Below are 57,671 nucleotides of genomic sequence, written 5' to 3' on the forward strand. Positions count from 1 at the left end.
CAGCAATGGTTGCAGCTTCTATCATGTTTGAAATTGTTTGTTTAATTTCAGTTTATCGTAACAAGTAATATTAATTTAAAATAAATTCTGATGCTCTTTCAGCAATCATTAATGTTGGAGCATTCAGGTTTCCACTTGTAATTTCAGGCATTACAGATGCATCAACCACTCTTAAATTTTCAACACCATGAACTTTTAGTTTTTGGTCTACAACAGCCATATTATCTACACCCATTTTTAAAGTACAAGATGGGTGGTAAGCAGTTTCTGCTTTAGACCTAATGTATTCTTCAAATATCTCATTAGTTTGAGCATGTTCTCCTGGTCCAATTTCCTTTCCTGCAAAAGGCTTCAAAGATTTCTGTGCTAAAATTTTTCTCGCTACATGAATACATTCAATGGTTTGCTTTAAATCATCTTCATGTTCAAGATAATTAAATTGAATTTTTGGATAATCATAAGGGTTTGAGCTGTTTAAAGTTATATGACCTCTACTTTTTGGATGGTTGGGGCTAGCGTGTAATTGATAACCATGCCTATCTGGATCAACTAATCCATGATCAATCACGAAAGCAGGAAAAAAATGAAATTGAATATTTGGATACTCCCTTTCTGGAGATGATTTACAAAAACCTCCAGCTTCTAAAAAAGAGGTAGAGCAGGGACCACTTCTATTCAAAAACCATTGAATTCCAATTCTAACCATATTTAATTTATTTACGTATGAATATAAGGTATCTTTAGTTTTGCATTCTTGCTGAACATAAGTTTCTAAGTGATCTTGTAAGTTTTTTCCAACACCCTCTAAGTTATGAACAACACCAATTCCTTTATCTTTTAAGTGTTGGCTTGGACCAACTCCAGAAAGCATTAGTAATTGTGGTGAATTAATTGCACCCCCACTTAAAATTACTTCTTTATTTGCATAAATCTTTTCGATTTTATTTTTAATTTTTACTTCAATTCCAATTGCTTTTTTTCCATCAAAAATAATTCTTTCAACAAAAGCTTCTGTAAATACTTTTAAATTCTTTCTTTTTTTAGCAGGATTTAGATAATACTTAGATACACTTGCTCTTTCTCCCTTATGAATAGTAACATCATACATTCCAAAACCCTCTTGTTCTTTACCATTCATGTCGTTGTTTATTTTATAACCAGCCTCGCCAGCTGAGTCGACAAACGCTTTGAATAAAGGATTTTTATTTTTAGATTGGTTTACGGGCAATATTCCACTACCACCTCGATATTCATTTTCTCCCTCAGACCATGTTTCTATTTTTTTGAAGAAGGGAAGTACTTTTTCATACGACCAATCATCTAATCCAAAAGATGCCCATCTTTGGTAATCATTTGGGTTTCCTCTTACAAATACCATTCCATTATGAGCAGAACATCCACCAATCATTTTTCCTCTTGGACAAAATAATCTTCTATTATGTAAATGAGGTTCTGGTTCTGAATAATATTTGTAATTATATTTTGGATCATGCATAGTATATAAAATCGCAAGTGGCATGTTAACTTTCCAAATATCACTCGGTTTCCCAGCTTCAAATATTGCAACATTGTTTTGATTATTTTCTGACAATCGGTTTGCAAGTACACAGCCTGCACTTCCAGCACCAATTATTAAATAATCGAAATTCATATAAGTTTGGAACTTAACAACTTTTCATAGTCATGAATAGATTTCATTTTAATGTCAGTTCTTTTAGCAGCTTCATCAAATTTTCGAAGAAGAATTGATGGCTTAAAGTAAGATTTATTTTCAAATTCTTTACTCTCTTTAGCATTTAGAACTCCTCCTTGTAACTTAAGGCTAATTTTTGACGCATCTGATAAAAAATCAAAATATTTTTTGTCTCTAGCTAAATAACGTTTAGCTAAAACATGGTATTTAATTGGCTTAACAATTTTTTGTCCAAAAAATTTTTTTAGATATTGATATCCAATATTTTCATGCTCTCCGTCTAATTTATTTTTAACCAATTCATCAGGATCTTCTAAAAGAAAATGACCATAATCATGCAGCAAACATGCACAAATTAAATCATCACTACATTTAGCTTTTTCAGCAAGCATAGCAGATTGAATCATATGTTCCGACATAGTCACTTTTTCGCCAATGTACAAAGATTTGTTATTTATAAAATTTGAAATGATTTTATAAATTATTTTCATTTATTATTGTGGATGATCCCCTTCAATAGCAATACGATCCATTATTCTTTCAAAACCAAGTCCTTTATTTGGATAAAAATCAGCAATCGCATAGTGTTGAACGCTTCTATTATCCCAGATCGCAATAGCATTTTCTGTCCATTTAAATCTACAAGTAAGATCTAATCTTGCTTGATGTTCAAATAAATAATTTAATATCTCATCACTTTCTTTTTTATCCATTCCAACTATTTCTTTTGTATAGGTCCAGTTAACAAAAAGAATTTTTTTACCTGTTTCTGGATGAGTTCTTAAGATTGGATGAGTATTTGAGTATTCATTCATGTTGCCATTGCTCTCCATTGCTTTATATTTATCAAGGAAAAATCCTCCACCTCTTGATGAATGAACCGCTTTTTTATCTTTAATTTTATTTTTTATTTCATCATCTAATGTTTCCCATGCAAGTTCCATATTAGAAAATACAGTATCCCCTCCAACTGGAGGAATTTTAATTGATTTTAAAACAACTGCCTTTGTTGGTTTTTTATTGTAACTAACATCTGAATGCCAACCTTCTCCCCATTGTGTTTTTTCATCAGGTTTTTTAATTATTCTTACAATTTCAGGGAATTCACTTCGGCCTTTAACATATGCATGAGTTTCTAATGGGCCAAACTTTGCAGCTAATGCAATATGCTGTTCTGTTGTCAAAGGTTGATCTCTAAAGAAGATTACTTTGTGTTCTAACAATAAATCATTTATTTTCTTAAAATTTTCATCTGAAACATCAGTTAGATTAATTCCATTTATTTCTGCACCTAATGCCCCTGATAATAATTTTACATCAATCATTTTTTAAGTTTTCCTGTAATCATTAAATTGTTAGAATTAAATTCATTTTTATTTTCATTTATGAAGCCATCCATAATTTTAATTTTTTCATCTTCAAATTCTGTAACTTTTCTTTTACCAAGGTCAATATAAAGTGATAACATTTCAATAGTTGCTGATAATTTTTTTGATGATTTTTCAATCATTTCCATCTTGAAATGTAATCTCTTTCTATCATGATCAAAAAAGGTTAAAACAATTTCAACCTCATCTCCCTCTTTAACTTCTCCATCATATGTAGTTCGGGTTTCAACAACCATGGTACTCCTCTGAGTATCCTTTGCAGATTTTTCACCCATCTTAAATTTTTCTAGAATTATCTCCCAAGTCTGATCAAAAACTAAGACATAGTAAGCCATGTTCATATGATTATTATAATCAGTCCATTCTTTTTTGATTGTTTGGTTTGTTATGTGAAATGGCATTTTTTTATTTCCTCGTCCTTTTTATAATAGTATAAATCTTACTTAAAATGAACAACAAGGTATTCATATCATGTGCTGTGACTGGGTCAGGAGACACAGCAAGTAAGCATCCAGATTTACCAAAAACACCAGAACAAATTGCTACAGCATCAATTGAAGCTGCAAAAGCCGGAGCTGCTATTGCTCATATTCATGTCAGAGAGGAAGATGGAACTCCGAGTAGAAGACTAGAGTTATATAAAGAGGTAATCGACAGAGTTAGATCAAGTGACACAGATGTAATATTAAATCTAACAACAGGTATGGGGGGCGACCTTGACATTGGACAAGGTAAAAATCCTTTAGACTTTGGTCCCATGACTGATATGGCAAATGTAATGGAAAGAATTGCGAATGCTGAACAATTTCTCCCAGAAATTTGTACTCTGGATGCAGGTACTTTAAATTTTGGTGATAGCTCAGTAATTACAGTTAATACTCCAAATGATTTAAGAAAAGCAGCAAAGAAATTAAAAGAGATACAAGTTAAGCCAGAAATAGAAGCTTTTGATTTAGGAAACATGTGGTTTGGTGCACAATTATACAAAGAAGGGTTGTTAAGTGATCCACCAATGTTCCAAATGTGTTTAGGAATTCCATGGGGAGCACCTGCTACAACATTAGCTATGCAAGCCATGAAAGATATAATGCCTAAAGAAGGAATTTGGTCAGGGTTTGCAATTTCAAAAAATGAAATGCCATTTGTTGCTCAAACTGTTTTGATGGGAGGTAACCCAAGAGTTGGTTTAGAGGATAATTTATATTTATCTAAAGGTAAATTAGCTACTAACGCTCAATTAGTAGAAAAAGCAGTAAGAATTATAGATGAGCTCGGATACAGCCCAATGACACCAGCAGAAACTAGAGAAAAATTAAAACTTGTTAAACACAAGTAATGTCATCAATTAAAAAAGTTGCAATAATCGGAACTGGGGTAATAGGAGCAGGGTGGATTATACGTTGTTTGGCTCATAACAAAATAATATATGCATTTGATAAAGACCTTAAGTTAAAAAAAAATTTAATATCTGAAATTAAAAGAACCTGGCCGTATGTAAAAAAACTATTTAATAAAAAAAAATTAAATCTAAACAATTTTCATTTTTTTACCTCAATAGAACAAACATTAAAAGATGCAGATTTTATTCAGGAATGTGCAACTGAAAACTATTCCTTAAAAACTAAATTGATGAGCACTATTGGGAAATATGCAAAGTCTAATTCAATAATTGCTTCAAGCTCATCGGGATTGTTGCCAACGAGAATTTATTCAAAATGTAAAAATCCAGAAAGGGGAATAATTGGACATCCATTTAATCCTGTCTACTTATTACCTGCCGTAGAAATTGTTCCTGGTAAGAGAACCTCAAACAAAAATTTAAATTTAGCAAAAAAATTTTACAAATCAATTTCTATGAATCCAATAATGGTTAAAAATGAACTACCTGGATATTTGTCAGACAGATTGCAAGAAGCGTTATGGAGAGAAGGGCTACATATTATAAATGAAGGTTATGCAACGACAGAGGAATTGGATAGAGCAATTGAAGACGGTCCAGGATTAAGATGGTCTCTGATGGGTACCTTTTTGACTTTTCATCTTGCTGGAGGAAAAACCGGAATGAAACACATGTTAGAACAATTTGGTCCAGCTTTAAAATTACCATGGACCAAATTAAAAGCTCCAAAGCTATCAAAAAAATTATCTTCAAGACTTATTTCAGGAACAGCAAAGCAAGCTAAAGGCAAATCAGTTGTAATGATATCTAATATAAGAGACCAGTATTTAGTTGATATTCAAAAGTTAAGAAAGAAATACGAAAAAAAATTAAGGTAAATTAATCGTTTCTTTCAGTGTGACCATCTACAGAAATTACTTGTCCTGAAACCTTACTTGAGTCATCTGAAATTAAAAAAGCACACATCTTTCCAATATCGTCTTCAAGTATCCACTTTTTCATAGAACTCATTGAAATAAAATCCTTCTCAATTTTTTTTGATGAAACTTTTGTAAATTTTGCTTTATCCCTTATCACTCTTTTCATTCTTTCACCTTTTATTGATCCAGGGCATACAGCATTAACTCTTATATTGAATTTACCTAGTTCCATTGCCAAAGTTTTGGTAACTCCAATGATTGCCCATTTACTTGCCGCATAAGGAGATCTTAAAGGAAAACCTAATATGCCAGCAGTTGATGAAATATTTATTATGGATCCATTTTTAGACTTTTTTATCAAAGGTATAGCCTTCTTAGTAAAATAAAAATGACTATTAACATCTACTTGAATAGTTCTTTCCCAGTCTTTAGACTTTAGTTTTTCTAGCGATCCAGTTGGTCCAGCAACACCAACATTATTAATCAAAGCATCAATTTTTTTTGTTTTTTTAATTATTTTCTTAAAAAAATCTAACACTTGGCTTTCGTCAGAAGCATCGCAATTATATTTAAATAGCCTCTTATTTATAAGAGGATGTTTGTTTAACTTATTTAGGGATTTATTATCAATATCGCAGAGATAGACGTATGCTCCACGAGAAAGACAAACCTTAGCTGTTGCCAAACCTATCCCAGATGCTCCAGCAGAAATTATTATTTTTTTATTCTTTAATGATTGGTTAACCATTAATTAAGATTTTGTTAATGAAGTCTGTAATTCTTTATTTGATATGTAGCCTTTAACATTTCCAGTTTTGTCAACAACCTCACAGTTTGAATTTGAACAAACTATTTGTGGTAAAAACTCCTCTATAAACTGATCTTCGTTAACTTTAATTAAGTTTGATTTATCTATATCGTTAGCTTCATTAACATTTTTCATTATAATTTTGGCTTTAATTACTTTTGCTCTATTAACGTCTTTAACAAATGCTTTAACATAATCATCAGCTGGATTCATTATAATATCTACTGGTGTTCCAACTTGAACTAGTTTACCAGCATTTAAAATTCCAATATGATCTCCAAGTCTTAAAGATTCGTCTAGATCGTGAGTAATAAATACGATTGTTTTCTTTAATTCTGATTGAAGATCTAATAGTTGTTTTTGCATGTCACTTCTTATTAAAGGATCCAAAGCACTAAACGCTTCATCCATTAACATAATATCACTATCAGTAGCAAGCGCTCTTGCTAAACCAACCCTTTGTTGCATTCCTCCAGATAATTGATTTGGGAATTGATTTTCAAAACCTGTTAAACCAACAGCGTCAATTTTTTCCATCGCTACACTATATCTTTCCTCTTCTGCTTTACCTTGCATTTCCAATCCATAGCCTACGTTTTGTAAAACAGTTTTATGTGGGAACAAACCAAATCTTTGAAACACCATGCTCATTTTATGTCTTCTAAAATCAATTAATTGCTCTTTATTTAATGACATTACATTTGTACCCTCTACTAAAATTTCTCCATCAGTTGGGTCAATTAATCTGTTTAAATGTCTAATTAGAGTTGATTTTCCAGATCCAGACAAACCCATACAAACAAAAGTTTCACCTTCTTCAATCTTTAATGAAACATTATCAAGACCAACTGTATGACCAGTTTGTTCTAAAACTTCTTCTTTGTTCGCTCCATCCTTTACCATTGGCATTACAGATTGTGGATTACTACCGAAGATTTTATAAACATTATTAATCTCAATTTTAGACATTATTTACCTTTCTTTGTATTTGGCGCTGTTCTCTCTTGTAAAGTTTCTCCGTAAGATTGAGTTATCCTATCTAAAACTATTGCCAAAAGCACAATTGCAATCCCTGCTTCAGCTGCTCTTCCAACATTTAATTGTTGGAGACCTAGTAAAACTTCATCTCCAAGACCTCTGGTACCTATCATCGAAGCGATAACAACCATAGCTAATGCCATCATTGTACACTGATTAATTCCCTGCATAATATTCGGCAGAGCTAATGGCATTTGTACCCCCCATAGTTTTTGTTTTTTGCTTGCTCCAAATGCATCTGCAGCTTCAATAACCTCAGTATCTACCAATCTTATACCTAAATCGGTAAGTCTTACTAATGGAGGTACTGCATATATAAATGTAGCTATAATTGCTGGAACTGCACCTAAGCCAAATAACATAATACCTGGAATTAAATAACAAAAACTAGGAATAGTTTGCATTAAATCTAAAACTGGCAATATCACGTTTCTTGTTCTTGCACTTCTCGCCATCGCTATTCCCAACGGAATTCCTGCAACCACACAAAGAAATATTCCAATTAACATTATTGCAGTTGTTTCAATTGCTTTTTGCCAAAATATTGGATGAAGAAAACCTATAAAAAAAGTACAAAATCCTACAAATACAGTTGTTCCAATTTTTCTACCACTTGCAAAATAAGTTAGAACTACAACACCTAGTATTACCAATGGCCATGGTGCTTGAATTAAAAAGTTTTTCACAAGCATCAACATATACAGAAGAACATTATTGATAGCTTCAAATATGTATCCATACTTTTCATTAAGTGTTTTGAAACCAGAATTGATCCAATTCATTAATGGTAAATCTAACCATTTTGGCCACTTACCTCCTAACCAAGAAAAATCATTTAATAATTCTCCAATATTTTCTGGTTTTCTTTTTGATTGAGAATAACTAGTAACTAATAACCAAACAAAAACAACTAACAAACCAATATTAAAAAATATTTTTTTATTTTTCTTTAATGTTTCCATATTTTATTTTTTACTTAAAGAAAGAGCCCCATAGGGGGGCTCTCTCTTAATATATTTTTAGTGATTATAATGCTGCTGAAACTTTTTTAGCAACATCAGCTGGTACCCAGTCTTTCCACATAGTTTCTGTTTTTAAGAACTCTATTGCAGTAGCTTCCATATCACCACCTGACTCATCTTCATAGAACGCTAACATTTTGTTAACAGTAGCAGTTGGAATTGTATATTTTCCAATAAACTCATTTTCTTTTGGATGAGCTTTTGCCCAAGTTGCAAGAACTGACTTAGTTAAAGCCATATCTCTGTACTCACTTGCGCAAGAAGGTTTATAAGCATCAGGGCCATTCGCTTTAATATCCTCTACAACCGCAGACATTGCATCCCAGCATGCTTGATCAAATTTAGGTTCCTTTAATCTTACAAGATCAACTTTGCCCATTAAACCAGTTGGTGCCCAGTAATATGTAAAAATAGGTTTTTTCTTAGCAAACGCACCTGCTATAGCAGCATCTAATGCTCCACCAGAACCCGGATCAAAATTTGTATAGTATTTATCTAAACCATACTCTTTTTGTTTTACTAAGTTTACAGTGTAACAAGTCCAACCTGATATACAGCTTGTCATTCTTCCTTTTGAAGGATCTTCTGGATCTTTAAATAGCGCAGCTATTTTTGGATCTTTCATATCTTCTACTGATTTTAAATTGTACTTATCAGCTGTTGCTTTATCCACATAGAATGCTTGCTGAGAGTCTGGTGTGTTTGTTCCCATATGGATAATTGTACCTGCCTCTTCGTGAGGTTTGTAATTACCAATGATGTTGTCGTACCAAACTTCAGTTATAACATCTAATTGACCGTCGTAGTGAGCAGCCATAATTGGAGTCGTACTACCTTTAGTTACAGAAACTTCACAACCATACCCTTTTTCAAGAATGAAGGTAGTTATTGCTGTGTGAATATTAGCACTACTCCAGTCAAAATCTCCCAATCTAGCCTTACAATCACTTGCATTAGCATTACCAACAACTAAAGATGATAGAAGGAAAATCGAGATAGTTAATCTTTTTAAAAACTTCATTAAATTATCTCCTTAAGGTTAAGTTTTAATTCAAAGATTTAATAATGAATAAAGAAAAAAAACAAGCCTTGAATCTATAATACAACCCATAATTGAGTTGATTTGGATATCCATTTATATAAAGATTAAGTGTGAGTGCAATTTCTAAACTTGAAAAAAATTCTACTTATTTAAAAGTTATTTGGAGTGATGGCGAAGAAAGCAAATTCAATTATCTTTGGTTGAGAGATAATTGTCCAACTGCTCATGATAAAGACTCAAGACATCGAATGTTTAATATCTTGAATGTATCACAAAATATTAATCCAAAAAAATATTCTCTAAGTGCAGACGGAAAATTAGAGATTGAATGGAGTGAAGGAGATCATACAAGTTATTATGACCCTAAATGGCTAAGAGAAAATTGTTATACTTTAAAACACAAACAAAAGTATATTTCTCCCTATAAACTTTGGGACAGTTCACTTGAAAAAAATTTAGAGTCTATTCAAATCGATCATGACGAAATTATAAGTTCTGATGAGGGATTAATTAAATGGTTGGAACTTTTGCATCATACAGGAATAGCTATTGTAAAGAATTCACCAGTTGAAAAAAATTCAGGATTAAATGTATTAAACCGAATAAGTCATACTCGTGAAACATTTTTTAAAACACCTTTTGAAGTAATTAACATTCCAAAACCAAATAATTCGGCCTACACAGCTCATGCATTGAGAAATCATATGGATTTACCTTGGTTTGAAAATCCTCCAGGATATCAATTTCTACATTGTTTAATAAATTCAGCGAAGGGTGGCGACTCATCAGCTGTAGATGCTTTTGCAGTGGCAGACTTTTTAAGAAAAAATGAAAAAGAGACTTTTGATATTTTAGTTAATACTCCACTGAAATTCAGAGATAAAGATTACACCCAAGAAGCAATTAGAAGTGTTCATGGAACAGCAATCTCACTTACAAAAGATGGAGATTATAATGATATTCGTTACAGTATTGCAACTTTAGATGCACTAGATTGTCATCCAGATGTAATGGACTCAGTTTATAAAGCACATCATCGATTTGGTAATCTATTACATGACAGTAAATTTCAAATTAATTTTAGATTAGAACCAGGTGATATTTTTTCATTTAATAACAGAAGACTTCTTCATGGCAGAACAGAATTTGATCCAAACTCAGGACACAGGCACCTTCAAGGTTATTATATGGATAGGGACGAAATAATTGGAAGATTAAATTATCTTAAGCAACAATTATAAGTTTTCGAATATAAGATTATTTTTTTTATATTTTTTGAATTCAGAATTATTTTTAATTGTATAAAAATATTTTTTAATCTTTAGTTCCCGAATTTTTTTATTTTTGATGTATGATTTATCAAGAATTAAGCAATCTATATTTTTAATTATTGATTTTTTTACTATTGATTTCACAGTGGTTGGTGGTGAAAAAGATAAACCCACTTTTGTTTTCTTATTTAGTTTTATAAGATTAAAAATATTTTGATGTTTAAACGAAATAAATACACATTTTGAATATTTAGATGTTTCATTAATTAGTTTTTTAAGCAATTTTGTTGAAAATTTGGGCTTAATTTCAATAAATAAATAGAATTTATTTTTTGATATCTTTAATAAATCTTGGAGTAGGGGAATTGGTTTATTTTGTTTGAGACTTATTTCTTTTAACTTTTGATAATTTAAGTTCCTAACACTTTGTTTTTTTTTGAAAATCCTTGTTAAAGTAAAGTCGTGATAACAGACAAATTTATTATCTTTAGTTGCGTGTATATCGGTTTCTATTCCAAATCCTTTTTTAAATGATTGTTTAAATGAATTTAAAAGGTTTTCTTTATATTTTTTGTTTACAATCCCACGATGGATTAAATGCATAAATTTTTATTTCCATCCGGTAACAGTTTTAACTTCTAGATACTCATCAAGACCCCAAACACCGCCCTCTCTACCATTTCCTGATTGTCTGTACCCTCCAAAAGGGGTTCCAGCATCAGCTGCATTGCCATTAATATAAACACAACCAGATCTTAATTTTTTAGCAACTCTATGTGCTTTTTCTATATCTTCTGTCTGTAAATAATTCCCCAAACCATAACAAGTATCATTAACAATGTTTACTGCTTCATCTTCGGTTTCAAACGGAATAATAGAAAGGACAGGACCAAAGATTTCTTCTTTAGCTATTCTCATGTCGTTTGTAACATTTGTAAAAATCGTTGGTTTTATAAAATAACCTTTATTTAATCCGTTAGGTAAATCTGGACCACCGGCTGCTAACGTTGCACCTTCGGAAATTCCGCTTTCAATTAAGTTGATGATCTTGTCATATTGAGTTTTAGATATTACAGGTCCTATGTGATCCCCTTTCTTTGAGGCTTGATCTACATTAATTTTATTTGCTTCATCAACTGCTTCCTCAACTGCTCTTTTGTAAATAGATTTTTCAACTAACATTCTTGTTGGTGCATCACAAGATTGACCAGAATTACTCATAACATTTCTTATGCCATCTCGAACAGCATTTTTGTAACTATCTGCGAAAACTATGTTTCCACCTTTGCCTCCAAGTTCTAAACAAACTCTTTTAATTGTTTCTGCTGCATTTTTTGAAATAAGTCTTCCAGCACGAGTTGATCCTGTAAAAGAAACCATATCAATATCAGGATGACTTGATATTTGTGTTCCAACACCTGCGCCATCACCATTTACTAAATTAAACACACCATCAGGAAATCCAACTTCATCAATCATTTCAGCAAACAACATCCCAGAGATAGGAGCTATTTCAGATGGTTTAAGTATCATCGTACACCCAGTTGCAAATGCAGGTACTACCTTAAGAGCTATTTGGTTTATAGGCCAATTCCATGGAGTAATTAATCCACATACTCCAATTGGTTCATAACAAATATGGTTGTTTGATTTTTGATCAAAGTGTTCATCAAAATTAAACTCTTTTAATCTTAAAATAAAATCTTCTAAATGTGCTTGTCCTGATCCAGTTTGAACATCAGTAGCCCAATCCATTGGAGCTCCCATTTCTAGCGAAATAGCTTCTGCCATTTCTCCAAATCTTTTTTTATAAACTACTAATAATTTTTCCAGCAAATCCAATCTTTCTTCTTTGCTAGTTTCTTTCCAGGTTTCAAATGCAGTTTTTGCAGCTTTAACTGCGTTATCAGTGTCTTTTTTTGAACCTAATGAAATAATTGCACAAGGATCTTCATTACAAGGATTGATTACCTCAAAATCATTTTTTTTTACTGGGTCAACCCATTTACCGTTTATGTAAAATTTTCTTTTATCTAACATTTTTTAATCTTAACATATTAATTAAATTTCATACCCTTTTTCTTCTGGTTCATTATCCACAAGCTCATCAGGAAAACCTTTGGCTCTAAAATCAATTTTATTTAAATCTTCCATTCTTTTTACAATCATTGATGACCATGCTCTTGAACCATATTTTTTTTGTCCATCTTTAAATATTTCAACCATCTTTGGAGAAATTTCTAAAGGAGCATTTAATTTCTTTGCTAGATTATCGAATAACCCAGTATCTTTTAGAACAAGATCCATTGTGAAATTAATATTATAAGAACCATTTAAAATAACCTGACTTTCTGTTTCATGAACAAATGAGTTCCCAGATGAAACTGCAATACCCTTAAATGTTTTAGCAAGATCTAAATTTGATTTTTTTGCAACTGTCCACGCTTCCCCTAAAGCTACTAAATGAACTGATGCTAAATAATTTGTTATGACTTTAAGAACTGAAGCACTACCTAGTTCACCAGTATGTAATACTTTTCTACCCATTACAGTTAAGGCTGGTAAAATTTTTTCAAAAGCTTTTCTGTCTCCTCCTACAAATATAGCAATATTACCTGTGGCCGCTCTATGACATCCTCCACTAACTGGACCATCTAGTGGAATAGCTTTTTTTGATATCACCTTTTTTCCAAGTCTTTTAACTTCATCTTCATCTGTTGTACTCATTTCTAACCAAATCTTATTTTCTGATAAACCATTTAGAATTCCATCTTCATTTTCCATAACCTCTGCAGAAACTTCAGGTGAAGGAAGTGAAGTAATAATTAGATCAGTTTGTTCTGCCAATTCTTTAGGAGAATTTGCAACCTTAGCACCTAGCTTTTTAAATTCATTGATTAAACTTTCATCTATTTCTCTAACAGTAACATCAAAATTATTTCTTATTAAACTTCCAGCTAGTTTACCGCCTACATTCCCTAAACCAATAAAACCTATTTTCATTTTATTTCCTCTTCTTTATTATTTTTTGTAAATACAATTAAAATCACACCTACTATTATTATTGCACCACCTATAAATAATTCTGGAGTTGGTTTTTCTCCTAAAAGAAAAATTGCAGCCAACAATCCTGTTGGTGGAATCCCCATAGTAACAATAGGAAGAACTTTATAAAGTGGGTTGTTTTTTAAAACATAATAGAAACAACCGTAAGTTATTGGTTGCATGATGAAACCAATATAAATTGCTATGATCCAGTGATCAACTTTGGCATTCGTTAAATAATTAATTGTATTTCCATCTATTATTGATGAAAGCATTACTAAAATTGGTCCAGAGAATAATGCCAACCATGCAACTAAAGCTAAAGGATTTATTTCTTTACTTAAAGGTTTAACCATAACTTGTCCAAGAGCCCATACGGCAGAGCCTAAAATCGTAAGTCCAATTCCAATAAATTTTCCATCCAAGTTAGGAGAACCAGTTAAAATATAAACACCTACAAAGGCGATTGTTATTCCTATCAAAGCTCTAATAGTTGGTTTTTCTCTCAATATGAAGTAGGCAAAAATAACTCCAAACGGAACTTCTGTTTGGACCAAAAGAACAGCAGCAGATGCATCAATCAGGTCTAATCCAGTATAAGTAATACTATATTGCAAAGTGTTAGCCACTAATGATGCAGCAAATATTCTTTTTAAATATCCTTTTGGTATTGGAAACCACCAAATTAATAATGATGCAGCAAATGTAAATCTTATGCCCATTAAAAGTATAGGCGGGAAAGATTCAAAAGCAGGTTTTGCAATTACAAAACCGAAGCCTAAAAATATAGGCACCAAGGAGGCTACAAAAGTATCTTTTATATTCATGCCTATTTTAATATTAATGATTATTAAAGAACTTGTGATATATTCACTTTTTAAAATATGAATTCAACAAAAATAGATCCAAAGTTTATTGGCCAAGCCAATCCAAGAGTTGGCTTAATTGCTCTTGCAAGTGACTTTATGATTGAAAAAGATTTCATTAATGTGATTAAAAATAGAAAAATTGATTTCTTTGTAAATCGTATTGAGTGCTACAACCCTCTCACGAAAGAAAACCTCATTAAAATGTCTAATAAAATCACCGAGGTTACAAAAGATATTCTGCCAGATCAAGATTTGGATTGTGTAGTTTATGGATGTACTTCGGGGACTATTGCAGCTGGTCATGGCTCAATAGAAAAAAAAGTCAAAGTCGCAAAGCCTATGGCAGAAGTTTCAACTCCTAGCACCGCAGCTATTAAAGCTTTAAAGAAATTAAATATTGAGAAAGTTTCAATTTTTACACCATATAGCAAAAAATTAAATGATGATGTTTTAGATTATTTTAAAAGCGAAGGTTTTGAAGTTACTTCAAATTCATATTTTGATATTCAAGATGATTATGACATTGGAAAAGTCGATCAAAATTATTTATATGAAGTATTATCAAAAATAGACTTGAATGGAGCAGATGCTTTATTTGTTTCATGCACTGCTTTACCAGTTCTAGAAATTATTGATAAATTAGAAAAAAAATTAAATACAATAGTTTTATCTAGTAATCAGGCTTTAATTTGGGATACCCTTGTAAAAATTAAAAAAAATAATTCAGTTGAAGGGTTTGGAAAATTATTCCAAGTAAATTGATGTCATTTAGTAAAGAAGAATACAAACAAAGATTAAAAAAAGTTCAAAAAATGATGCAGGAAAAAGGCATCGAACTTTTAATTTCACATGATACTAATAATATGAATTATTTAACAGGTTATGATGCCTGGTCCTTTTATTATGCTCAATGTGCTATTATTCATATAGATGCGGATGAACCTTTATGTTTTGTAAGAGCACAGGATGCTGGTGGTGCGTATATTACAACTTACTTAAAAAAAGAAAGTGTTATTGTTTACGATGAAAATTACATTCATAAATGGCCGAAACATCCTTATGATTATTTAGTTGAAATAATTAAAGAGAGAAAGTGGGACAAACTAAATATAGGTGTTGAAATGGATGCCCATTATTTTACTGCATTCTGTTATGAAAAAATTATACAGGGATTACCAAACGCACAAATAAAGGATAGTGATCGTTTAGTTAATTGGGCAAGGTTGGTTAAATCTGATGCTGAAATTAGTTTTATGAAATCTGCTGCAAAAATATCAGAAAAAGGAATGAAAACTGCAATGGAAGTAATTAAACCAGGTGTTAGACAGTGTGATGCTGTAGGTGAAATTCAAAAAACATTATTTTATGGTACAGAGGAATTTGGTGGAGAATATTCTAGCATTGCAACTTTACTTCCTACAGGAAAAGGAACTTCAGCTTCACATTTAACAGCAACTCAAGACAAATTTGTAGAAGGAGAGGCTACAATTATTGAATTATCTGGTGTTTATAAGAGATATCATGCTCCAATGGCTAGAACAGTTCTGCTAGGAAAACCTAATCAATTAAAGATTGATACAATGAATAAAACTATCGAAGCACTGAATGCTGGAATTAGTGCAATCAAACCTGGAAATACAGCAGATGATGTGGCCCAAGCTTTTTGGAAAATTCTAGATAAGTATGGAATAGAAAAAAAATCTAGAACAGGCTATTCGATTGGAATTGGTTATCCTCCTGATTGGGGCGAGCATACACTCAATATTTATAAAGGAGACATGACGGTTCTTGAGCCCAATGTTTGTTTTCATATGATAGCTGTAATGCAGTTTGGAGACTGGGGGGTTGAAGCTTCAGAGGCTATTAGAGTTACTGAGAATGGATCAGAATTATTTTGCAATTTTCCAAAAGAGCTTCATATAAAGAGTTAATTAGCTATTGAAATCCATTAACACAAATGTTTTATATTCACCTTTATGTCTAAAAATCCAGAATTTGTAAAATTTGATAAAGTAGATAAAAGTTATGATGGAAAAGTTCTTGTCGTTAAAGATCTCCAGCTAGATATTGCAGAAGGTGAATTCATAACGATGCTCGGGCCATCTGGCTCAGGTAAAACCACATGCTTAATGATGTTAGCTGGTTTCGAAACACCTACTCATGGTGAAATATTATTAGATGGAAATATAATTTCAAACATTCCTCCCCATAAAAGAGGTATTGGTATGGTATTTCAAAACTATGCATTGTTCCCTCATATGACTGTTTATGAAAACTTAGCTTTTCCATTAAGAGTAAGAAAAGTTGAAAAAGATGAAATAGATAAAAAAGTTGATAAAGCATTATCGATGGTTTCATTGAGTGGATTTGAAACTAGAATGCCAGCTCAACTTTCAGGCGGTCAGCAACAAAGGGTTGCAGTTGCAAGAGCTTTAGTGTTTGATCCAGCAGTCGTATTGATGGATGAACCTTTGGGAGCATTAGATAAAAATTTAAGAGAAAGCATGCAATATGAAATCAAACATATTCATGAAAGTATTGGTGTAACAGTTGTATATGTAACTCATGATCAAAGTGAGGCATTAACTATGTCAAATAGGATTGCAGTATTTAATGATGGAAAAGTTCAACAACTTTCAAATCCAGCAGAACTTTATGAGAAACCAGTAAATTCTTTTGTTGCTGAGTTTATTGGTGAAAATAATACATTTAATGGAGAGGTAGTTGATATTGCAAAAGATAAATGCAAAGTTAAATTAGCCAATTCAGAAATATTAGCTAATCCAATTTCTGTTAAGTCTAAAGGTGAAAAAACAACAGTCTCATTAAGACCCGAAAGAGCTCTAATAAATCCAATAGATAAAATGGATAATATGTTTACTGGAAAAATAGAAGAAGTAATTTATCATGGTGACCATACAAGAGTAAGATTAAATCTTTTGGGTAGTTCAGAATTTATCCTTAAAGTACCTAATAGTACGTCCAATTTAGAGCTAAAAGTCAGTCAAGATATAAATATTGGTTGGAACAGTACTGATGCAAGAGCATTAGATCCAAAATAATTTTCAATAAAAAAATTATATATATCAACGGCAAAATCAGCTGTTGACTTCAGTTTAGCTATTTGTTGTACTTTTAATTATATAAATTAATTTATATCAACGTTTAAACGGAGGAATAATGAGAAAAATAAGTAAGTTATTACTAGCTCTTTCTTTTGTTGTGTCTCTAACTTCTTCAGCCTTTGCTGTTACTGTAGCATCATGGGGTGGAGCATATACAGAGTCTCAAAAGCTAGGGTATGGTGATCCAACTGCTAAAGCACTAGGAATAGATATCAACTGGGTTGACTATTCTGGTGGTTTATCAGAAATCAAAGCACAAAAAGAAGCAGGTGCTATAACTTGGGATATTATAGACTTATTTGCATTCGACACTATTAACGGATGTGATGAAGGTTTATTTGTTAAATTTGATTTTGACAAAGACTTTCCAGCTGCACCAGACGGAACTCCTGCAAGTGAAGATTTCTTTACAGGAATGCCTAGTGAATGTGCTGTAGGTAATATTTTATATTCTTGGAACTATGCTTTTGATACAAGAGCATTTGGTGGTAAAGAGCCTAAGACAATTAAAGACTTCTTTAACACTAAAAGATTCCCAGGAAAAAGAGCAATCTACAATAGTGCTTTAACAAATTTAGAAATAGCATTAGCCGCTGACGGTGTAAAAATGGGTAAAGGTGGAGAGTTAATCTACAGAAAACTTGAAGCTGATGGTGGTATCGATAGAGCTATGAATAAAATTAAGAAACTTTGTACAGATCCAAACGGTGGATGTGTGTTCTGGTCTGCAGGTGCTCAACCACCTGAATTATTAGTTGCTGGTGAAGTTGTTATGGCAACTGGTTGGAACGGAAGATTCTTTAATGCTGAAATAGGTGAAGGTGCACCAATTAAACAAGTATGGGATGGTCAAGGTCTTGACTATGAGTATTTCGCACTTGTTAAAGGTGGTCCAGATGAAGCAAATGCTAAAAAAGCTTTAGCTATGATGACTAACACTGAAATGTTAGCTGGAAGTGCTAAGTACATTGCATATGCTCCTTGGAGAAAATCTTCTCTTGAAGTAATCAAAGCTGGTGAGCCATGGTACAAAGATGGTAAAACAGAGATGATGCCTCAAATGCCAACTGCTCCTGCAAACACTAAAAACTATTTCTTAGTAGACCCATTCTTCTGGGCTGATAACAATACTGAGATAAGTGAAAAGTGGGAAGCAATGAAAGCAGGCCTATAATTTCAGTTTTAAACACTGAATTTATATAATATATTTAGGGCGGTTATAACTAACCGCCCTATTTTTTTATGAGCTCTGAAACAAAACAAATTTTAACTACTGACGGAATACCATTAGAGGTCAGTTTAAAAAAAGCAGAAAAGAAGAACAAAATAAAAGCTTTTCTTCTTGTTGCTCCATTATTACTGTTTCTTATCATTACATATATTTTTCCTATTGTTGATATGTTTATGAGAAGCGTTGATGATAAAATGATTACTAATATGCTTCCCAAGACATTCAAAGCTATGGAAAAATGGGAGAATTTAGATGAGCTTCCACCGGAAGAGGTATTTTCTGCATTTTACTTTGATTTTAAATTATTAGTAAAAAAACAAGAACAAGGCAAGCTTGGTCAAAGATTAAATAAAGAAAAAAATGGCTTTAACTCAATAACTAAAAAACTTTTAAGACAAATTAAAAGAAAAAAAATAGATGAGAATGCAAATATTAAAGAGCAGTTAATGAAAGTTCATAAAAGATGGAGAAGTGTAGAATACTGGCAGGCAATTAAAAGGACAGCTCCTCCATATACGATGGCAAAATATTTAAAGGGAATGGATATGTATTTTGCTCCTGATGGAAGCATTGCTCAAGTAGATGAAGATAGAAGAATTCATAGAATTTTATGGCTTAGAACTTTGGAAATAGCCTTTTTTGTTACACTTTTTTGCTTTTTTATGGGGTATCCGATTGCTCATCTATTAGCAACACTTCCAATGAAATATAGCAATTTACTAATGATTTGTGTATTGCTTCCTTTCTGGACTTCTTTACTTGTTAGGACAGCAAGTTGGATGATTTTGCTACAGCAACAAGGCCTAGTAAATGATTTCTTTGTAATGATTGGTTTAGTATCAGACGATAATAGACCTGAGATGATGTATAACAAGGTTGGAACTTATGTCGCTATGACCCAGATATTGTTACCTTTTATGGTTCTTCCACTTTACAGTGTTATGAAAACTATATCTCCAAGTTTAATGAGAGCTGGAAAGTCTTTAGGTGGAACACCTTTTGTTGCTTTTTGGAAAGTTTATTTTCCATTGACAATACCAGGAATTGGAGCTGGATGTTTGTTGGTTTTCATTTTAGCAATAGGATATTATATTACTCCAGCTTTGGTGGGGGGCGCATCAGGAACTTTAATTAGCAATCAAATTGCATTTCATATGAAAACAACCCTCGACTGGAGTTTTGCTTCAGCAATGGGATTAATGCTTTTAACTGGAGTATTAGTTATTTATTGGATTTATAATAAATTAGTTGGAGTAGATAATATTAAATTAGGATAATATGGCATTACCAAGTTATACAGAGACAAGATATAGAGTTTGGCATTATATATACATTACTATTTGTGCTTTCATTTTTATCTTTTTAATTGCTCCTTTATTTGTAATTTTTCCACTGTCATTTAATGCGGAGGAATTTTTAGTGTTTTCTGAGGGTATGAAAAATCTAGACCCAGACGCATTCTCTCTAAGATGGTACAACGACATGATTTATGGAACAAAAAATCCTTGGGGGTTAGCTGCAAAAAATAGTTTTATAATTGCAATATTTGCTACTATTGGTTCCATAATTTTAGGTACACTAGCTGCTTTAGGATTAAGTAGTAGACATATGCCATACAAAGGTCTGATCATGGCAACTTTAATATCTCCCATGATTGTCCCTTTAATTATATCTGGTGTTGCAATTTTCTTTTTTATGGCAAAAGCTGGTTTGGCAGCGACACATACAGGAATAGTTTTGGCACATATAATTTTAGGAACACCATTTGTTGTGATCACTGTAACTGCTACACTTTCTGGGTTTGATCACAGTGTTACAAGAGCAGCTGCAAGTCTAGGTAGCAATCCAGTAAATACTTTTATGAAAATTACCCTTCCATTAATATTACCAGGTGTAATTTCTGGAGGGTTGTTTGCCTTTGTTACTTCTTTTGATGAAGTTGTGGTGGTACTGTTTTTAGCAGGCTTAGAAAACACTACTATTCCAATTCAAATGTGGACTGGATTAAGAGAACAATTGAGTCCCACAATTCTTGCTGTTGCCACATGTTTAATTATTTTATCTACTTTAATATTAATTAGTGCTGAATTATTAAGAAGAAGGTCAGAAAGATTAAGAGGAATAAATAGATAATTTACCAAAATAATTTATTCATATATAGAAGTTTTTATGGAAATAAAAAAAGTCGTTGTTATAGGCTCTGGTACTATGGGCAGCGGAATTGCTGCACATTTATGTAATGCAGGTGTTCCTGTTACCCTATTAGATTTGACTACTGAAATAAGTAAGAAAGCAAGAGAAAGAATACACAAATCTCGACCACCTTTGTTAATAGACAAAAGCACAATTAACAACATAAATGTTGGGAACATTGAGGAAAATTTTGATGTAGTAAAAGATGCAGATTGGGTTGTGGAGGCAGTAGTTGAAAGAATTGATATTAAACACAATATTTATGAGAAGATATTTAAGAACAGAAAAAGAGGTGCAATAGTTTCATCAAACACATCATCAATTCCAATTAAAGTTTTGTCAGAAAAACTAACTGATGAGGAAAAAAAAGATTTTTGTATTACTCACTTTTTTAATCCAGTTAGATACATGGGATTATTAGAAATTGTTAAAAATGAAAATAACAATTTGAATAAAATCAATTCATTAAAAAAATTTTGTGAAGTAGAGCTTGGTAAAGGAGCTATAATCTGTAACGATACCCCAGGATTTTTAGGTAATAGAATTGGTGTTTACGCAATGCAAGTTGCTATGACGGAGGCATTCAAAATGAAACTTTCAATAGAAGAAGCGGATGCAGTTTTTGGAAGACCAATGGGTATACCCAAAACAGGAGTTTTTGGATTGTATGACCTTATTGGAATTGATTTGATGGCCGATGTATTAAAGAGCTTTATAAAGGAACTTTCAGATAAAGATGAATTTCAAGTTGTTGCAAAAGAAATTCCATTAGTCAAAAAATTAATTGAGACAGGCTACACAGGTCGTAAAGGAAAAGGCGGCTTTTATAGAATGAATAAAAGTGGAGATCAAAAAATTTTAGAAGCAATAAATTTAGAAACAGGAGAGTATTCGGTAACAAAAAAAATAGATTTAGGAATTGAGACTGTTGATATTAGTAATTTAATTAATCGGAAAGATAAGTTTGGCGATTATGCCTGGATTGTAATTTCAAAAATAATTAAATATGCATCCTCACTTGTTCCAGGAATTACTAACAAGTTTAACGATATTGATGAAGCTATGAGACTAGGTTTTAATTGGGCGATGGGTCCATTTGAAATGCTGAGATCGATAGGTGTTAAAAATTTCTTTGAAAGAATTGATAGCTTTGAAAATAATAAATTTTTAGAAAATTTGTCAAAAACAAAAGATGAAAATTTCTATGGAGAAAGACAAATTTATACAGATATTCAAACTTTAGGAAAAATAAGACCATCAGCAATTAAACTGGATAAAAATAATTCAGCTGAAATTCATCGATTTAAAGATTTTAATATTGTTGAATTTACAACAAAAGCTTGTGCATTAGATTATGATTCAATGGATGCATTGAAAAACGCAACTGACAAACCTTTAATAATAATTAATGAAAGCATGCAATTTTCAGCAGGTGTTAATTTAAGTTATACTATGAATTTTGCTGACAAAGGAGATTTTAAATCAATTGAAAAATTCATTAAGTATTTTCAAGATACATGCAAAACTTTAAAATATTCTAAATACCCAGTTGTATCAGCTCCCTCTGGACTTACTCTTGGAGGAGGCTTTGAGGTTTTGGTTCAAAGTAATTTTGTCGCCTCGCACACAAATTTAGTTATTGGATTAGTTGAAACTATTGTTGGATTAGTTCCAGCAGGCGGAGGATGTAAAGAAATGTTGTGGAGATGGTCACAAACAGAGGAAGCAAAATCAGATCCAGATTATGCCCCACTAAAAGTTTTTGATATTATTGGTTATGCTAAAACAGCCACATCTCCAATTGAGGCTGAGCCATTAAAGTATTTAAGATCAGAGGACAGAAAAATAATGAACAGAAATAGTCTTTTTGAGGAAGCAAAAAATTTAATCGATCAAAATAAAGATTTTGTTCCTCCAGAAAAGTGCAAATTCAAACTTTCTGGAAAGCCATTGAAAGATAAAATGGTTAAGGTTTTAGAGAAATTATATAACGAAAAAATAATTTTAGATCATGGTATGCACGTTGGAATTGAGCTTGCAAATGTTTTAAGTGGTGGAGACACTACCATTGAAAAAGTATTGTCAGAGGATGATCTGTATAAACTAGAGCTAGATTCCTTTATGAGACTGATAGAAACAAAACAAACTCAAGAAAGAATTAAATATACATTATCGACAGGTAAACCTTTAGTTAATTAGAATTAAACATTCTAAAGGTTTTAATATAATCAGGTCTTAAAACATAAATTGCCTTATTTCCCGTTTTAATTTTAGTTAATATATCTAATCCATAAACTACTTTACCAATTGGAGTATACTCTCCTTGATAAATTGGAATTTCTTTTAATGTAATAAAGAATTCACTATCTTCTGTATCAAATTCAGTTGCTCTAGCAAAACCTACACTTCCCTCTGTAAATTTAAAATCATTGCTCAGTTCAGATTTTAACAATCCTAATCCAGACTTTCCACTACCAATTTTTGAATAATCTAAATTATTTATATTTCCATACTCGATATCTCCAGCTTGTACAAAAGTATTTTCTGAAACTTTATAAAAAGCGGAACCATCATACATTTTTTGTTTAATTAAAATTTTAAATCTTTCTACTGCTTTAGGAGAAATATCTGGATAAAGTTCAATTATTACATTTCCGCACTCAACATTCATTACTGCAATATTATTCGGTTCATTAAAATTAAGTTTACTTAAATTATTTTTTTCAACAAATAGACATTTATTTTTTAATAAAAAAAAGGATGTAAAAGCAAAAATTGAAAGACCGATCAAAAATATAAATAAAATTTTTTCTGATTTTGAAGCTTTAATAGTCTTGATCATAAAATATTTTTATCTATTTTAGCTAATTTTGATTTTATAAAATTCACTTTATTATTCAGAATTTTGTCACTATTAATTTTATCTTCAATTGTTTCTTTATCAGTCATTAAAAATGAAAAAATTTCTGCCATATCTTCAGAAGGGATAGATTTAGAATATTCTGTCAAAAAACCATTTGTTTTCTCATATAGATCTAAATTTAATCTTTCAGAACAAGTTGAACATTCAGCATAATTAAATGAAGTTAAATTAAAAGAAGAAAATTTTTCTTCATCAAAATATTCAATGTGAGTATTTTGAATCATATGAAAAATTTCATGGTGTATCATTCTTTCAAAATACTTTTTATTAAAATTTATATCTAAAATTAAGGTTCTATTTTTATTATCAGGTATTCCCCCAGTATTAATTTCGGAGATGAATAAATTTTCACAAAGTACAATATATTTTAATTTTATCTTGTTAAGAAAATTAGAGCTATATCGATTAAGATTTTTTTCAATCAAAGAAAATTTTGTATTTAAATTATTTATATTAACTTTGTCGCAAGCAATATTGTTATTTACACCAATTTTAAAATTACCTTTAGCACTTAAATAACGAATATTATTGTCGTTTTTTAATTTATAAATTTCTAAATTTGGAATTTTTATTAGATTATAAATTTCATCAGCATTTACATGTGAAATTTGAAAAATAAGAACAAATAAAAATAAAATTTTCATTAAATTATTATAGACGAATTAGATGAGATAATATTATCTTAGATTATTAAAAAATGAAAAAAGAAAGAAACAAAAATCCAATTCAACCAGTCAGCGGAACTAAAGTTCCAAGATTTGCTGGCCCTAGCACTTTTGCAAGACTTCCCGAACTAAGAGATGTAGAAAGTTGTGATGTTGCAATTGTTGGAATACCTTTTGATGCTGGTACAAGTTATCGACCTGGAGCAAGATTTGGTCCACAAAGTATCAGACAAGCCTCTAGACATTTAAGAACTAATTATCATCCAAATTATGATGTTGAGCCTTTCAAAATCCAACAAGTTGCTGATGCTGGTGATATCGCATGCAATCCATTTAGTATTGATGAAGCAATTAAACAAATAGAAGTAGGTGCAACAGATTTACTAAATAAGGTTGGAGGAATTATAAGTTTAGGTGGAGATCATACTATTGCAGTACCACTGTTAAGAGCAATCAATAAAAAAAATAAAGGCCCTGTATCTTTAGTTCATTTTGATGCCCACTTAGATACTTGGGACACATATTTTGGTGCGCCTTATACTCACGGAACTCCATTCAGAAGAGCAAGAGAGGAAGGACTATTTTTAGATGATGCTTCTATGCATGTTGGAATTCGAGGCCCACTGTATAGTAGAGATGACATTAAAAATGATGAAAGTTTTGGATTTAAAATAATTCATTGTGATGAGTTTCAAACAGAAGGAACCGATAAAATAGCAGAAAGAATAAGAAAAAGAGTTGGAGATAATCCTCTATACTTATCAATTGATATTGATGTTTTAGATCCAGCATTTGCTCCAGGCACTGGTACACCAGAAATTGCAGGAATGACTACAAGAGAAATGGTAAATGTTTTAAGAGGTTTGTCTGGATTAAATTTAGTTTCAGCAGATGTAGTTGAAGTTTCACCTGCATATGATCATGCAGAAGTTACATCTCTTGCAGCTGCAACCATTGTTTATGAATTAACTAATTTATTTGCAAAAACATAAAGAAAGGATAGCGTAATAATATGTTAGACAAAAAAAATTTTTACATTAACGGAGCCTGGGTTAAGCCAAATAGCTCTGAGGAGATTAAAGTAATTGATCCTGCTACTGAAGAAAATTGTGCAGTAATTACTTTAGGTAACAAAGCTGACATTGATATCGCTGTTAATGCAGCTAAAGATGCCTATGAGTCTTGGGCCTTTTCTTCTAAAGAAGAAAGAATTGCACTATTAGAAAAACTTTATGAAAATTATAAAAAAAGATGGGCAGATATTGCAGAAGCTATAACTCTTGAAATGGGTGCTCCAAAAGATTTCGCTACAAAATTACAAGCGGGAACAGGAGCAAGTCATATTAAATCATTTATTAGATATTTAAAAAATTTTGAATTTGAAAAACCATTAGGAGAACATGCTCCTAACCAAAGATTAATTTATGAACCAAAAGGTGTTTGTGCATTAATAACACCATGGAATTGGCCTATGAACCAAGTTTGCCTAAAAGTAATGCCAGCAATAGCTTCAGGTTGTACAATGGTTTTAAAGCCATCAGAATTAGCTCCACTCTCATCTATGATACTTGCTGAAATTATTGACGAAGTAAAATTTCCAAAAGGTGTATTTAATTTAGTTAACGGAGATGGAGCAACAACAGGAGATGCGCTTACAAGTCATCCAGATATTAATATGATTTCTTTTACAGGATCAACAAGAGCAGGAGCTTTGATTTCACAAAATGCTGCTAAAGATTTTAAAAGAGTAAGCTTAGAATTAGGCGGTAAGGGAGCAAACATTATTTTTAAAGATGCAGATCCAGAAGCAATTGAAAGAGGAGCTTTAAGATGTTTTAGAAATTCTGGGCAATCTTGTAATGCTCCAACAAGAATGTTAGTTGAAAAATCAATGTATGAAGAGGCTATTGAGAGATTAAAAAAATATACTGAGAGTTTTGAGGTGGGAGATCCTAAAAAAGAAGGAGAGCATATAGGTCCAGTTATTTCAAAAACTCAATACAATAAAATACAAACTTTAATCCAAAAAGGAATAGATGAAGGTGCAAAATTAGTTGCTGGAGGAACAGGTAAACCGGATGGATTAGACAAAGGTTACTTTGTTAAACCAACTGTTTTTGCAGATGTAAATAATAATATGGAAGTTGCAAGAACAGAAATTTTTGGACCTGTTTTATCTGTTATTCCATTTGAAACAGAAGAAGAGGCAATAACAATTGCTAATGATACTGCTTATGGATTGACAAATTATATTCAAACCCAGGACTCTGAAAAAGTACAAAGAGTTGCAAGAAAATTAAGATCTGGAATGGTTGATGTAAATGGCGCTGGTATTGCAGTTGATGCTCCATTTGGAGGTTTCAAACATTCTGGAATAGGTCGAGAAGCAGGTGAACACGGTTTAGAAGAGTTTTTAGAAGTAAAAGCCGTAGGTGGTTGGAGTTAATTTACTGATTTATCTTTTACACCTTCTAAAAATTTAAGACATCTTTTCATTTCATTTAATTCTATGAACTCATCAATTTTGTGAGCTTGTTCAATTGATCCAGGTCCACAAACAACTGTACTAATTCCTAATTCTTGAAATAAACCAGCTTCTGTTCCAAAAGAAACTACTTCTCTTGAATTATCACCAGTTATATTTGATACAAATTCACATGCTTCAGACTCATCCAATCTGTTAAAACCAACAACTTCACCTATTACTTCTTTTTTAATATAAGAATCTGGAAATACTTTTTTCATTTCTGGTAAGAGCACTTCATTTGCATATTTATCAATTTCATTCGTGACAAATTCCCCATCTTCTTTAACAACTGGCCTTGTTTCCCATTCAACACTGCATTTATCTGCAATGACATTATGGGCAATACCACCTTTAATTCCACCAATTGATAAAGTTGAATGTGGAGGATCAAAAATACTATCTTTTTGAACTCTTTTTTTTAATTCTTCTCTAATCTCTAAAAGTTTTCCAACATATCTAGTAGCATATTCAGCCGCATTTACTCCTAAATGTGGTTTAGAACTATGTCCCGCAAGTCCTCCAAAGTGAACTGTATATTCATTCATACCTTTGTGGGCATCAATAATTTTCATTTTAGTTGGTTCACCAATTATACAAATTCCATTTTTTATATCTCTTTTTTTCAATTCCTCTATTAATAAAGGAGCTCCAATACATGCAGTCTCTTCATCAAATGTATAACAGAAATGCAAGTCTCTATCTAAATTACTTTCTTTGAAAAGAGGTGCATAAGCAAGTGTACATGCAATAAAACCTTTCATATCACATGAACCTCTTCCATATAATTTATCATTTTTAATAGTTGCAACGAATGGATCGCTGCTCCAACCTTTAGACACTGGAACCACATCAGTGTGTCCAGATAATATGATGGGTTTTTTTGTGCTTTGATTCTTTGCTTTTAAGGTTCCAAAAAGATTAACTCTTTTTTTTTCATCATCATAAACTTTGAAAGTATCTATACCAATGTTCTTTAAAATTTTTTCACAATAATCAATTAAATTACTGTTATCTTGACCTGAGATAGTTTTAAATGCGATTAAGTCAGTTAAAATCTTGATTGATTTTTCATATAAATTGTTATCTATACTCATAAACTTAAAACACTATATTATATTATGATTAAAGAGCAAATTACCTATAATGATTTTGATAAAGTAGATATTAGAATTGGTACTGTAATTTCTGTTAAAAAAAATGAAAAAGCTAGAAAACCTTCATTAGTTATTGAAGTTGATTTTGGAAGTGAAATTGGTATTAAGCAATCTTCAGCTCAAATTACTCACTATTATAATGAGGAGAATTTAAAAGGAAAACAAGTTATTGCTGTTTGTAATTTTCCTGAAAAAAATATTGCTGGAATAGTTTCTCAAGTGTTGGTTTTAGGAGCAATTGATGCTGATGGAAAGGTTACACTTGTTCATCCCTCTCAAAAAGCAGAAAATGGATTACCAATCGCATAGTAATGCATCCTGAAATTCTTTCTATAACTTTATTCGGGATTGTTGCAGCATTTACTCCCGGACCAAATAATTTTGTTGCTTTTTATTCTGGCTTCAATTTTGGGATTCTTAGAACACTACCACATATAATTGGTGTAACCTTAGGATTTCCTTTTTTATTATTATGTTTAGCTTTAGGGTTGATAAATATTTTTAAGCTATATCCTTTAATCCAAGAGGTATTAAAATATTTAGGAACTCTATTTTTAATTTATTTAGCATACAAAATTTCTTTTTCAGGACCTTCTGAGCAGGAAAATAAAAATAAAAATCCAATTAAATTTCATGAAACTTTTATTTTTCAATTTTTAAATCCCAAAGGGGTTCTCGCATCAATTATTCTTGTTTCAACTTATATTAATCCAGGAGAAACTTTTGTCAGTTATACGACTCAAATTATTATTATGGCTTTAATTGTTTCAGTGAGTAGTATAACTCTGTGGACTTTTTTAGGTAAATTTTTTAGGAAATTCGCGACAAATCAGAAATTTATTAATTACTTTAATTATGCTATGTCACTGCTTCTTTTAACAAGCATAATAACTTTTTATTTATAATATGACCCCAGGAAACAAAAATTCTTACAATTCACTTAACAAAATCAAAGTTAATGACAAAGAGTATAATTATTACTCATTAAACGATGCAGAAAAAAATGGACTTGAGGGAATAAATAAACTTCCAAAATCTTTGAAAGTTTTATTAGAGAATTTATTAAGATACGAGGACGACTTAACTGTAACAAAATCTCAAATAGAAGCGATTAAAAACTGGCTAAAGACAAAAAAATCTAAAACTGAAATTGCATATAGACCAGCAAGAGTTTTACTTCAAGACTATACAGGAATACCCGCGGTTGCAGATTTAGCTGCAATGAGAGAAGCGGTTAAAGAAAAAAATAAAGATCCAAATACAATCAATCCACTATCTGCAGTTGATCTTGTAATTGATCACTCTGTGCAAGTCGACCAGTCTGCAAAAGCAGATTCTTTTGAAAAAAATGTGGATATAGAATTTGAAAGAAATGGTGAGAGATATTCTTTTTTAAAATGGGGGCAGCAGGCATTTGATAACTTTAGAATAGTTCCACCAGGAACAGGAATTTGCCACCAAGTAAATCTAGAATATTTGTCAAAAGTTGTTTGGTCAGAAGAATTTAAAGGAGAAAAATATCTTTTTCCAGATACTTTAGTTGGTACCGATAGTCATACAACAATGGTAAATGGATTATCTGTTTTAGGATGGGGTGTTGGAGGAATTGAAGCTGAAGCAGGAATGTTAGGTCAACCAATTTCTATGTTAATACCAGAAGTCATCGGTTTTGAAATGAAAAACAAAATGCCAGAAGGAACTACTGCAACTGATTTAGTATTAACTGTTGTTAAAATGTTAAGAGATAAAGGAGTGGTTGGCAAGTTTGTTGAGTTTTATGGAGAAGGTTTAAAAAATTTAACTCTTGCAGATAGAGCCACAATTGCAAACATGGCACCAGAATATGGTGCTACTTGTGGTTTTTTTCCTATTGATGAGGAAACACTAAAGTATTTAAAATTTTCTGGAAGAGATCAACAAACTGTTGATATTGTAGAAAATTATGCCAAGGAACAAGGTCTATGGTTGAGTAATGAAATAGAATTTACTGATATTATATCTTTAGATATGTCCACAGTTGTACCAACTATTTCAGGACCTAAAAGACCTCAAGACAAAGTTCTTTTAACAGATGCACCTGGTTCGTTTCAAAAAATATTGCAGGAAGCTACAAATAAAAATGAAAAGTCAATTTCAAAAGTAATAAATACAGATTATGAAATTAAAGATGGCTCAATATTAATTGCAGCAATAACTTCTTGTACGAACACTTCTAATCCAAATGTTCTAATTGGGGCTGGACTATTAGCAAAAAAAGCTATTGAAAAAGGTTTGAAAGTTAAACCTTGGGTAAAAACTTCTTTAGCACCTGGATCTCAAGTAGTTACAGATTATTTGGCAAAAGCTGGATTAAACATTTATCTAGATCAGCTTGGTTTTAATTTAGTTGGTTATGGCTGTACAACTTGCATTGGAAATTCAGGACCACTTCCAGAAAATATTGTAGAAGCAATTCAAAAAGAAAATATTTATGCAGTTTCAGTTTTATCAGGAAATAGAAATTTTGAGGGAAGAATTTCACCACATATAAAAGCAAACTATTTAGCTTCACCTCCGCTTGTTGTTGCATATGCAATAGCAGGGCATATGGAAGTTGATTTATATAAAGATTCGTTAGGAAAAGATAAAGAAGGAAACGATGTATTTTTAAAAGATATTTGGCCTTCAAATAAAGAGATAGAGGATACTTTAAAAGACTCTCTTAATGCTGAGATGTTTGTACAAAGATACTCAAATGTTTCTGAGGGCCCAACTCAATGGCAAAAAATTAAAACTGATAAAAGCAGTATCTATAATTGGGATGAAGGATCAACATATGTAAAAAAACCTCCGTTTTTTGACTCGTTACCAGATAAACCGGAAGGATTTAAAGAAATTAAGGATGCAAGACCATTATTAATTTTAGGTGATATGGTGACTACTGACCATATATCGCCAGCTGGCAGTATTCAAAAAGATAGTCCAACTGGTGAATATTTCATGGAACATCAAATTTTACCTAAAGATTATAATTCATATGGTTCAAGAAGAGGTAACCATGAAGTTATGATGCGAGGAACGTTTGCAAATATAAGAATTAGAAATGAAATGGCTCCTGGTACAGAAGGTGGTTTTACAAAGTTATATCCAGAAGACAAAGTTCTTCCTGTCTACGATGCGGTAGTTGAATATAAAAAAAGAGGAACAGATTTAGTTGTAATTGGCGGGAAAGAGTATGGAACTGGATCATCTAGAGATTGGGCAGCTAAAGGAACAAAATTACTGGGTATAAAAGCAGTAATTGCAGAAAGTTTTGAAAGAATCCATCGATCTAACTTAATTGGAATGGGAATATTGCCATTACAATTTATTGATGATGTAAATAGAAAAAACTTAAAATTAATTGGTTCTGAATTAATTAGCATTCTAAATATAGAAAAGGGTATTAATCCATCAGATGAAGTAGCTGTTGAAATTAAATATGTCTCTGGTGAAATAAAAAAAATTAGAACTTTATGCAGAATTGATACAAAAAATGAATTAGAATATTATAAAAATGGAGGTATTTTGCAGTACGTTTTAAGGAATATGATCTAGTTATGGATGAAGAATTATCAATTATAAACGCAAATACTAGAAACGAAAAAATTAGAAATTTTTTTATAAACAATAAAAATAAAATAATATTTGGAATAATAATCTTAGTGATTATTGTGACAGCCGTTTATAGCTTTGACAAATATTTAACAAACAAAAAAAAAGAAATATCAGACAATTATAACTCAATAATTATAGAGTATTCAGAAAATTCAAAAGATGAAACTGCAAACAAATTAATTGAAATTATAGGTAAAAAAGATCCAACTTATTCTCCATTATCATTATATTTTATTATCGATAATGATTTAGTTTCAGATAAAAAAGTTGTATTTGATTTATTTAAAACAATTATTAATGACACATCTCTCGATAAAGAAATTAAAAATTTAGTTATCTATAAAAAAGCTTTATTTTATGTAGCTGAAATAGATGATAATGAGAATGAGTTGTTAGATATTTTAAATCCATTAATAAACTCTGAAAGTGTATGGAAATCACACGCTTTATATTTAATGGCTGAGTATTATTATTCAAAAAACCAAAAACAAAAAGCTAAAGAATTTTATGAAAAAATTATTTCCTTAGAAAATACTAATCCTGATATAAATAAAGAAGCTCAAAAAAGATTGAATAGAGATTTTAGTGAATAAGATTATATATTTATTTATTTTAATTATTTTAACAGGATGTTCACTAAACAAAAATTCCAAGTTTTGGTCAACATCAGAAACAATTAATGAAGACACCGATAGCATAAATACATCAAAGTCAGAGGAAATTCTTAAGAAAAGTTTAGTCTATGAAAAAGAGTTTAATCAAAATCTTAAAATAAAAGTTGAGGGAAATTTTAATAAAAATAAACAAATAGATTATTTAACTAATAACAATAGTAGAGTAAATTTTAATGGTAAGCTTGAAACTATATCCAGATATAAATTTTCGAAAATTAAAAATTTTTATCAATATGAACCTGAAATAGTTTTTCACAATAAAAGTTTAATTTTTTTTGATAACAGAGGTACTATTTTAAAATTTAACGAAAAGTCAAAATTAGAATGGGAAAAAAATTATTACTCAAAATCTGAAAAAAAATTAAAACCTATTTTGCAATTTTCAAATAATGAAAATTATTTGATTGTAGCAGACAATTTAGCAAAATATTTTATGTTAAATATTGAAACAGGTGAATTAATTTGGTCAAAAAGAAATGTTGCACCTTTCAATTCTCAAATCAAAATATATCAGGATAAATTTTTTATAATTGATTTTTCTAATACTCTTAGATGTTTCTCTTTAAAAAATGGTGATGAATTATGGAGCGTAAAAACACAAAATTCTTTGATAAGATCTCAAAAAAAGTTGTCAATTGTTATTACTAAAGATATTGTTTATTTTAATAACTCAATTGGAGATATAAGTGCTGTTGATTTAAATAATGGTGAATTATTATGGCAACTTCCTACACAAAATACGTTGATTTATGAGTCGTCATTTTCATTAGAAACTTCTGATATCGTTGCAGATAATAAATCGCTTTACTTTTCTAATAATCAGAATCAATTTTTTTCAATAGATATTGATAGTGGAAATTTTAATTGGCAAACGAAAATAAATTCTAATTTAAGACCCATAATCATAGGAAATATCTTATTTACAATATCATTAGAAGGTTATTTATTTTTAATTGATAAAAATAAAGGAAGCATAATAAGGGTCACCGATATATTTGATAATTTTAAATCAAAAAAACGAAATTTAATTAAACCTACTGGATTTATTCTTGGGAAAGATAATATCTATCTTTCAACAAATAATGGTAGATTATTGGTAATTGATATAGCTAATGGAAAAACTATTTCTACTTTAAAAATTGATAATGAAACAATATTAAAACCAGTATTTTTTGATGAAAAACTATTTCTAGTTAAAAATAATGCAATCATTAGACTTAATTAATGTTTCTAAAATTTTTAGAAAAAATTGGAAGAAAAAAAGTTGTATTAGATAGAGGACCTTCACATCCTAATTTTAAAGAGGCAAAGCCTTGGATGAACCGTTACTATGTTTTGATGAGGTATCGACCTAAATGGTTTCCATTCAATATATTAATTCATGAGATGCTAGCAGATGACCATGGAGAAGGAGTTCATAATCATACATTTCCTTACATTACTATAATTTTAAGAGGTGGTTACTGGGAAACATTAAGCACTGGTAAGTTTTGGCGTCCACCAGGGTATATTGGCTTTAGATCAGCAAATAATTTGCATCGAGTAGATTTGGAACCAGGAACCAAACCATTAACTTTATTTATCTCAGGTCCATTCGGGCTAAGGAAAGGACCAAGATCTGAGTATGGTATTGACTTTAAAACTAAAAAAAATTGATGTCAAAAAAATTTGAAAAAGAATTCATATCTTATTGTGAAAATAAAAATTTAGAAGTTAATACTAACCAAATCAAAGTTATTAAAAAATTAGAAGCTTACCATCATATTAATAATAAATCATTTTTTTTAAAATTTTTTTCCAAACAAAAAACTAAAAAAGGATTTTATTTATATGGTGGTGTAGGGGTTGGTAAAACAATGATTTTAAACTTTTTTTATGATCATTTTGAAAAAAAAAAATTAAAAAAGCATTTTAATGAATTTATGTTAGATTTTCATGATTTTGTTCATGAAAGTAAAGAAAAGAATGATGAAAATGTAATTAATCATTTTGTTAAAAATTTAAAATCAAAAGCTTCTTTAATTTATTTTGATGAATTTCAAGTAACTAATATTGTAGATGCTATGATTTTAGGAAAACTATTTGATGAAATATTTAAAGAAGATATTAAAATTATTGTTACTTCAAATACTAAAATTTCAGAACTTTATAAAGAAGGTCTTCAACGTGAACAATTTATACCTTTTATAAAAATAATGGAAGATCAATCAATCGAGTATGAATTAAAAATTGAGGATGATTACAGAAAATCTAATAATAACCAAAAACAAAGATATTTTTTTCCACTTAATCAAGAAACCAATTTTAAGATTAACAAATTTTTTAGAACTATAACAAAGAATAAAAAACAATCTTTAATAAAAATTAATGTGAAGGGAAGAGAATTTAAAATAGAAAATTTTTATGAGGGAATTGTTAGATTTGACTTTAATCAACTTTGCGATCAAAATTTAGGAGCGGAGGACTATTTAGAAATAGTAAAAAACTGTAAATTTATGGTAATAGATCAAATACCTCAATTTAATGATGTAAATTCAAATCAACAACAACGTTTTATCACTTTGTTAGATGTAATTTATGATAAAAACATTTCATTAGCAGTTACAGCTGATCTAAATTTAGATCAATTTACCTCTTCAAGATTTTTAGAAAAACCATTTAAACGAACCATTAGTCGTCTGTATGAGCTAACATCGAAGGAGTACAATCAATGAAACAAGAATTCTACAATCTTCAAATTAAGACTAATGGTCAAAAGTTATATGAGTTTACTAATGATACAATTCATTGGATTGGTCAAAATAACTTTAAAAATGGTATTCTTAATTTAAGTATTCAGCACACAAGCGCCTCATTAATTGTTCAAGAAAATGCAGATCCAGATGTACAAACAGATTTAATAAATTATTTTGATAAATTAGCTCCTATGGATAACAAACTATATGTTCATACTACAGAGGGAAAAGATGATATGCCTGCACATATTAAATCCGCATTAACAAATAATCAAATTTCTCTAAGTGTGAAAGATAGTGAATTGCTGCTTGGAACTTGGCAGGGCATATATTTATTTGAACACAGATTAGGGGACCAAATAAGAACTATTATTCATCATTTTATTGGAGAATAAAATAAATTTATTTTTTCTTCAAAGATTGAAATGCTTCAAGAGCTGCAGCTCTAGCTTTTTCATGAACAACAATAGGGCCTGGGTAATCTTTGCCAATAATTGTTTTTATAGCTTCTTGATACTTTAAGTCCATTTCCCATGGCTTATGAATGAATTTTTTTGGCACTTTGCTTAATTCAGGAACCCATTTTTTTACATAAAAACCTTCCTTATCAAATTTTTCTCCCTGCAAAATCGGATTAAATATTCTAAAGTAAGGTGCAGCATCAGCTCCACAACCAGCAACCCATTGCCATTGAGCTACATTATTTGCTTTATTGAAATCCAATAAACAATTTCTGAAATGTTTCTCACCTTCCGTCCAATTTATTCTTAAATGTTTTACAAGAAAGGAACCAACAACCATTCGAATTCTGTTATGCATCCATCCGGTTTCATATAATTCTCTCATTCCAGCATCCACAATAGGATAGCCAGTCATTCCTGATTTCCATGCCTTTAAAAATTTCTCATTTTTTACCCACGGAAATTCATCAAATTCTTTTCTATAATTACCTTTTAAAAATTCGGGAAAATAATTAATTAAACTATGTGAAAATTCGCGCCACCCTAATTCATTGATATATTTCCTATAGCCAATTCCTTTAGATTTTATTTCATTACATTTTTTCCAAATAGTACTTACGTGAATTTGACCATGTTTAATGTATGGAGACAATTTTGATGTACCCTCTATTGATGGATAATCTCTAGCTGTTCCATAATCTTTAATTTTTTTTTCAATTAAATTGTTAAGAACTTTTTTCGAGTCATTTTCAGAAACTTTCCAGTATTTCTCAAATTTTTTATACCAATTTTTTTTTGGTAAAATATTTTTACTTTCAATACCATTTTTAAAAAAAGAAATTAATTTAGTATTTTTTTTAATAACATAATTTTTACTTGGGGGTAGATTAAGATATTTCTCTTCAGCATTTCTCCAAAATGGACTAAATACTTTAAAAGGTGTACCATCATTTTTAGTTACTTCTTGAAACTCATTAAGTATATTTCCTTTAAAATATTTAAATTCAATTTCATTTTTTAAAAAAATGTCTCTTATTTTTTTACCTTTAGCAATTACATCTGGTTCATATATTTTATTCCAATATACAGAAATATTATCTTTTTTTTTTATTTTTGATAACACATCCAGCTCGTCTCCCACTAATATTTGAAGACCGATTTTGTATTTTAATAATTCTGACTTAAATTCCTCTAAAGATTTATATAGCCACCATTTTTGCGCTTCTCTTTTTTTATCAAAATCATTTTTATTATAAATAAATAATGCAATAACGTTATCATGATTTTGACTCGCATAAGACAGTGCTGGATTATTTTCAATTCTAAAATCTTCCCTAATCCAAAATATAGCATTTTTTTTCATGTGAATTTATTTTCTGCCTTTAGATAGCAGTTGTTTGTAAAGTTTTACATCTGCATTACCTTCGCATCCTATTAATAAAACATTAGAATTTTCATCAAGTTCTATAAGCTTTTTAATCTTTGTATTATTACAAGCACCTATCAGGCTTATAATTCCAGGTGCAGAGCACTCTCCACCAATTATTGAATATTTACTGAGTTTTTTGTCTTTCAGCATCGCAACGGTTCTAGCAATATTTCGATCACTTACAGACACACAACAATTGCTCGTCTTTTTCAATATTTGCCAGGGAATATATGACATTTCATTACACGACATACCACCCATGATGCTTTCCTTTTTAATTTTAATTTTTTTTAATTTATTATATTTTACGCTTTGAAGTACACAGTCGGCTCTATCAGGTTCAACAATTATTATTTTTGGTATTCTTTTGAAATATTTTGCAACACCAGCAACTACACCAGCTGCCATACCACCAACACCAGCCTGTAAGAAAATATGGGTTATATATTGATTTGTTTGTTTAGAAATTTCTCTAATCATTATGGAGTATCCTGCCATGGTAAGTTGAGGAACTAATTTATATTTTTTTGTTGAAACATCTTGAACAATTTTCCAATTATTTTTTTTTGATAACTTCTTGCACTCATTAAGTGAATTTTCATAATCTCCTTTAACTCTTATTACTTCAGCACCAAATTTTTTGATTTCTTTAACTCTTGCGTCGCTAACGTATTGACTAACAAATATTTTACATTTTAATCCCAACCTTTTAGCACCCCATGCTACAGATCTTCCGTGATTTCCAGCTGTTGCTGAGGAAATGATTATATTTTTTTTTCCTTTAGATATTTTTTCAACAGCATAAGCACCACCCAAAGCTTTAAATGATTTTAAATGAAATCTTTTAGACTCATCCTTATAAAAAATATTATTTAGTTTTAAATTTTTTTGTAATTTATCAAGTTTTAATAGTGGTGTTGATTTATAATTTTTCCAGCTGGAAATAGATTTATAGGCGTTTGTTAATAGTAATGAAGGTGCAAATCTTAAAACATAATTTCTTTTAAAACTAAAATTATTATTTTTTAAAGATTTTGTTAGACTCCACTTTTTAATACTGTTTAAACTCTTCACCTTAACAGTCTAATGTATTATCTTTTTCCCATTGAGATACAGGTTTTTTTTTATTAAAATTATTTTTATCTTTGAAATTTTGTATTTCTGAATTTTTTAGTTTTATGTAGCTTTTGATTACTTCTGCACCAAAAGCTTTTGATAACGATTTACTATTTTTAAGCATGTTAATAGCTTGATTTATATCATTAGGTAATTTTTTTAATTTAGGATATTTTTTATAGTCTTTGTACATATTGCAATGTAATGGTTTTCCAGGATTTAGTTTTTTGTTAATTCCTTCAAGCCCAGCAGCTATTATGCCTGCTTGAAGTAGATAAGGGTTTGCAGAACCATCCATTAATCTTAATTCAAATCTACCTTTATCAGGTATCCTAATCATGTGAGTTCTGTTGTTCCCTGTGTAAGAAATACTACTTGGAGACCAAGTTGCTCCTGATTTTGTTGGTGGAGCATTAATTCGTCTATAGCTATTTATTGTTGGATTAAAAAATGCTGACAATGCTTGTGTATTTTTCATTATTCCACCTAAGAAATTGTATGCAAGTTTACTTAAGCCAAGTGCATCCTTTTTATCTAAAAATTTATTATTTTTACCATTCCAAACGGAAACGTGAGCATGACAACCATTACCAGTCAAATTACTAAACGGCTTTGGCATAAAAGTTGCTCTTAAGCCATGCTTTTCCGCTAAACTTTTAACCATAAATTTAAAGAAAACATGTCTATCTGCAGTGACAAGAGAATCTGAATAATCCCAGTTCATTTCAAATTGACCATTGGCATCTTCATGATCGTTTTGGTAAGGCTTCCAACCCATTTCCAGCATACAATTACAAATTTCTTTTATTAAATCATACCTTCTCATAAGAGCGGATTGGTCATAGCAAGGTTTAGATTGAATATCTCTTTTGTCAGCCAAAGAATGCCCATCCTCAGAAATTAAAAAATATTCACATTCAACACCTGATTTCATTTGGAGTTTCTTTTGTGACATTTTTTTTATTTGCTCTTTAAGCATTATTCTTGGAGAGGCTTTAACAGGTTTACCATCCATATATAAATCAGAGGCGAGCCAGCCAATTTCTTTATTCCATGGTAGTTGAATGAGACTATCTGGATCTGGGACACCAAACATATCACTGTCAGCCGGAGTCATGTCTAGCCAAGTCGCGAATCCTGCAAATCCTGCTCCATCTTTCTGCATATCGCTAATTGCTTGAGCTGGAACTAATTTAGATCTTAAAACTCCAAACAGATCCACGAAACTTATTAAAAAATATTTTATTTTTTTAGCTTTTGCTATCTTAAATAAATTTTTTGGCATAATTGATTTTATGAATATTAAAGATCTGTATCAATCACTTTTTTTCTTTTATCCCCGGTATCCAGTTACTTCCTGCTAAAGGAACTCTAGCCATTGCAGCAGCTTCAACAGTTAGTGCACATAAATCTTCAGGTTCCAAATTATGTAAACTATTTTTTCCGCATGCTCTAGCAAGTGTTTGCGCTTCTAGCGTCATCACTTTTAGATAATTGGTTAACTTTTTACCAGCTTTTACTGGATCTAATCTTTTCATTAAAGTTGGATTTTGAGTCGAGATTCCTGCAGGGTCATTACCTTCGTGCCAATCATCATAAGCCCCTGCAGTTGAACCTAATTTGTTGTACTCTTTTTCCCACTTTGGATCATTATCACCTATAGCTATCATTGCAGCGCTACCTATTGATACCGCATCTGCTCCTAGCGCTAAAGCTTTTGCAACATCAGCACCATTTCTAATTCCACCTGATATGACTAATTGTACTTCTCTATGAGAGTTTAAATCTTGTAGAGCATCTACTGCAGGTCTAATACAAGCTAAAGTAGGTTGACCAACGTTTTCAATAAAAACTTCTTGAGTAGCAGCCGTTCCACCTTGCATTCCATCTAGTACAATTACATCAGCACCCGCTTTTACAGCTAAAGCAGTATCGTAATACGGTCTTGCTCCTGCAATTTTTATAAAGATAGGAACTTTCCATTTTGTAATTTCACGTAATTCTAAAATTTTTATTTTTAAATCGTCTGGACCAGTCCAGTCAGGATGTCTACAAGCAGATCTTTGATCTACTCCTTTAGGTAAAGTTCTCATTTTTGCAACTCTATCGTTTATTTTTTGACCTAATAACATTCCTCCACCACCAGGCTTTGCACCTTGACCTATAACAACTTCAATTGCATCTGCTTTTCTTAAATCGTCTGGGTTCATTCCGTATCTAGACGGTAACAATTGGTAGACTAAATATTTAGATTGTCCTCTTTCTTCAGGTGTCATTCCTCCATCACCTGTAGTAGTAGATGTACCAGCAGCACTTGCACCTCTTCCTAAAGCCTCTTTTGCTGGGCCCGATAATGCACCAAAGCTCATTCCTGCAATTGTAATTGGTATATCTAATTCAAGTGGTTTTTTGGCAAATTTTGTTCCAAGAGTTACATTTGTAGTACACTTTTCTCTGTAACCCTCTAGTGGATATCTAGACATTGATGCTCCTAAAAATAATAAATCATCAAAGTGGGGAAGTTTTCTTTTTGATCCTCCACCTCTAATATCATAAATACCTGTCGCTGCGGCTCTTCTTATTTCTGAATTTGTATATTCATCAAAAGTCCATGATTGACGAGGATGAGTTTTGTTATTTTTTTTCATGATTAATAATTTGAAATATTGTCTATTTTAAAATTGTATAACTTTTTTGCTGAACCATATCTTTTAAAACTTTCAGCTTTTTGATTTTTAATATTGGCTTCCTGCAAAAGTAAATTTAATTTTTTTATATGTTTTTTATCCATTTTTTTTTCAACACAATCTGCGCCAAGTGATTTTACCTTACCTTTTATATATATGTTTGTTTCATACAAACTATCACCTAATGCCTCACCAGCATCACCACATACTACCAAGTTCCCTGCTTGAGACATAAAACCTGACATATGGCCAACTGAACCTTTAACAACAATATCCACACCTTTCATAGATATTCCGCATCTTGAACTTGCATCACCATCAATAATTAAAAGACCTCCATGAGCAGTTGCTCCAGCTGATTGAGATGCATTGCCTTTTACATGAACTTTTCCAGACATCATATTTTCAGCTACACCAGTTCCCACATTACCTTCGATTGTAATATTTGCTTTTTGATTCATTCCAGCACAATAATATCCAACATGACCTTTAATATTTATATTTAATTCTTCAGTAAGCCCAGCGCATACAGCGTGATTACCCTCAGGATTTATTATAGTAAAATCTCTTTCGTTTGTTTTTCTATCTATACTTTGCAATTGTTCGTTTACTTTTCTTAACTTTAATTTTTTTAAATCTAATTTCATTAATTTCCCCAAGAATATACAATACCAGGTTCTGGCTCAAAAATTTTTGCATTGTTAACATCTGGAAGATGTGCCATTGCTTGAAATTCAGATGCGATTGCAACATAATTTTTTGTTTCTGCTATAACTGCAGGTTTACATGCAATTTCATCTCTTACTACTGCAAATCCTTTTCTCGTTCCTGCTATAAATGTATAAAAGCCATCAAGATCTTTCAGACCTGAAACAAGTGTATTTTTTAAAGATTTATTGTTTGAAAGACTATTTGAAACGTAGCCGGCAGCAACTTCGGTATCGTTTTCAGAGGTAAAAATATTTCCTTTTTTCTTGAGCTCTCTTCTCAAGTTATTGTGATTAGATAAAGAACCATTGTGAACTAAACATTCATCCTCTCCAGTTGAATAAGGGTGAGAACCATCAGTAGTTATTGCACTTTCGGTTGCCATTCTTGTATGTCCAATACCATGTGTGCCACTAAAACTTTTCAAATTAAATTTTTTAACTACATCTTTTGGATTTCCAACTTGTTTAAAAATTTCAATAGAATGTCCATATCCAACAATTGAAACTTCAGGGAATTCTTTATTAATAAGTTTAATAAATTTTTTTAGTTTTTCTTCTGTTTTTACAATTACATGATCGGAGTATTGATTTAGTTTTAAATTTCTATTTTTTTTTGAAATATCTTTTTTAAATTTAGTAAAATCTAAATTATTAATACATAAAGAGTATTTATATTCTTTTTTGTCTGAATTCTTATATATAGCAAATCCTGCACTATCTGGTCCTCTAGACTCCATGTTGTTAAGCATACCTGATAACATTTTACCTAGATTTTTCTCAAATTTTTTTGTTTTCAAATATATTCCAACAATTCCACACATAGACTTTAGAGTTTTAATTAATTAACGATAAAAAAAAATCTTTATAATAGATAAGGTTTACAACTACAATGATGATAATAGCCACTATCACTCCGTACTTAGCTTTAGGGAAAGCTACGCCTCTCATTTTGGTTGGTCTTAGTTCTTCGTTATCTTTATCAGTCATATTTTTTGTAAAAAAAAAGGGCGCCACATCAAAGTAGCGCCCAAATTTTTATTTTATATTACCAGTCGGTAATGTTGCTTTTATGATCATTGGCGCTATGTCTTTTTCTAGCCAATCTATCAAGTTCTTCACTTTCAGATTTAGCTGTTAAAACATGCCAACCAACCCATAAAATAATACCAACAATAACTAGTATTCCTTCTACGGATCCAGCACCAGGATAAACAGCACCTACAACTTCTTCAGCAGGTTTGTTTAGGTGATCGATCCAATTTGTAACTGTTGCCATATTGTATCTCCTTTACCTGGTTGCGGATGAAACTGCTTTTTCGTCTTCCTTAGCAGACTCCATCATTTCATAGTCTAATCCAGCTATTTCTACTTCACGAGGGATTCTTAATCTACCCATACCGTTTAGTACTTTAGCTATGATATAGCCTGGTATTAGTCCAAGAACTACGAACATAATAATTGCTCCTAGAAATTGTCCTAATGGGTTAATAGTAGCATAAGTAGTTCCATCCCACATAGCTCCAACACTGTAACCAGATGATGGGTAACCATTTAAAACAAAACCACAAATTACTAGACCAACAAATCCAGCATAACCATGTACTGCTACTGCTCCAACTGCATCATCAATTTTGAACTTACGTTCAACCCAGTAATGTAGTTTGTATGCAATCACAACACCGATCATACCAATGATCATTGCTTGAATTGGGTGATATAAATCATTTCCAGCTGAAGCACAGATAACACCTGCTAGTCCACTTGAGTAAGTCCAGAAAGGATCACCTTTAGCAATCCAATAACCAGCTAATAATCCTCCTGATAACGACATCAAGAAGTTAAAAGTAATACCACTAAGTGTAGTAGGGGTTACATATATGTTTGTAGCTGTCCAATAACTTATACCTTCCATCCCATATTCTGGTCCAAGGTCAAAGATCGGTATGTTACAAGCTGCATAAAATCCCCAGAAACCAGTATAAATTAAAAATAATCCAACTGTAACTAGCCAAGGATTTCTTGGTCCAATGTTTCTTGGTTCACCACTTGATGAAAATTTACCAATTCTTGGTCCTAAAACCATAAGAACACCTAAAGCAAATCCACCCGCAATCGCGTGAATTACTCCTGATGCATAAGCATCATGGTATCCTAAAATTTTAAGCATCCATCCATCAAAGTGCCATCCCCAAGCAGCATCAATTGTCCAAAATACAGAACCTATTGCTATAGCTAATATACCAAATGCAAAAGTTGTAATTCTTTCAATGATTGCTCCTGAAACAATAGACGCAGCAGTCCATGAGAACAATAGGAATGCAGCCCAGAAAACACCAGAAATGTGATCTCCTAGATTGACAGCCATTAACTCACTTGTCGCCGTGTACCATGTAGCACTAAAAGCAGATTCATCTGTTACAAGCGCGGTACTTTCATTCATTATTGAAGGCGCAATTCCCGGTCCTGTTGGGAATGCCCAGTAAATCCACCAACCAAAGAAAAACCAAGTTACTGTTACCAAAGGTATCAGCATCGTGTTTTTCATAAGAGTATGTTGATGGTGTTTGTATCGAGAAGCTCCAACTTCATACATACAGAAACCGACGTGAATTAAAAACATCAGCACCACTGTTACCCAGTAGTAAAATTCTGTAAATATGGTTGTAAGAGCACCTAACTGATCAGTCATATTCTCTCTCCATATTAGTTTTTTAAAACCCTATTAAATTTTATGATTCGATACAAATATAAAATGATTAAAAACCTAGTGCGAACACTAGGTTTTTAAAAATTATCAACTATTAATTGAAAACTTAAAATTTTAAATAAGCTTTTTTCAAATCAACAAGAGGATGCTTTGGTGACATTTGGAACTTAACTAAAAGTTCTCTCGCAATCATATCTCTATCTTGTTGGTTATTTGGAAGTTTAATTGATTTTGGAATAGTAACCCAACCATTTGCGTTTCTACAAAATACTGCAGGTCTATCCTCTTCATATCCCATATGAACATCTTCTAGCCAGTTTAAGTCATCCCATCCCATTGCCTCTATATATTTTTTTAGAAATGGTGTGAGTTTGCTGTAATCAGGTAAAAGATTTACATCGTATCGGTAACCAATTGATTGACCGATCATTTTTTCTCTAGCAGTTTCTGCTTTTTTACCTAACTGACCTTTGATCTCTTTTACTTTTGCTTTAACTATCTTTTTACCCTTTTTCTTTGCCATAGTTATTATCCTTATATTTTGTGATAGTTATCAACCCCAACAGTATAGTTAGTTCCAGCAAGTGGAACTTTTGCTAAAGCTGAAGCTTCAGATGTTAAAGCAGCTAAATCTTCAGGCTCAAGAGAGTGAATGTTTGTTTTACCACATGCTCTTGCTAGTAACTGAGCTTCTAAAGTCATTGAGTGAAGATAATTATAAACTCTTAATGCAGCATCATCAGGGTTTAATCTTGCTCTCAGTTTTGGATCTTGAGTAGCAACACCTACTGGACATCTTCCAGTATGGCAGTGATAACACTCACCAGCTTTTACTCCCATTTCTTTTTCAAAGTTTGCTTCTGGAATATCTTTATTACAATTTAGTGCAATCATAGATCCAGTACCAATTGCTATCGCATCAGCTCCAAGAGCTAAAGCCTTAGCCATGTCAGCACCGTCTCTTACACCACCAGCGTAAATTAAAGTTACTTTTCCAGTTTTACCAACATCATCAATTGCTCTTCTAGCTTCTCGAATTGCAGCAATACCAGGAATACCAGTGTTTGCAGCAGCAATATGCGGTCCAGCTCCAGTAGAACCTTCCATTCCATCTAGATAAATAGAGTCAGGATCACATTTTGCAGCCATACGCACATCATCATAAACTTTAGATGCACCTAACTTTAATTGAATTGGCACTTTATTTTTAGTCAATTGTCTTAACTCTTCTACTTTTAAAGCTAAATCATCTGGTCCTAGCCAGTCGGGGTGTCTTGCTGGGGATCTTTGGTCAATACCAGATGGTAATGATCTCATCTCAGCTACTTGATCAGTAACTTTTTGACCCATTAAGTGTCCGCCCATTCCAACTTTTTGACCTTGTCCAATAAACACTTCAATACCATCCGCTAATTGTGCATGATGAGGATTAAAACCATATCTTGATTGAATACATTGGTAGTACCATTTTTCAGAATATCTTCTTTCATCAGGTATCATTCCACCTTCACCTGAACATGTAGCACTACCTGCCATAGTTGCTCCTCTCGCTAAAGCAGTTTTTGCTTCATAAGAAAGTGCACCAAAACTCATTCCTGTAATATAAACTGGAATATCTAATTCAATTGGATTTTCACATCTTGGTCCAATAACAGTTTTCGTTTCACATTTTTCTCTGTAACCTTCGATTACAAATCTAGTTAGTGTTCCAGGTAAGAAAACTAAATCATCAAAAGTAGGAATTTTTTTCATCAATGCCATTCCTCGCATTCTGTATCTTCCTAATTGAGATTTAATATGAATATCGTCTATTACTTCAGGTGTGAAGATTGCGTTATGACCTAATAAACTTTTATTTCTTTTACCTTCTTCATGTGCGTGAACATCAGCTTTTCCACCAACACCTTTTCCATTTTTTTTAACTTTTTTAGATTTTTTCTTAGGCATTATATTGCTCCCTTCTTCTCTGTAGGTTCTAAATTGTCATAATTCCAAAGTTTTTTACCAGCTACAATTTTTTTCATTTTACTAACGTCAAAATTTTCACCAATCTCAGCTACTTTTAATTTTCTCTTTAGCCAATCTTGATCACTTTTAGTTAATTCAGCGTCAACTGCATCACTACCATAAGATCCAATTTCTCCACCTACGAAAATTGTCCCATCGTACATTGAGTCACCTAAATTTATCCCTACATCTCCAAGGATAATAATTCTACCTCTTTGCATCATAAAACCAGTAAAGGCACCAGCGTCACCACCAATTATTATAGTTCCACCTTTCATATCAATACCAGTTCTGGCACCAACACTACCTTTACAGATTAAATCTCCACCTCTAATTGCTGCACCAAAACAAGATCCAGCATTCTTTTCGATAACAACTTTACCAGCCATTAAATTTTCTGCACATGACCATCCAACTCTTCCATTAATTCTTACTATTGGACCATCGCAAGAGCCCATACCAAAGTAACCTAAACTTCCCTCAAAAATTAAATTTAATTTATTTAAGATACCAACACCCAGACTATGTTTTCCTTGAGGATTTTTTATTACAATCGTCCCATAACCTTGACTCATTAAGTTATCTATTTCTTTGTTTGCCTCAGGTGCAGTCATCTCCATAACATCTAGTTCAGTTCTTTTGTTAAAATCAACATCATAAGTACCAAAATAATAAAAGTTTTCAGCCTCATCAGGATTAAAGAATTTTTGCTGAGTTCTTCCTGTTAATACCTCAGTGTGCATACCCATTGATTGGGCTTTTGATTTTTTCGAAACAGTTTTTAGATTTGCCATACTTTAACCTCCCCATCAAATGGATCATATGTATCAATTTCTTGTGGTAATACTGATCTAATTGCAATTTCTTCAGATCCCATTGCAACTAAATCGTCTGATTCATATAGGACTAATGGTTTAGCAGCCATTGTATCTTTCGCCATACCTAATGAGTCTTTTGTTGCAACAAAATAAGTAAATACACCATCAAGTCCTAATAAAGAGTCTTTCATTCCTTCTTCGAGTGTTGCACCTTCTCTCATTTTTTGGGCTATATAAACAGCTATAAGCTCTGAATCACACTCAGACATAAATCTCATTCCTTTATTTTCTAAAACTCTTCTATTGTTCCAGTAGTTTGTAAGTTGTCCGTTGTGAACCACCGAAACATCACTAAAAGGATATCCCCAAAATGGGTGGGCTGATTTAATATCAACACCAGATTCTGTAGCCATTCTTGCGTGACCTATAGCATGCGTTCCTACAAGTTTATCTAACGAGTATCTATCACAAACTGCTTTGGCATTTCCTAGATCTTTAATAACTTCTAATGATTTACCCATTGAAAGGATTTCAACACCAGGTATGGCTTCAATAGTTTGTGAAAAATTAAGAAGATCTTTAGCGTCATACTCTAATTCATATCTTAAAGAGTAGGGTAGTGTTCTTTCCTCTTTAATTATTTTAGCACCTATTTCTGCTAAAGTTTGATCTACAATTTTTTTTCTTTCATCATAAACAGAAACATCTTCCATTACTGAAGAACTTCCTTCTCCTACGTTTTCTCCAACTTTAAAACGCATAATGAAGTTTTTTCCATCAGTATCGCCATATAAAGCGTAACCTGTAGAATCTTCTCCTCTATGCTTTAATGCTTGGAGCATTCCTTGTAGTTCGCTTCCAACATTCGAAGATTTCCCTCTATGAATTAAACCTGCTATTCCACACATATATTTATACCCTTTCTATCTATTTCTTTGACCTACGGTAGACAATCAAGATAAGTATCCAGATCCCATTGTGTAGTAGCACCAAGAAATCTTTCCCACTCATCATTTTTGTACCAATGGAAAACTTTATACATTTCATCTGGCATTGCAGATTTGATGACTTCATCCTCTGCCAATCTATCTAAAGCTTCACCTAAACTTAATGGAAGTTTTTTAACATCTTTACCAGCTTTTTGAGCCTCATAAATATTTCTAGACTCAGGAGCTGCTGGTTTCATCTTCTTGCTTATACCTTCATCGCAAGCTTTTAATAAAGCAGCACCTAATAGATAAGGATTATGCATAGAATCTACCGATCTATATTCAAATCTTCCTGGAGCAGAAACTCTTAAACCACAAGTTCTGTTTTGATATCCCCAATCAGCATAAACGGGAGCCCAAAATCCTTGATCCCATAATCTTCTATAAGAATTTACTGTTGAAGATCCAAGAGCTGTTAATGCTGGTAAGTGCTTCATGATACCTGCAATCGATTGCAAACCAATTTTACCTGGTAATTGCATATCCTTGGTATCAGGCATAAAAGTATTGGTTCCACCTTCAACATAACTAAATACTTCTTCAACACCTGGTAGAGTTTTATTTCCAAGTTTGTTAAGTTTAATTTTTCCACCTTTCCATAAAGACATGTTTGTATGACAACCGCTAGCAGAAACACCCATAAATGGTTTTGTCATAAAGCAAGCAATTAAATTATGTTCTCTAGCAACTTGAGCACAAATTTGTCTGTAGGTTGATAATCTATCTGCATTCCTTAAAACGTTATCATAGGTCCAATTTAATTCTAATTGACCTGGCGCATCTTCATGGTCTCCTTGAATCATATCAAGACCCATTGCTTTTGCGTACTCAATAACCTTCATAAATACTGGTCTCAATGATTCAAACTGATCTATGTGATAACAGAATGGTTTAGAAAAACCTTTACCTGTAGGAGTTCCATCCTCATTTTTTGTTAACCACATCATTTCAGGCTCAGTTCCAACTCTTAATTCTAGACCATGTTTTTTCTTAAATTCATCCATAAAAATTCTTAGATTTCCTCTGCAGTCTGAAGTTAAATGACCACCTGGATTTTTTCTTTCTTCTCTGTTTCTAAAACAAGTTACAAATACTCTTCCAACTCTTTTATCCCATGGTAGTTGAACAAAAGTTTCAGGATCAGGTATTCCAACAAGCTCCATAGCCTCTGGTCCATATCCAATGTAATTATTATGACGATCTAAGAACAAGTTTGCTGTAGCACCGTAAACTAATTGAAATCCTTTTTCAGCTGTTCTTTCCCAGTGATCTGCTGGTATACCTTTACCAACAACTCTACCTGTTACAGAAATGAATTGATAATAAATATAAGTTATGCCAAGTTCATTAATTTTTTCTCTAACTTTTTTAACTAATTTTGCTCTACCTGGCTGGTTTACGTGTTTCTCTAGATCTGTCATTTTCACCCCTCAATGAATTTAATTTATTCAAACGTAGCTGAAAAATATATTTGTGTCCAGGCTTAGAGTCTAGCTCCAAGGAAACGGACTGTTCGAAGTAGGGTGAAGTTCTCCCTTCTCGTAACGGTTGAATCTAAATGGTTTTAACAAATCACTTTCAGTACCAAGAATTTCTTTTGCAACAAGCTCACCAACACCGATCATCTTGTATCCATGGTTTGCATCTGCAATCATGTAAACGTTTTCAAAAAACCTATCAAAGATTGGAAAAGAGTCCGGCGTCATGCATCCAAGACCACCCGATGGTCCTTTTCTATACAAATCAGATTTACCTTCAAATCTTTTTTGACAATGTGCTAACGCTGAACACCACATTTCACTAAATGCATCAGTTGTTTGATACTCAGGAGATTCAATTCCATAAGGATCAACATTAACTTGATCAAAATGTTTTTTAACTATGTATGGTGAAGTTCCACCTTGAACACCTAATCCATCTATATCAGGTTTATAATAAATTCCCCAAATTTTATCTGTTAATAATTTTTTAGTTTTGTCTGAATATAACGGAGCAGTCGAATCTACATGAACCACAGGTGGTTGTTTTCCATCATTTGTTTTTAGAAAATCTGGCTCAACACCAATCACACCCTCTTGTAACATCCAGTATGTCCACATATCTGTTACATGCATTTTACCGTCTTTGCCTTTAATGTTAGCCGTTTTAGGTAACTCTAACATGTTCCAAAAATCTCTTGCCCAAGGACCTGCGCCGACAACAACCTGTTCACATTCAATTGTACCTTTGTCTGTCTCTACTCCTGTAACCGCTTGACTATTACTTCCTTTTTTAAAACCTGTTACTTTTACACCTTTCAATACTTGAACACCATTTGATGTAGATTTACTCTCAAGTGCTTTAATTGAATCTTTGTTAAATGCGTATCCACCTTTTTTTTCATGAAGTACAGAAGTGATACCTTGTGCTTGCCAATCATCAAAAATGCCCTTCATATAATTTGAACAATCTTTTTCACCTTCTATAAAGACTGATTCGTATCCAATAGCTTTTTGTTGTTCATAAATTGTTGCAACATCTTCATGCATTACCTCAGGTGATATTTGCATGTAACCAACTGGATTGTATTTAAATGCTTTAGGATCACTCTCCCAAACAGAAACTGAGTGAGCCATTAATTCTCTCATTGCTGGTTGGAAATAATTATTTCTTACAACACCACAAGCAATTCCGCTTGCACCAGCTGCAGTATCTTTTTTTTCTAAGACAACGATGTCACCAGGATTTTTGTAAGTTTCAGAAAGTTTCCAAGCAGTACTAAGACCGTGAATTCCACCACCGATGATAACTACTTTTGCTTTCGAAGGTAATGTCGTCATACAAAAACATTATTTTTTGCAAATAGTAATTAATATAATTTTTTATAGAACTAAAAATTATATATATAATTTAGATATTTCAATTTTTGTTAAATTTGTCGCTAATAACTTATATTTTTTAAGGTATCCAGGTATTCATTAAATTCTTTAATAAATGAGTCGCTAGGTATTATATTTTTTACCCTTTGGTCTGTTGATGTTTTTTCAAGACGAAAGAATCCTTTTTCACAAGCTTCAGTAATAATTAATGCAGATTTAGGTCTAGATGTTTTAAATAATTTAGTTTTAAGTTCCTCAACAGATAGTTTTTTATTTTCTTTATGTGCAGACATTACTAATAACATCATATGATAGTGAGAGGGAGATTTTCTAAAAAAATAGTTACTAGCTGTATGCGACTGTCTCATTTGATCTTCCCAAAAATCTAATAGCGTCTTTTTTTCTTTTGGCATTATTTTTAAGCTCTGACTCTTGATTTGGTTGGATCGTAGAATGGAAAACCAACAACTTTAGCGCCAATCCTTTTTTGATGACCATCGATTTTACCTATTTCAACTTCAGTACCAATTTCTGAGTATTGAACATCTATTCTGCAAAGAGCAATATTTTTATTCAAAGTAGAGGACAAGCATCCACTGGTAACTATACCAACCTGTGATCTTCCAATATGAACACAGTCTCCGTGGCCTGCTATTTCTTTTCCATTAAGTTCTAGGCCTACCAATTTCTTGTGTGGGTTAGCTTTTCTTTTAATCAATTCCTCTTTACCAATAAAATCTTCTTCTTTTGTTTTCAGTGGAACGGCAAAACCAATACCAGCTTCAAAAGGATCTTGCTCTCCATCAAACTCTGCGCCAAATAAAATTAAACCTGCCTCAATTCTTAGTTTATCTAGAGCAGCGAACCCTGCTGGTATCAATCCATCATCTTTACCTGCTTCCATTAATTTATCCCAAACTTCAGGAGCATGTTTTGGATGACACCAAATTTCATAACCTAACTCACCAGTATAACCTGTCCTAGAAACAATTAATGGAATACCTTGAAGCTCTTCTATTCTACAAATTGTAAATCTAAACCAGCCCAACTCATCTATCGAAGGCTGTGTAGGTGGTGTAAAGATAATTTTTTTTAAAATTTCTCTACTTTTTGGACCTTGCAAAGATACATTGCTAATTTGATCAGTAGAGTTTTTCACAATAGCGTTAAAATTCTTTTTCTTTGCAATTTCTTTAAGCCATTCTCCACCATACTCATCTCCACATATCCATCTAAAACCTGTTTCGCTTAATCTTAAAAGAGTTCCATCATCGAACATCATTCCATTTTCGTAACACATTGCAGAATATACAACCTGTCCAACAGAAAGTTTTTTTATGTTTCTTGTAAGAGTGTAATTCATTAACTCTTCAGCATCAGGACCAATTATTTCAAATTTTCTTAGTGACGATAAATCAATTAATACAGCATCATTTCTGCAAGCATTGTACTCATTAACCAAACCATGCTTGGTGTAATCATTTGGAAGCCAAAACCCTCTAGCATCAACAAAGTTTCTAGTTAATTTTGAAGTTTTTTCATAAAAGCCAGAATTTCTAGTAAGTTTATTTTCAGAGTCTGTTTTCATTCTAAAACCAAATGACTTTCTAAATTCTTTATTTTTATCGTAAGTTCTAACAAATATATTTGTAGGATTCCATGAATTACAAGGATCTATATCACTTGGACATGCAGTTGTTCCTATTGTTAAATCTTTTAAAGCCTTAAACATTACATAATCTCCAGGCCTTGAATAAGATTCATCAGAAATAACAGAATTTAATCCTCCAGCCGAGGTGTTAAAAAATAAATTAATTGCATGCCAACCTTTTTGTTTCTGAACACCATATTTCGACATACTTTCAGTTAAATTATCCGAACAGTTTGGGTGACCAAAATACCCCGCATCTTCATAATATTTTGAAGTACATGCGAGATTAAAAGTATCGTGTTTACCAACAGTATCTCTTATTACTTCAACAAGTGGCTCATGATCTGTATCATAAAATTTAGAGAACAAACCTGGTCCTGGGAAAGTATTACCCATGAATGTTCTCGTGGTTTGCCAGTCTAATCCTTTTTCAATTCCTTTTTCTAATTTTCTTGTATCGAAAGCCACAAAGTCAGAACATTGTCTGCCAGTCGGACTTATCACTTGAATATAATCTCCTTCTTTAACCTCATAAGATATTGAAGTTTCTTTATTTATATTTTCTTCATAAACAGGTTCGAAAATAGGATCAGGAATTACATTTAATTCCTTATCATTAACAATTTTAGCTCTTTTAACAAATATAGTTAAATCAGTTGGTGGATTTTGTTTTGTAACATCCATATCTTCGCCAGGTGCTGAAAATATTACGTAACATTTATCTTTTGATTTTAATTTAATTTTTTCACCAGGTTCTGAGTCTAGATCAAATATAATTGATGATTTTGAATTAGAAATTTTTAAATTTCTTTTTTTTAGTTGATAGTTGGTTGCTAAAATTGTTTCATCATTCCCACTAAGAATATTTCTTATAAAGTTTTTTTCATTGTTTGATTTAAGATTTAAAATTCCAAGATCTGAATTTCCATCTTTTCCAAAACAAATAATCTCACATATTTGATTTCCCTCATTATTAATTATTTCTACCTCATCATCAGGAAAAATTTGAAAACCAGTTAGACCACCACCATTAACAACATGTCTTTCAACTCCAGGTGGTAAAATATTCAAACCAGGATATTTGATATCTTTGCTTGTGCCTAACATTTTTTAAATTTAAGTGAGACCATAATATAATCAAAACGAGTTGACTATAACTTTAAATAGGAACATACTTTCAATATTAATATATTAATAATAGAGGGGTATATATGAAAAAAATAATATCTTTACTATCTGCTCTAGTTATTTCTGTTGTAAGTTTTGCAGGAATTTCAAATGCTGATAGCAAAAAGCCCATCGTGATCCCAACACATAACTGGTCAAGTCAAATTGTAATGGCTTATGTTATTGGTGGAATTTTTGAAAGTATGGGTAATAACGTAAAATACGTAAACGCTGACTCACAAGCAGTTTATGAGTCAATTAGAATTGGAGACGTAACTATATCTCACGAGGTATGGGAATCTGCATTCGGTAAATCTTTTACTACTGCTTTAGATAAAGGTGGTTTATTAGATTGGGGTGATCATGAAGCAAGAACTCTTGAGGATATGGGATATCCAAACTGGGTTGCTGAAAAAGGATTATGCCCAGGTTTACCAGACTGGACAGCTTTAAAAAATCCAGATTGTGCAAAAAACTTTACAACACCTGACTCTCCAGATGGAAAAGGAAGAATGTTGGAAGGTCCACAAACTTGGCATGGTGACTTAATTCCACAAAGGGTTGATGCACTAGGTTTAGGTGATTTATGGTGGGTTAAATTTGCTGGAAGTGCTGATGCACTTTGGGCAGAATTAGCTGCAGCTGAAAAAGAAGGAAGAGGAACAATTATATTCAACTGGACGCCTAACTTTACGGATGGTGCTGGTTTTACATTTATTGACTTCCCTCCATACACAGCTGGTTGCAGACCAGAAGATGGTGGAGATGGTAAATGTGGTTCTCCTGATGGATACTTGAAAAAAGCAGTTCATGAGGATTTCCCAAAAACTCATCCTGATGCAGCAGCAACGTTTAAGAAAATGTCATTCTCTACAAGTCAAATTGGAGCTATGGCAGCTTTAGTTGACGTTGACAAAATGACTCACGAAGATGCAGCTAAAAAATGGTTAGCTGATAACGAGTCAGTTTGGAAAGCATTTACTAAATAAGGATTAAAGTTAAAAATTTAAAATCTCCCCCAACTTGTTGGGGGGGATTTTTTTTTATATGATTTTGTGTAAAATAAATTCATGAAAAAATTTCTACTTTTTATATTGTTAAGCTTTTTAATAAGTACTTCTGCATTTGCACGTAGCACCGGCTGTAAAGAGGGTAATTGTGATAATGGCTATGGCAAGTGGGTTTACACTGATAAAACTACTTATGAAGGGGAGTGGGTTTCTACAAAAAAAGAAGGACAAGGTGTAGAGACTTGGCCAAATGGATATATTTATAAAGGTGAATTTAAAAATAGTGTTTGGAGCGGAATTGGAACGTTAACATTTCCTGATGGTTCCACTTATGAAGGGGAGTGGGCTAATGGTTTTATGAATGGTCAAGGAACATTTACTTGGTCTGATGGAAAACAAAAAACAGGTATTTGGAAGAACGGTAAGTTACAAGAATAATGTCTAAAGAAAATTATATTAATAAAATAAAAGATTTACCTGAGTCTTTGAAACAATTTATTGGTCTTATATTTATTACTCTAACAGTAATTGTATCTTTTAGTATTTTAAATGGAATTTTTGGACAAGGTGATGATTTAGTAAAAAGAATGAAGTTAGAGGAGGAGAGAATTGCTGAAGAAAAAAAACTAAGTGAGTTAATATCTAAACTACCCTCTGGAATATTAGTTTCATTTGATGGAACCGATCACTTCAAATTAACAGATGGAGTATATGAGCAAGTATGTAAAGCTACAAAACTAATTCCTCAAAGAGCAATAATGGGTGCTAATTTTTTAAATTTTAGAGCACATGAGCTTTATACAATTAATGGAAATAAAATTGATGAGACTTTTGTCAAATGGGATGAAGAAAAAAACAAATGTTTTGCGGGTTTTACGGTTAGCGGAAACAATGTAGGTGTTGATGAAAGTATTACTATAAGTGGAGAAGCTTTAAGTTTTTTAAGTACTGGAATTGATACTAGAGTTTATTTTATTAAAAATTTTTAATGAGGAAAGGCAACAATTATTAACATTTTAATTTTATAGAATTTAATATAACTTTAAAACAATTTATGTCTGAGACTGTAATCAAATGCGAGTCGGTTTATAAAATTTTTGGACAAAATGCCAAAAAGATGCTTGAAGAGTCTAATGGCAATGTAGATGCAAAAACCTTTCAGGAAAGAGGATGTATAGTTGGAGTAAATAATGCTTCTTTTGAAGTTGCAAAAGGAGAAATGTTAGTAGTAATGGGTTTATCTGGTTCGGGTAAATCAACACTTCTTAGATGTATTTCAAGATTAACAGATGCTACTGGTGGAAAAATTTTTATTGAAGGTCAAGATTTATTAGAATTAAATAATAAAGAGCTTATTGAGCTTAGAAGAAATAAAATGGGAATGGTGTTTCAAAGCTTTGCTTTGTTACCTCATAAAACAGTTGTTGAAAATATTGCTTTTCCACTTCAGATAAAAGGCACTAATACTGAAGAGAGTATTAGTAGAGCAATGGAAATGGTAAAACTAGTTGGACTAGACGGAAGAGAGAATTATTTCCCAAGAGAGCTTTCAGGTGGACAACAACAAAGGGTAGGTATCGCAAGGTCATTAGCAGTAGAGCCTGATATATGGTTTTTAGATGAACCTTTTTCTGCATTAGATCCATTGATTAGAAAAGAAATGCAAGATGAGTTTTTAAGACTTCAGGAAAAATTACAGAAAACCATCATGTTCATTACTCATGATTTTGATGAAGCATTAAAGTTAGCTGATCGAATAGCAATCATGAAAGATGGTATAATAGAACAATTAGATACACCAGCAAATATTGTATTAAATCCTGCAACTGAATATGTGAGAAAGTTTACTGAAGAAGTACCTAGAGAGAAGGTTTTGATTATTGAGGATGTAATGGATGCTTCAAGCAAAGATAATGTAGGAGATTTAAAAGTATCAAAAGACGAAATTATAGAAAATGTTGCAGAAAAAATACTTACTCAAGAAAAATTAGTGGGAGTAGTTGACTCAAATAATAATATTGTAGGATCAATTAAACCTTCAAAAATAATAGATACAGTTTTTGGAGGAAGAAAAAACGGTAATTAAAATATGGAGTATTTAAAAAAATATCCAAAATTATTTCAGTGGTTGTTTTTATTAATTGTATTTTTTGCTTTATGTTTTGCAATTGATGTTCCTGAAACTTATAAATTTATAAGAGGCCAGGCCGAATTTGTTAAAGATCCAAACCAAAGTGTTTATTTTTTTCTAGGTAAAGAGGTTAGGTATTATGCCTTTGATGTATTTTGGAGATTGCCTCCACTTCTAGGGTGGCTGCCTATTTGGATAAACGACTCTTTATTTTTCTTAATGAATGAATGGATGCCAATGGAGTTTTGGAACGAAGATACTCAAGAATTTAAAACTCGACCATTATTATTAGAGATAAGTAGAAATTTAACTTCATTTATGACTTTTTTAATTGAATTAATTAGGGAAATTTTACTTGGAGGTTTAGAAACTATTGTTGCATTTACAAGTTGGGATTTTATTGATGCTTATCCATGGTTAGAGTTGCCAGGTTTACCTTGGACCATTGTTGCAGCTGGAGCAGCTATACTATCATATAAATTAAGTGGAAAAGGATTGGCTTTGTTTGCAGGTTTAACAATGATCTATATTTCTATATTTGGTCAATGGAAACCATCAATGCAAACGCTTTC

Annotated in this window: 58 protein-coding genes (2 of these 58 cut by a window edge); 26 read left to right on the plus strand and 32 right to left on the minus strand. The window is 31.7% G+C overall.

The window, feature by feature from the left end; translation table 11 throughout:
* A protein-coding gene (locus ACTT9R_RS00290) for an arginase family protein (RefSeq protein ID WP_440926087.1) crosses the window boundary here: on the plus strand, positions 1-68 show its 3' end. 919 nt of this gene lie to the left of the window's left edge; the window shows 68 of its 987 coding nt (coding positions 920-987); its start codon lies beyond the left edge, outside the window; the stop codon is at positions 66-68.
* Between the two features lie 2 nt (positions 69-70).
* Here ACTT9R_RS00290 and ACTT9R_RS00295 read toward each other — a convergent pair whose 3' ends face one another.
* From ACTT9R_RS00295 to ACTT9R_RS00310, 4 genes are read right to left on the minus strand one after another with little or no spacing between them, the layout of a single operon-like run.
* The gene (locus ACTT9R_RS00295) at positions 71-1,651 is read right to left on the minus strand and encodes a choline dehydrogenase (RefSeq protein WP_440926088.1); all 1,581 of its coding nucleotides are present in this window, start codon (positions 1,649-1,651) and stop codon (positions 71-73) included.
* A complete protein-coding gene (locus tag ACTT9R_RS00300) occupies positions 1,648-2,184 on the minus strand; it encodes an HD domain-containing protein (RefSeq protein WP_440926089.1) in 537 nt (178 codons plus the stop codon). The genes ACTT9R_RS00295 and ACTT9R_RS00300 overlap by 4 nt, the downstream gene beginning before the upstream one ends.
* Before the next feature lie 3 nt (positions 2,185-2,187).
* Positions 2,188-3,018: a TauD/TfdA dioxygenase family protein gene (locus tag ACTT9R_RS00305; RefSeq protein ID WP_440926090.1), complete on the minus strand. Its 831-nt coding sequence runs from the start codon at positions 3,016-3,018 to the stop codon at positions 2,188-2,190.
* The gene (locus tag ACTT9R_RS00310) at positions 3,015-3,482 is read right to left on the minus strand and encodes a thioesterase family protein (RefSeq protein ID WP_440926091.1); all 468 of its coding nucleotides are present in this window, start codon (positions 3,480-3,482) and stop codon (positions 3,015-3,017) included. The genes ACTT9R_RS00305 and ACTT9R_RS00310 overlap by 4 nt, the downstream gene beginning before the upstream one ends.
* A gap of 47 nt (positions 3,483-3,529) precedes the next feature.
* Between ACTT9R_RS00310 and ACTT9R_RS00315 the strand changes: the two genes are divergently transcribed.
* Complete coding sequence (locus tag ACTT9R_RS00315; protein WP_440926092.1) at positions 3,530-4,417, plus strand: 3-keto-5-aminohexanoate cleavage protein; 888 nt, start codon at positions 3,530-3,532, stop codon at positions 4,415-4,417.
* Positions 4,417-5,358 (plus strand): 3-hydroxyacyl-CoA dehydrogenase NAD-binding domain-containing protein, encoded by a 942-nt coding sequence (locus ACTT9R_RS00320; protein ID WP_440926093.1) that lies wholly within the window; start codon positions 4,417-4,419, stop codon positions 5,356-5,358. Before ACTT9R_RS00315 ends, ACTT9R_RS00320 begins: the two co-directional genes overlap by 1 nt.
* Position 5,359: 1 nt before the next feature.
* Here the strand turns inward: ACTT9R_RS00320 and ACTT9R_RS00325 are convergent, their stop codons facing one another.
* The 4 genes from ACTT9R_RS00325 to ACTT9R_RS00340 all read right to left on the minus strand — a co-directional run bounded on the left by ACTT9R_RS00325 (position 5,360) and on the right by ACTT9R_RS00340 (position 9,289).
* Positions 5,360-6,148, minus strand: coding sequence for an SDR family oxidoreductase (locus ACTT9R_RS00325; protein WP_440926094.1), 789 nt, complete (start codon positions 6,146-6,148; stop codon positions 5,360-5,362).
* Positions 6,149-6,151: 3 nt separating this feature from the next.
* A complete protein-coding gene (locus ACTT9R_RS00330; RefSeq protein ID WP_440926095.1) occupies positions 6,152-7,177 on the minus strand; it encodes a quaternary amine ABC transporter ATP-binding protein in 1,026 nt (341 codons plus the stop codon).
* Positions 7,177-8,028 carry an ABC transporter permease gene (locus ACTT9R_RS00335; protein WP_425304140.1) on the minus strand — a complete coding sequence of 284 codons (852 nt, stop codon included), beginning with the start codon at positions 8,026-8,028 and terminating at the stop codon, positions 7,177-7,179. The genes ACTT9R_RS00330 and ACTT9R_RS00335 overlap by 1 nt, the downstream gene beginning before the upstream one ends.
* 244 nt (positions 8,029-8,272) lie before the next feature.
* Complete coding sequence (locus ACTT9R_RS00340; RefSeq protein ID WP_440926096.1) at positions 8,273-9,289, minus strand: glycine betaine ABC transporter substrate-binding protein; 1,017 nt, start codon at positions 9,287-9,289, stop codon at positions 8,273-8,275.
* A 131-nt stretch (positions 9,290-9,420) separates the two neighbouring features.
* On the opposite strand from ACTT9R_RS00340, the gene ACTT9R_RS00345 reads away from it, so the two are divergent.
* A complete protein-coding gene (locus ACTT9R_RS00345; RefSeq protein WP_440926097.1) occupies positions 9,421-10,551 on the plus strand; it encodes a TauD/TfdA family dioxygenase in 1,131 nt (376 codons plus the stop codon).
* Here ACTT9R_RS00345 and ACTT9R_RS00350 read toward each other — a convergent pair.
* The 4 genes from ACTT9R_RS00350 to ACTT9R_RS00365 are packed head-to-tail and all read right to left on the minus strand — an operon-like array spanning position 10,546 to position 14,453.
* Positions 10,546-11,184, minus strand: coding sequence for a glycerophosphodiester phosphodiesterase (locus ACTT9R_RS00350; protein ID WP_440926098.1), 639 nt, complete (start codon positions 11,182-11,184; stop codon positions 10,546-10,548). The genes ACTT9R_RS00345 and ACTT9R_RS00350 overlap by 6 nt on opposite strands.
* A gap of 6 nt (positions 11,185-11,190) precedes the next feature.
* Positions 11,191-12,621 (minus strand): aldehyde dehydrogenase family protein, encoded by a 1,431-nt coding sequence (locus tag ACTT9R_RS00355; protein ID WP_440926099.1) that lies wholly within the window; start codon positions 12,619-12,621, stop codon positions 11,191-11,193.
* A gap of 21 nt (positions 12,622-12,642) precedes the next feature.
* Complete coding sequence (locus ACTT9R_RS00360) at positions 12,643-13,584, minus strand: NAD(P)-dependent oxidoreductase (RefSeq protein ID WP_440926100.1); 942 nt, start codon at positions 13,582-13,584, stop codon at positions 12,643-12,645.
* Positions 13,581-14,453 carry a DMT family transporter gene (locus tag ACTT9R_RS00365; RefSeq protein ID WP_440926101.1) on the minus strand — a complete coding sequence of 291 codons (873 nt, stop codon included), beginning with the start codon at positions 14,451-14,453 and terminating at the stop codon, positions 13,581-13,583. Before ACTT9R_RS00365 ends, ACTT9R_RS00360 begins: the two co-directional genes overlap by 4 nt.
* A gap of 57 nt (positions 14,454-14,510) precedes the next feature.
* On the opposite strand from ACTT9R_RS00365, the gene ACTT9R_RS00370 reads away from it, so the two are divergent.
* From ACTT9R_RS00370 to ACTT9R_RS00400, 7 genes are all read left to right on the plus strand, one after another.
* Entirely contained in the window at positions 14,511-15,257 is a 747-nt protein-coding gene (locus tag ACTT9R_RS00370; protein ID WP_440926102.1) for a maleate cis-trans isomerase family protein, read from the plus strand.
* Entirely contained in the window at positions 15,257-16,426 is a 1,170-nt protein-coding gene (locus tag ACTT9R_RS00375) for a M24 family metallopeptidase (RefSeq protein ID WP_440926103.1), read from the plus strand. The genes ACTT9R_RS00370 and ACTT9R_RS00375 overlap by 1 nt, the downstream gene beginning before the upstream one ends.
* Positions 16,427-16,471: 45 nt before the next feature.
* Positions 16,472-17,557: an ABC transporter ATP-binding protein gene (locus ACTT9R_RS00380; RefSeq protein WP_440926104.1), complete on the plus strand. Its 1,086-nt coding sequence runs from the start codon at positions 16,472-16,474 to the stop codon at positions 17,555-17,557.
* Between the two features lie 118 nt (positions 17,558-17,675).
* Positions 17,676-18,794, plus strand: a complete 1,119-nt coding sequence (locus tag ACTT9R_RS00385; protein ID WP_440926105.1) for an extracellular solute-binding protein — start codon at positions 17,676-17,678, stop codon at positions 18,792-18,794.
* A gap of 68 nt (positions 18,795-18,862) precedes the next feature.
* Positions 18,863-20,128, plus strand: a complete 1,266-nt coding sequence (locus ACTT9R_RS00390; protein WP_440926106.1) for an ABC transporter permease — start codon at positions 18,863-18,865, stop codon at positions 20,126-20,128.
* 1 nt (position 20,129) lies between these two features.
* Positions 20,130-20,984, plus strand: a complete 855-nt coding sequence (locus tag ACTT9R_RS00395) for an ABC transporter permease (protein WP_440926107.1) — start codon at positions 20,130-20,132, stop codon at positions 20,982-20,984.
* A 36-nt stretch (positions 20,985-21,020) separates the two neighbouring features.
* The gene (locus ACTT9R_RS00400) at positions 21,021-23,243 is read left to right on the plus strand and encodes a 3-hydroxyacyl-CoA dehydrogenase NAD-binding domain-containing protein (protein WP_440926108.1); all 2,223 of its coding nucleotides are present in this window, start codon (positions 21,021-21,023) and stop codon (positions 23,241-23,243) included.
* Here ACTT9R_RS00400 and ACTT9R_RS00405 read toward each other — a convergent pair.
* Positions 23,236-23,886 (minus strand): peptidylprolyl isomerase, encoded by a 651-nt coding sequence (locus ACTT9R_RS00405; protein WP_440926109.1) that lies wholly within the window; start codon positions 23,884-23,886, stop codon positions 23,236-23,238. The two genes, ACTT9R_RS00400 and ACTT9R_RS00405, sit on opposite strands and share 8 nt — an antisense overlap.
* Positions 23,883-24,611 carry a putative zinc-binding metallopeptidase gene (locus ACTT9R_RS00410; protein ID WP_440926110.1) on the minus strand — a complete coding sequence of 243 codons (729 nt, stop codon included), beginning with the start codon at positions 24,609-24,611 and terminating at the stop codon, positions 23,883-23,885. The genes ACTT9R_RS00405 and ACTT9R_RS00410 overlap by 4 nt, the downstream gene beginning before the upstream one ends.
* A gap of 53 nt (positions 24,612-24,664) precedes the next feature.
* On the opposite strand from ACTT9R_RS00410, the gene speB reads away from it, so the two are divergent.
* Positions 24,665-25,624, plus strand: a complete 960-nt coding sequence (gene speB, locus ACTT9R_RS00415) for an agmatinase (protein WP_075484331.1) — start codon at positions 24,665-24,667, stop codon at positions 25,622-25,624.
* Positions 25,625-25,644: 20 nt separating this feature from the next.
* Positions 25,645-27,078 (plus strand): aldehyde dehydrogenase family protein, encoded by a 1,434-nt coding sequence (locus tag ACTT9R_RS00420; protein ID WP_440926111.1) that lies wholly within the window; start codon positions 25,645-25,647, stop codon positions 27,076-27,078.
* On the opposite strand, the gene argE is transcribed toward ACTT9R_RS00420, so the two are convergent.
* Complete coding sequence (argE, locus tag ACTT9R_RS00425; RefSeq protein WP_440926112.1) at positions 27,075-28,253, minus strand: acetylornithine deacetylase; 1,179 nt, start codon at positions 28,251-28,253, stop codon at positions 27,075-27,077. The genes ACTT9R_RS00420 and argE overlap by 4 nt on opposite strands.
* Positions 28,254-28,280: 27 nt before the next feature.
* On the opposite strand from argE, the gene ACTT9R_RS00430 reads away from it, so the two are divergent.
* The 8 genes from ACTT9R_RS00430 to ACTT9R_RS00465 are packed head-to-tail and all read left to right on the plus strand — an operon-like array spanning position 28,281 to position 35,753.
* Positions 28,281-28,622 (plus strand): tRNA-binding protein, encoded by a 342-nt coding sequence (locus tag ACTT9R_RS00430; protein WP_440926314.1) that lies wholly within the window; start codon positions 28,281-28,283, stop codon positions 28,620-28,622.
* Between the two features lie 2 nt (positions 28,623-28,624).
* Positions 28,625-29,218, plus strand: a complete 594-nt coding sequence (locus ACTT9R_RS00435) for a LysE family translocator (protein ID WP_440926113.1) — start codon at positions 28,625-28,627, stop codon at positions 29,216-29,218.
* A gap of 1 nt (position 29,219) precedes the next feature.
* Positions 29,220-31,889, plus strand: coding sequence for an aconitate hydratase AcnA (gene acnA / locus ACTT9R_RS00440; protein ID WP_440926114.1), 2,670 nt, complete (start codon positions 29,220-29,222; stop codon positions 31,887-31,889).
* A 2-nt stretch (positions 31,890-31,891) separates the two neighbouring features.
* Positions 31,892-32,542 (plus strand): tetratricopeptide repeat protein, encoded by a 651-nt coding sequence (locus ACTT9R_RS00445; protein ID WP_440926115.1) that lies wholly within the window; start codon positions 31,892-31,894, stop codon positions 32,540-32,542.
* Complete coding sequence (locus tag ACTT9R_RS00450; protein ID WP_440926116.1) at positions 32,535-33,848, plus strand: PQQ-binding-like beta-propeller repeat protein; 1,314 nt, start codon at positions 32,535-32,537, stop codon at positions 33,846-33,848. Before ACTT9R_RS00445 ends, ACTT9R_RS00450 begins: the two co-directional genes overlap by 8 nt.
* A complete protein-coding gene (locus ACTT9R_RS00455) occupies positions 33,848-34,279 on the plus strand; it encodes a hypothetical protein (protein WP_075504010.1) in 432 nt (143 codons plus the stop codon). The genes ACTT9R_RS00450 and ACTT9R_RS00455 overlap by 1 nt, the downstream gene beginning before the upstream one ends.
* A complete protein-coding gene (gene zapE / locus ACTT9R_RS00460; RefSeq protein WP_440926117.1) occupies positions 34,279-35,337 on the plus strand; it encodes a cell division protein ZapE in 1,059 nt (352 codons plus the stop codon). The genes ACTT9R_RS00455 and zapE overlap by 1 nt, the downstream gene beginning before the upstream one ends.
* Positions 35,334-35,753 carry a secondary thiamine-phosphate synthase enzyme YjbQ gene (locus ACTT9R_RS00465; RefSeq protein WP_440926118.1) on the plus strand — a complete coding sequence of 140 codons (420 nt, stop codon included), beginning with the start codon at positions 35,334-35,336 and terminating at the stop codon, positions 35,751-35,753. Before zapE ends, ACTT9R_RS00465 begins: the two co-directional genes overlap by 4 nt.
* A 7-nt stretch (positions 35,754-35,760) precedes the next feature.
* Here ACTT9R_RS00465 and ACTT9R_RS00470 read toward each other — a convergent pair whose 3' ends face one another.
* The 17 genes from ACTT9R_RS00470 to ACTT9R_RS00550 form a co-directional block, all read right to left on the minus strand.
* Positions 35,761-37,182, minus strand: coding sequence for a cryptochrome/photolyase family protein (locus ACTT9R_RS00470; RefSeq protein ID WP_440926119.1), 1,422 nt, complete (start codon positions 37,180-37,182; stop codon positions 35,761-35,763).
* Between the two features lie 6 nt (positions 37,183-37,188).
* Positions 37,189-38,322 (minus strand): diaminopropionate ammonia-lyase, encoded by a 1,134-nt coding sequence (locus ACTT9R_RS00475; protein ID WP_440926120.1) that lies wholly within the window; start codon positions 38,320-38,322, stop codon positions 37,189-37,191.
* Position 38,323: 1 nt separating this feature from the next.
* Positions 38,324-39,649 (minus strand): type III glutamate--ammonia ligase, encoded by a 1,326-nt coding sequence (gene glnT / locus ACTT9R_RS00480; protein ID WP_440926121.1) that lies wholly within the window; start codon positions 39,647-39,649, stop codon positions 38,324-38,326.
* Positions 39,650-39,683: 34 nt separating this feature from the next.
* On the minus strand, positions 39,684-41,012 hold the full coding sequence (locus ACTT9R_RS00485; protein ID WP_440926122.1) for an FMN-binding glutamate synthase family protein: 1,329 nt from the start codon (positions 41,010-41,012) through the stop codon (positions 39,684-39,686).
* A 2-nt stretch (positions 41,013-41,014) separates the two neighbouring features.
* Positions 41,015-41,698: a protein glxC gene (locus tag ACTT9R_RS00490; RefSeq protein ID WP_440926123.1), complete on the minus strand. Its 684-nt coding sequence runs from the start codon at positions 41,696-41,698 to the stop codon at positions 41,015-41,017.
* The gene (locus ACTT9R_RS00495) at positions 41,698-42,582 is read right to left on the minus strand and encodes a class II glutamine amidotransferase (RefSeq protein ID WP_440926124.1); all 885 of its coding nucleotides are present in this window, start codon (positions 42,580-42,582) and stop codon (positions 41,698-41,700) included. The genes ACTT9R_RS00490 and ACTT9R_RS00495 overlap by 1 nt, the downstream gene beginning before the upstream one ends.
* A gap of 13 nt (positions 42,583-42,595) precedes the next feature.
* Entirely contained in the window at positions 42,596-42,775 is a 180-nt protein-coding gene (locus ACTT9R_RS00500; protein WP_440926125.1) for a hypothetical protein, read from the minus strand.
* 31 nt (positions 42,776-42,806) lie between these two features.
* The gene (locus tag ACTT9R_RS00505) at positions 42,807-43,037 is read right to left on the minus strand and encodes a hypothetical protein (protein WP_440926126.1); all 231 of its coding nucleotides are present in this window, start codon (positions 43,035-43,037) and stop codon (positions 42,807-42,809) included.
* 12 nt (positions 43,038-43,049) lie between these two features.
* Positions 43,050-44,450, minus strand: coding sequence for an ammonium transporter (locus tag ACTT9R_RS00510; protein ID WP_440926127.1), 1,401 nt, complete (start codon positions 44,448-44,450; stop codon positions 43,050-43,052).
* A gap of 124 nt (positions 44,451-44,574) precedes the next feature.
* The gene (locus tag ACTT9R_RS00515; protein ID WP_440926128.1) at positions 44,575-44,991 is read right to left on the minus strand and encodes a hypothetical protein; all 417 of its coding nucleotides are present in this window, start codon (positions 44,989-44,991) and stop codon (positions 44,575-44,577) included.
* A gap of 11 nt (positions 44,992-45,002) precedes the next feature.
* The gene (locus ACTT9R_RS00520; protein ID WP_072090449.1) at positions 45,003-46,415 is read right to left on the minus strand and encodes an FMN-binding glutamate synthase family protein; all 1,413 of its coding nucleotides are present in this window, start codon (positions 46,413-46,415) and stop codon (positions 45,003-45,005) included.
* Positions 46,415-47,269 carry a GXGXG motif-containing protein gene (locus ACTT9R_RS00525; protein ID WP_440926129.1) on the minus strand — a complete coding sequence of 285 codons (855 nt, stop codon included), beginning with the start codon at positions 47,267-47,269 and terminating at the stop codon, positions 46,415-46,417. The genes ACTT9R_RS00520 and ACTT9R_RS00525 overlap by 1 nt, the downstream gene beginning before the upstream one ends.
* Entirely contained in the window at positions 47,257-48,201 is a 945-nt protein-coding gene (locus ACTT9R_RS00530; RefSeq protein WP_440926130.1) for a glutamine amidotransferase, read from the minus strand. Before ACTT9R_RS00530 ends, ACTT9R_RS00525 begins: the two co-directional genes overlap by 13 nt.
* Before the next feature lie 32 nt (positions 48,202-48,233).
* Positions 48,234-49,703, minus strand: coding sequence for a glutamine synthetase family protein (locus ACTT9R_RS00535; RefSeq protein ID WP_440907613.1), 1,470 nt, complete (start codon positions 49,701-49,703; stop codon positions 48,234-48,236).
* A gap of 69 nt (positions 49,704-49,772) precedes the next feature.
* Positions 49,773-51,101: an NAD(P)/FAD-dependent oxidoreductase gene (locus tag ACTT9R_RS00540; protein ID WP_440926131.1), complete on the minus strand. Its 1,329-nt coding sequence runs from the start codon at positions 51,099-51,101 to the stop codon at positions 49,773-49,775.
* A 101-nt stretch (positions 51,102-51,202) separates the two neighbouring features.
* Positions 51,203-51,553 carry a hypothetical protein gene (locus tag ACTT9R_RS00545; protein WP_440926132.1) on the minus strand — a complete coding sequence of 117 codons (351 nt, stop codon included), beginning with the start codon at positions 51,551-51,553 and terminating at the stop codon, positions 51,203-51,205.
* A gap of 5 nt (positions 51,554-51,558) precedes the next feature.
* A complete protein-coding gene (locus tag ACTT9R_RS00550) occupies positions 51,559-53,898 on the minus strand; it encodes a DUF1989 domain-containing protein (protein ID WP_440926133.1) in 2,340 nt (779 codons plus the stop codon).
* A gap of 104 nt (positions 53,899-54,002) precedes the next feature.
* On the opposite strand from ACTT9R_RS00550, the gene ACTT9R_RS00555 reads away from it, so the two are divergent.
* The 5 genes from ACTT9R_RS00555 to ACTT9R_RS00575 all read left to right on the plus strand — a co-directional run.
* The gene (locus ACTT9R_RS00555; RefSeq protein WP_440926134.1) at positions 54,003-54,947 is read left to right on the plus strand and encodes an ABC transporter substrate-binding protein; all 945 of its coding nucleotides are present in this window, start codon (positions 54,003-54,005) and stop codon (positions 54,945-54,947) included.
* Positions 54,948-55,028: 81 nt separating this feature from the next.
* Positions 55,029-55,406, plus strand: a complete 378-nt coding sequence (locus ACTT9R_RS00560; protein ID WP_440926135.1) for a hypothetical protein — start codon at positions 55,029-55,031, stop codon at positions 55,404-55,406.
* Complete coding sequence (locus ACTT9R_RS00565; RefSeq protein ID WP_440926136.1) at positions 55,406-55,957, plus strand: hypothetical protein; 552 nt, start codon at positions 55,406-55,408, stop codon at positions 55,955-55,957. The genes ACTT9R_RS00560 and ACTT9R_RS00565 overlap by 1 nt, the downstream gene beginning before the upstream one ends.
* Positions 55,958-56,022: 65 nt before the next feature.
* Positions 56,023-57,054 carry a quaternary amine ABC transporter ATP-binding protein gene (locus ACTT9R_RS00570; protein ID WP_440926137.1) on the plus strand — a complete coding sequence of 344 codons (1,032 nt, stop codon included), beginning with the start codon at positions 56,023-56,025 and terminating at the stop codon, positions 57,052-57,054.
* Between the two features lie 3 nt (positions 57,055-57,057).
* Positions 57,058-57,671 carry the beginning of an ABC transporter permease gene (locus ACTT9R_RS00575; protein ID WP_440926138.1) on the plus strand. The gene runs 1,540 nt beyond the window's last position, so the window shows 614 of its 2,154 coding nt (coding positions 1-614); the start codon lies at positions 57,058-57,060; its stop codon lies beyond the right edge, outside the window.

The sequence above is a fragment of the Candidatus Pelagibacter sp. genome (assembly GCF_052049835.1).
GTDB lineage: Bacteria > Pseudomonadota > Alphaproteobacteria > Pelagibacterales > Pelagibacteraceae > Pelagibacter.

Coding starts and splice junctions, on each gene's coding strand:
- ACTT9R_RS00295 (WP_440926088.1), bottom strand. CDS start 1,651: ATGAATTTCGATTATTTAATAATTGGTGCTGGAAGTGCAGGCTGTGTA.
- ACTT9R_RS00300 (WP_440926089.1), bottom strand. CDS start 2,184: ATGAAAATAATTTATAAAATCATTTCAAATTTTATAAATAACAAATCT.
- ACTT9R_RS00305 (WP_440926090.1), bottom strand. CDS start 3,018: ATGATTGATGTAAAATTATTATCAGGGGCATTAGGTGCAGAAATAAAT.
- ACTT9R_RS00310 (WP_440926091.1), bottom strand. CDS start 3,482: ATGCCATTTCACATAACAAACCAAACAATCAAAAAAGAATGGACTGAT.
- ACTT9R_RS00315 (WP_440926092.1), top strand. CDS start 3,530: ATGAACAACAAGGTATTCATATCATGTGCTGTGACTGGGTCAGGAGAC.
- ACTT9R_RS00320 (WP_440926093.1), top strand. CDS start 4,417: ATGTCATCAATTAAAAAAGTTGCAATAATCGGAACTGGGGTAATAGGA.
- ACTT9R_RS00325 (WP_440926094.1), bottom strand. CDS start 6,148: ATGGTTAACCAATCATTAAAGAATAAAAAAATAATAATTTCTGCTGGA.
- ACTT9R_RS00330 (WP_440926095.1), bottom strand. CDS start 7,177: ATGTCTAAAATTGAGATTAATAATGTTTATAAAATCTTCGGTAGTAAT.
- ACTT9R_RS00335 (WP_425304140.1), bottom strand. CDS start 8,028: ATGAATTGGATCAATTCTGGTTTCAAAACACTTAATGAAAAGTATGGA.
- ACTT9R_RS00340 (WP_440926096.1), bottom strand. CDS start 9,289: ATGAAGTTTTTAAAAAGATTAACTATCTCGATTTTCCTTCTATCATCT.
- ACTT9R_RS00350 (WP_440926098.1), bottom strand. CDS start 11,184: ATGCATTTAATCCATCGTGGGATTGTAAACAAAAAATATAAAGAAAAC.
- ACTT9R_RS00355 (WP_440926099.1), bottom strand. CDS start 12,621: ATGTTAGATAAAAGAAAATTTTACATAAACGGTAAATGGGTTGACCCA.
- ACTT9R_RS00360 (WP_440926100.1), bottom strand. CDS start 13,584: ATGAAAATAGGTTTTATTGGTTTAGGGAATGTAGGCGGTAAACTAGCT.
- ACTT9R_RS00365 (WP_440926101.1), bottom strand. CDS start 14,453: ATGAATATAAAAGATACTTTTGTAGCCTCCTTGGTGCCTATATTTTTA.
- ACTT9R_RS00370 (WP_440926102.1), top strand. CDS start 14,511: ATGAATTCAACAAAAATAGATCCAAAGTTTATTGGCCAAGCCAATCCA.
- ACTT9R_RS00375 (WP_440926103.1), top strand. CDS start 15,257: ATGTCATTTAGTAAAGAAGAATACAAACAAAGATTAAAAAAAGTTCAA.
- ACTT9R_RS00380 (WP_440926104.1), top strand. CDS start 16,472: ATGTCTAAAAATCCAGAATTTGTAAAATTTGATAAAGTAGATAAAAGT.
- ACTT9R_RS00385 (WP_440926105.1), top strand. CDS start 17,676: ATGAGAAAAATAAGTAAGTTATTACTAGCTCTTTCTTTTGTTGTGTCT.
- ACTT9R_RS00390 (WP_440926106.1), top strand. CDS start 18,863: ATGAGCTCTGAAACAAAACAAATTTTAACTACTGACGGAATACCATTA.
- ACTT9R_RS00395 (WP_440926107.1), top strand. CDS start 20,130: ATGGCATTACCAAGTTATACAGAGACAAGATATAGAGTTTGGCATTAT.
- ACTT9R_RS00400 (WP_440926108.1), top strand. CDS start 21,021: ATGGAAATAAAAAAAGTCGTTGTTATAGGCTCTGGTACTATGGGCAGC.
- ACTT9R_RS00405 (WP_440926109.1), bottom strand. CDS start 23,886: ATGATCAAGACTATTAAAGCTTCAAAATCAGAAAAAATTTTATTTATA.
- ACTT9R_RS00410 (WP_440926110.1), bottom strand. CDS start 24,611: ATGAAAATTTTATTTTTATTTGTTCTTATTTTTCAAATTTCACATGTA.
- speB (WP_075484331.1), top strand. CDS start 24,665: ATGAAAAAAGAAAGAAACAAAAATCCAATTCAACCAGTCAGCGGAACT.
- ACTT9R_RS00420 (WP_440926111.1), top strand. CDS start 25,645: ATGTTAGACAAAAAAAATTTTTACATTAACGGAGCCTGGGTTAAGCCA.
- argE (WP_440926112.1), bottom strand. CDS start 28,253: ATGAGTATAGATAACAATTTATATGAAAAATCAATCAAGATTTTAACT.
- ACTT9R_RS00435 (WP_440926113.1), top strand. CDS start 28,625: ATGCATCCTGAAATTCTTTCTATAACTTTATTCGGGATTGTTGCAGCA.
- acnA (WP_440926114.1), top strand. CDS start 29,220: ATGACCCCAGGAAACAAAAATTCTTACAATTCACTTAACAAAATCAAA.
- ACTT9R_RS00445 (WP_440926115.1), top strand. CDS start 31,892: ATGGATGAAGAATTATCAATTATAAACGCAAATACTAGAAACGAAAAA.
- ACTT9R_RS00455 (WP_075504010.1), top strand. CDS start 33,848: ATGTTTCTAAAATTTTTAGAAAAAATTGGAAGAAAAAAAGTTGTATTA.
- zapE (WP_440926117.1), top strand. CDS start 34,279: ATGTCAAAAAAATTTGAAAAAGAATTCATATCTTATTGTGAAAATAAA.
- ACTT9R_RS00465 (WP_440926118.1), top strand. CDS start 35,334: ATGAAACAAGAATTCTACAATCTTCAAATTAAGACTAATGGTCAAAAG.
- ACTT9R_RS00470 (WP_440926119.1), bottom strand. CDS start 37,182: ATGAAAAAAAATGCTATATTTTGGATTAGGGAAGATTTTAGAATTGAA.
- glnT (WP_440926121.1), bottom strand. CDS start 39,649: ATGCCAAAAAATTTATTTAAGATAGCAAAAGCTAAAAAAATAAAATAT.
- ACTT9R_RS00485 (WP_440926122.1), bottom strand. CDS start 41,012: ATGAAAAAAAATAACAAAACTCATCCTCGTCAATCATGGACTTTTGAT.
- ACTT9R_RS00490 (WP_440926123.1), bottom strand. CDS start 41,698: ATGAAATTAGATTTAAAAAAATTAAAGTTAAGAAAAGTAAACGAACAA.
- ACTT9R_RS00495 (WP_440926124.1), bottom strand. CDS start 42,582: ATGTGTGGAATTGTTGGAATATATTTGAAAACAAAAAAATTTGAGAAA.
- ACTT9R_RS00505 (WP_440926126.1), bottom strand. CDS start 43,037: ATGGCAACAGTTACAAATTGGATCGATCACCTAAACAAACCTGCTGAA.
- ACTT9R_RS00510 (WP_440926127.1), bottom strand. CDS start 44,450: ATGACTGATCAGTTAGGTGCTCTTACAACCATATTTACAGAATTTTAC.
- ACTT9R_RS00515 (WP_440926128.1), bottom strand. CDS start 44,991: ATGGCAAAGAAAAAGGGTAAAAAGATAGTTAAAGCAAAAGTAAAAGAG.
- ACTT9R_RS00520 (WP_072090449.1), bottom strand. CDS start 46,415: ATGCCTAAGAAAAAATCTAAAAAAGTTAAAAAAAATGGAAAAGGTGTT.
- ACTT9R_RS00525 (WP_440926129.1), bottom strand. CDS start 47,269: ATGGCAAATCTAAAAACTGTTTCGAAAAAATCAAAAGCCCAATCAATG.
- ACTT9R_RS00530 (WP_440926130.1), bottom strand. CDS start 48,201: ATGTGTGGAATAGCAGGTTTAATTCATAGAGGGAAATCTTCGAATGTT.
- ACTT9R_RS00535 (WP_440907613.1), bottom strand. CDS start 49,703: ATGACAGATCTAGAGAAACACGTAAACCAGCCAGGTAGAGCAAAATTA.
- ACTT9R_RS00540 (WP_440926131.1), bottom strand. CDS start 51,101: ATGACGACATTACCTTCGAAAGCAAAAGTAGTTATCATCGGTGGTGGA.
- ACTT9R_RS00545 (WP_440926132.1), bottom strand. CDS start 51,553: ATGCCAAAAGAAAAAAAGACGCTATTAGATTTTTGGGAAGATCAAATG.
- ACTT9R_RS00550 (WP_440926133.1), bottom strand. CDS start 53,898: ATGTTAGGCACAAGCAAAGATATCAAATATCCTGGTTTGAATATTTTA.
- ACTT9R_RS00555 (WP_440926134.1), top strand. CDS start 54,003: ATGAAAAAAATAATATCTTTACTATCTGCTCTAGTTATTTCTGTTGTA.
- ACTT9R_RS00560 (WP_440926135.1), top strand. CDS start 55,029: ATGAAAAAATTTCTACTTTTTATATTGTTAAGCTTTTTAATAAGTACT.
- ACTT9R_RS00565 (WP_440926136.1), top strand. CDS start 55,406: ATGTCTAAAGAAAATTATATTAATAAAATAAAAGATTTACCTGAGTCT.
- ACTT9R_RS00570 (WP_440926137.1), top strand. CDS start 56,023: ATGTCTGAGACTGTAATCAAATGCGAGTCGGTTTATAAAATTTTTGGA.